The organism is Neobacillus sp. Soil_C_43, from assembly GCF_057656715.1.
This window is the reverse complement of sequence record NZ_JBDGJV010000012.1, coordinates 1-57,671: the sequence shown is the minus strand read 5'-3', so window position 1 is coordinate 57,671 and position 57,671 is coordinate 1. Positions and strand designations below refer to the sequence as shown.

53 protein-coding genes and 1 riboswitch (1 of these 54 running past the window's edge) are annotated in these 57,671 nt (G+C 41.8%); of the genes, 36 read left to right on the top strand and 17 right to left on the bottom strand.

Going from position 1 to position 57,671, the window contains the following annotated elements; genetic code table 11:
• Positions 1 to 1,414 carry the 3' end of an EAL domain-containing protein gene (locus tag AC3A54_RS16140; protein ID WP_487655222.1) on the top strand. 1,556 nt of this gene lie to the left of the window's left edge, so the window shows 1,414 of its 2,970 coding nt (coding positions 1,557–2,970); its start codon lies beyond the left edge, outside the window; it ends in the stop codon at positions 1,412 to 1,414.
• A 75-nt stretch (positions 1,415 to 1,489) separates the two neighbouring features.
• Here the strand turns inward: AC3A54_RS16140 and AC3A54_RS16135 are convergent, their stop codons facing one another.
• Together AC3A54_RS16135 and AC3A54_RS16130 are read right to left on the bottom strand one after the other, a co-directional pair.
• Entirely contained in the window at positions 1,490 to 2,791 is a 1,302-nt protein-coding gene (locus AC3A54_RS16135) for an NCS2 family permease (RefSeq protein WP_487655221.1), read from the bottom strand.
• Positions 2,792 to 2,995: 204 nt separating this feature from the next.
• Complete coding sequence (locus tag AC3A54_RS16130) at positions 2,996 to 3,580, bottom strand: hypothetical protein (protein WP_487655220.1); 585 nt, start codon at positions 3,578 to 3,580, stop codon at positions 2,996 to 2,998.
• Between the two features lie 267 nt (positions 3,581 to 3,847).
• Here AC3A54_RS16130 and AC3A54_RS16125 point away from each other — a divergent pair, with 267 nt between their 5' ends.
• Positions 3,848 to 4,816 (top strand): efflux RND transporter periplasmic adaptor subunit, encoded by a 969-nt coding sequence (locus AC3A54_RS16125; protein ID WP_487655219.1) that lies wholly within the window; start codon positions 3,848 to 3,850, stop codon positions 4,814 to 4,816.
• Positions 4,817 to 5,094: 278 nt separating this feature from the next.
• Here the strand turns inward: AC3A54_RS16125 and AC3A54_RS16120 are convergent, their stop codons facing one another.
• Positions 5,095 to 5,247, bottom strand: a complete 153-nt coding sequence (locus AC3A54_RS16120; RefSeq protein WP_413306818.1) for a hypothetical protein — start codon at positions 5,245 to 5,247, stop codon at positions 5,095 to 5,097.
• A 200-nt stretch (positions 5,248 to 5,447) separates the two neighbouring features.
• Here AC3A54_RS16120 and galE point away from each other — a divergent pair, with 200 nt between their 5' ends.
• The 10 genes from galE to AC3A54_RS16070 all read left to right on the top strand — a co-directional run bounded on the left by galE (position 5,448) and on the right by AC3A54_RS16070 (position 16,595).
• On the top strand, positions 5,448 to 6,419 hold the full coding sequence (gene galE / locus AC3A54_RS16115) for a UDP-glucose 4-epimerase GalE (protein ID WP_487655218.1): 972 nt from the start codon (positions 5,448 to 5,450) through the stop codon (positions 6,417 to 6,419).
• 166 nt (positions 6,420 to 6,585) lie between these two features.
• Complete coding sequence (locus AC3A54_RS16110; RefSeq protein ID WP_487655217.1) at positions 6,586 to 7,860, top strand: dicarboxylate/amino acid:cation symporter; 1,275 nt, start codon at positions 6,586 to 6,588, stop codon at positions 7,858 to 7,860.
• Positions 7,861 to 8,035: 175 nt separating this feature from the next.
• On the top strand, positions 8,036 to 9,346 hold the full coding sequence (locus tag AC3A54_RS16105) for a putative bifunctional diguanylate cyclase/phosphodiesterase (protein ID WP_487655216.1): 1,311 nt from the start codon (positions 8,036 to 8,038) through the stop codon (positions 9,344 to 9,346).
• A gap of 18 nt (positions 9,347 to 9,364) precedes the next feature.
• Positions 9,365 to 10,198, top strand: a complete 834-nt coding sequence (locus AC3A54_RS16100; RefSeq protein WP_487655215.1) for a YitT family protein — start codon at positions 9,365 to 9,367, stop codon at positions 10,196 to 10,198.
• Positions 10,199 to 10,255: 57 nt separating this feature from the next.
• The gene (locus tag AC3A54_RS16095; RefSeq protein WP_487655214.1) at positions 10,256 to 10,993 is read left to right on the top strand and encodes a CBS domain-containing protein; all 738 of its coding nucleotides are present in this window, start codon (positions 10,256 to 10,258) and stop codon (positions 10,991 to 10,993) included.
• A 402-nt stretch (positions 10,994 to 11,395) separates the two neighbouring features.
• Positions 11,396 to 12,127 carry a sensor histidine kinase gene (locus AC3A54_RS16090; protein WP_487655213.1) on the top strand — a complete coding sequence of 244 codons (732 nt, stop codon included), beginning with the start codon at positions 11,396 to 11,398 and terminating at the stop codon, positions 12,125 to 12,127.
• Positions 12,128 to 12,829: a response regulator transcription factor gene (locus AC3A54_RS16085; protein WP_487655212.1), complete on the top strand. Its 702-nt coding sequence runs from the start codon at positions 12,128 to 12,130 to the stop codon at positions 12,827 to 12,829.
• A gap of 47 nt (positions 12,830 to 12,876) precedes the next feature.
• The gene (locus tag AC3A54_RS16080; RefSeq protein WP_487655211.1) at positions 12,877 to 14,202 is read left to right on the top strand and encodes a hypothetical protein; all 1,326 of its coding nucleotides are present in this window, start codon (positions 12,877 to 12,879) and stop codon (positions 14,200 to 14,202) included.
• An 81-nt stretch (positions 14,203 to 14,283) separates the two neighbouring features.
• The gene (locus tag AC3A54_RS16075; RefSeq protein WP_487655210.1) at positions 14,284 to 15,189 is read left to right on the top strand and encodes an acetamidase/formamidase family protein; all 906 of its coding nucleotides are present in this window, start codon (positions 14,284 to 14,286) and stop codon (positions 15,187 to 15,189) included.
• A gap of 14 nt (positions 15,190 to 15,203) precedes the next feature.
• Positions 15,204 to 16,595, top strand: coding sequence for an APC family permease (locus AC3A54_RS16070; RefSeq protein WP_487655209.1), 1,392 nt, complete (start codon positions 15,204 to 15,206; stop codon positions 16,593 to 16,595).
• A 61-nt stretch (positions 16,596 to 16,656) separates the two neighbouring features.
• Here AC3A54_RS16070 and AC3A54_RS16065 read toward each other — a convergent pair whose 3' ends face one another.
• From AC3A54_RS16065 to AC3A54_RS16055, 3 genes are all read right to left on the bottom strand, one after another.
• A complete protein-coding gene (locus tag AC3A54_RS16065) occupies positions 16,657 to 18,690 on the bottom strand; it encodes a molybdopterin-containing oxidoreductase family protein (protein ID WP_487655208.1) in 2,034 nt (677 codons plus the stop codon).
• 131 nt (positions 18,691 to 18,821) lie between these two features.
• The gene (locus AC3A54_RS16060) at positions 18,822 to 19,880 is read right to left on the bottom strand and encodes a DUF4030 domain-containing protein (protein ID WP_487655207.1); all 1,059 of its coding nucleotides are present in this window, start codon (positions 19,878 to 19,880) and stop codon (positions 18,822 to 18,824) included.
• Positions 19,870 to 20,439, bottom strand: coding sequence for a sigma-70 family RNA polymerase sigma factor (locus AC3A54_RS16055; protein ID WP_308082405.1), 570 nt, complete (start codon positions 20,437 to 20,439; stop codon positions 19,870 to 19,872). Before AC3A54_RS16055 ends, AC3A54_RS16060 begins: the two co-directional genes overlap by 11 nt.
• Before the next feature lie 260 nt (positions 20,440 to 20,699).
• Here AC3A54_RS16055 and AC3A54_RS16050 point away from each other — a divergent pair, with 260 nt between their 5' ends.
• The 3 genes from AC3A54_RS16050 to AC3A54_RS16040 all read left to right on the top strand — a co-directional run bounded on the left by AC3A54_RS16050 (position 20,700) and on the right by AC3A54_RS16040 (position 23,288).
• Positions 20,700 to 21,206, top strand: coding sequence for a hypothetical protein (locus tag AC3A54_RS16050; RefSeq protein WP_487655206.1), 507 nt, complete (start codon positions 20,700 to 20,702; stop codon positions 21,204 to 21,206).
• A gap of 71 nt (positions 21,207 to 21,277) precedes the next feature.
• Positions 21,278 to 21,955 (top strand): response regulator transcription factor, encoded by a 678-nt coding sequence (locus tag AC3A54_RS16045; RefSeq protein ID WP_487655205.1) that lies wholly within the window; start codon positions 21,278 to 21,280, stop codon positions 21,953 to 21,955.
• 1 nt (position 21,956) lies between these two features.
• The gene (locus tag AC3A54_RS16040) at positions 21,957 to 23,288 is read left to right on the top strand and encodes an ATP-binding protein (protein WP_487655204.1); all 1,332 of its coding nucleotides are present in this window, start codon (positions 21,957 to 21,959) and stop codon (positions 23,286 to 23,288) included.
• Positions 23,289 to 23,372: 84 nt separating this feature from the next.
• On the opposite strand, the gene AC3A54_RS16035 is transcribed toward AC3A54_RS16040, so the two are convergent.
• Positions 23,373 to 25,169 carry an N-acetylmuramoyl-L-alanine amidase family protein gene (locus AC3A54_RS16035; RefSeq protein ID WP_487655203.1) on the bottom strand — a complete coding sequence of 599 codons (1,797 nt, stop codon included), beginning with the start codon at positions 25,167 to 25,169 and terminating at the stop codon, positions 23,373 to 23,375.
• 406 nt (positions 25,170 to 25,575) lie between these two features.
• On the opposite strand from AC3A54_RS16035, the gene AC3A54_RS16030 reads away from it, so the two are divergent.
• The gene (locus AC3A54_RS16030) at positions 25,576 to 26,016 is read left to right on the top strand and encodes a ferritin-like domain-containing protein (RefSeq protein WP_335544880.1); all 441 of its coding nucleotides are present in this window, start codon (positions 25,576 to 25,578) and stop codon (positions 26,014 to 26,016) included.
• 217 nt (positions 26,017 to 26,233) lie between these two features.
• On the opposite strand, the gene AC3A54_RS16025 is transcribed toward AC3A54_RS16030, so the two are convergent.
• Positions 26,234 to 26,533: a hypothetical protein gene (locus AC3A54_RS16025; protein WP_487655202.1), complete on the bottom strand. Its 300-nt coding sequence runs from the start codon at positions 26,531 to 26,533 to the stop codon at positions 26,234 to 26,236.
• A gap of 1,034 nt (positions 26,534 to 27,567) precedes the next feature.
• The gene (locus AC3A54_RS16020; RefSeq protein ID WP_487655201.1) at positions 27,568 to 28,128 is read right to left on the bottom strand and encodes a glycerol-3-phosphate acyltransferase; all 561 of its coding nucleotides are present in this window, start codon (positions 28,126 to 28,128) and stop codon (positions 27,568 to 27,570) included.
• Positions 28,129 to 28,263: 135 nt separating this feature from the next.
• Here AC3A54_RS16020 and AC3A54_RS16015 point away from each other — a divergent pair, with 135 nt between their 5' ends.
• From AC3A54_RS16015 to rbsK, 7 genes are all read left to right on the top strand, one after another.
• Complete coding sequence (locus AC3A54_RS16015; RefSeq protein WP_487655200.1) at positions 28,264 to 29,187, top strand: serine hydrolase domain-containing protein; 924 nt, start codon at positions 28,264 to 28,266, stop codon at positions 29,185 to 29,187.
• Positions 29,188 to 29,423: 236 nt separating this feature from the next.
• Positions 29,424 to 30,443, top strand: coding sequence for a LacI family DNA-binding transcriptional regulator (locus tag AC3A54_RS16010; RefSeq protein ID WP_487655199.1), 1,020 nt, complete (start codon positions 29,424 to 29,426; stop codon positions 30,441 to 30,443).
• A 35-nt stretch (positions 30,444 to 30,478) separates the two neighbouring features.
• Positions 30,479 to 30,877, top strand: coding sequence for a D-ribose pyranase (rbsD, locus tag AC3A54_RS16005; RefSeq protein ID WP_309859030.1), 399 nt, complete (start codon positions 30,479 to 30,481; stop codon positions 30,875 to 30,877).
• Between the two features lie 34 nt (positions 30,878 to 30,911).
• Positions 30,912 to 32,408 carry a sugar ABC transporter ATP-binding protein gene (locus AC3A54_RS16000; RefSeq protein WP_487655198.1) on the top strand — a complete coding sequence of 499 codons (1,497 nt, stop codon included), beginning with the start codon at positions 30,912 to 30,914 and terminating at the stop codon, positions 32,406 to 32,408.
• Complete coding sequence (locus AC3A54_RS15995) at positions 32,401 to 33,381, top strand: ABC transporter permease (RefSeq protein ID WP_335544886.1); 981 nt, start codon at positions 32,401 to 32,403, stop codon at positions 33,379 to 33,381. Before AC3A54_RS16000 ends, AC3A54_RS15995 begins: the two co-directional genes overlap by 8 nt.
• Before the next feature lie 18 nt (positions 33,382 to 33,399).
• On the top strand, positions 33,400 to 34,359 hold the full coding sequence (locus AC3A54_RS15990) for a substrate-binding domain-containing protein (RefSeq protein ID WP_335544887.1): 960 nt from the start codon (positions 33,400 to 33,402) through the stop codon (positions 34,357 to 34,359).
• Between the two features lie 71 nt (positions 34,360 to 34,430).
• Positions 34,431 to 35,354, top strand: coding sequence for a ribokinase (gene rbsK, locus AC3A54_RS15985; protein ID WP_487655197.1), 924 nt, complete (start codon positions 34,431 to 34,433; stop codon positions 35,352 to 35,354).
• Positions 35,355 to 35,638: 284 nt separating this feature from the next.
• On the opposite strand, the gene zupT is transcribed toward rbsK, so the two are convergent.
• The 4 genes from zupT to AC3A54_RS15965 all read right to left on the bottom strand — a co-directional run bounded on the left by zupT (position 35,639) and on the right by AC3A54_RS15965 (position 40,468).
• Positions 35,639 to 36,448, bottom strand: coding sequence for a zinc transporter ZupT (zupT, locus tag AC3A54_RS15980; protein WP_487655196.1), 810 nt, complete (start codon positions 36,446 to 36,448; stop codon positions 35,639 to 35,641).
• A gap of 181 nt (positions 36,449 to 36,629) precedes the next feature.
• Positions 36,630 to 37,565, bottom strand: coding sequence for a polyisoprenyl-teichoic acid--peptidoglycan teichoic acid transferase TagU (gene tagU / locus AC3A54_RS15975; RefSeq protein WP_487655195.1), 936 nt, complete (start codon positions 37,563 to 37,565; stop codon positions 36,630 to 36,632).
• Between the two features lie 299 nt (positions 37,566 to 37,864).
• Complete coding sequence (locus tag AC3A54_RS15970) at positions 37,865 to 39,241, bottom strand: S1C family serine protease (RefSeq protein WP_487655194.1); 1,377 nt, start codon at positions 39,239 to 39,241, stop codon at positions 37,865 to 37,867.
• A gap of 264 nt (positions 39,242 to 39,505) precedes the next feature.
• A complete protein-coding gene (locus AC3A54_RS15965; RefSeq protein WP_487655193.1) occupies positions 39,506 to 40,468 on the bottom strand; it encodes an N-acetylmuramoyl-L-alanine amidase in 963 nt (320 codons plus the stop codon).
• Positions 40,469 to 40,636: 168 nt separating this feature from the next.
• Between AC3A54_RS15965 and wecB the strand changes: the two genes are divergently transcribed.
• Together wecB and gloA2 are read left to right on the top strand one after the other, a co-directional pair.
• A complete protein-coding gene (gene wecB / locus AC3A54_RS15960) occupies positions 40,637 to 41,788 on the top strand; it encodes a non-hydrolyzing UDP-N-acetylglucosamine 2-epimerase (protein WP_335544893.1) in 1,152 nt (383 codons plus the stop codon).
• Between the two features lie 15 nt (positions 41,789 to 41,803).
• Positions 41,804 to 42,190: an SMU1112c/YaeR family gloxylase I-like metalloprotein gene (gloA2, locus tag AC3A54_RS15955; RefSeq protein ID WP_487655192.1), complete on the top strand. Its 387-nt coding sequence runs from the start codon at positions 41,804 to 41,806 to the stop codon at positions 42,188 to 42,190.
• 86 nt (positions 42,191 to 42,276) lie between these two features.
• On the opposite strand, the gene AC3A54_RS15950 is transcribed toward gloA2, so the two are convergent.
• Positions 42,277 to 42,966 (bottom strand): hypothetical protein, encoded by a 690-nt coding sequence (locus AC3A54_RS15950; protein ID WP_487655191.1) that lies wholly within the window; start codon positions 42,964 to 42,966, stop codon positions 42,277 to 42,279.
• Between the two features lie 265 nt (positions 42,967 to 43,231).
• Between AC3A54_RS15950 and AC3A54_RS15945 the strand changes: the two genes are divergently transcribed.
• Positions 43,232 to 43,888 (top strand): 5-bromo-4-chloroindolyl phosphate hydrolysis family protein, encoded by a 657-nt coding sequence (locus AC3A54_RS15945; RefSeq protein WP_487655190.1) that lies wholly within the window; start codon positions 43,232 to 43,234, stop codon positions 43,886 to 43,888.
• The gene (locus AC3A54_RS15940; protein WP_487655189.1) at positions 43,885 to 45,063 is read left to right on the top strand and encodes a toxic anion resistance protein; all 1,179 of its coding nucleotides are present in this window, start codon (positions 43,885 to 43,887) and stop codon (positions 45,061 to 45,063) included. Before AC3A54_RS15945 ends, AC3A54_RS15940 begins: the two co-directional genes overlap by 4 nt.
• Before the next feature lie 238 nt (positions 45,064 to 45,301).
• On the opposite strand, the gene AC3A54_RS15935 is transcribed toward AC3A54_RS15940, so the two are convergent.
• Positions 45,302 to 46,072 (bottom strand): M15 family metallopeptidase, encoded by a 771-nt coding sequence (locus AC3A54_RS15935; protein WP_487655188.1) that lies wholly within the window; start codon positions 46,070 to 46,072, stop codon positions 45,302 to 45,304.
• A gap of 233 nt (positions 46,073 to 46,305) precedes the next feature.
• Positions 46,306 to 46,390, top strand: a riboswitch (cyclic di-GMP riboswitch).
• A gap of 50 nt (positions 46,391 to 46,440) precedes the next feature.
• Between AC3A54_RS15935 and AC3A54_RS15930 the strand changes: the two genes are divergently transcribed.
• Complete coding sequence (locus AC3A54_RS15930) at positions 46,441 to 46,620, top strand: hypothetical protein (protein ID WP_308082428.1); 180 nt, start codon at positions 46,441 to 46,443, stop codon at positions 46,618 to 46,620.
• 207 nt (positions 46,621 to 46,827) lie between these two features.
• Here AC3A54_RS15930 and AC3A54_RS15925 read toward each other — a convergent pair whose 3' ends face one another.
• Positions 46,828 to 47,880: a multicopper oxidase domain-containing protein gene (locus tag AC3A54_RS15925; protein ID WP_487655187.1), complete on the bottom strand. Its 1,053-nt coding sequence runs from the start codon at positions 47,878 to 47,880 to the stop codon at positions 46,828 to 46,830.
• Positions 47,881 to 48,089: 209 nt separating this feature from the next.
• On the opposite strand from AC3A54_RS15925, the gene AC3A54_RS15920 reads away from it, so the two are divergent.
• From AC3A54_RS15920 to AC3A54_RS15885, 8 genes are all read left to right on the top strand, one after another.
• A complete protein-coding gene (locus AC3A54_RS15920; RefSeq protein ID WP_335544900.1) occupies positions 48,090 to 48,233 on the top strand; it encodes a hypothetical protein in 144 nt (47 codons plus the stop codon).
• A gap of 471 nt (positions 48,234 to 48,704) precedes the next feature.
• Entirely contained in the window at positions 48,705 to 50,783 is a 2,079-nt protein-coding gene (locus AC3A54_RS15915; RefSeq protein ID WP_487655186.1) for a glycoside hydrolase family 3 protein, read from the top strand.
• Positions 50,784 to 50,944: 161 nt separating this feature from the next.
• Positions 50,945 to 51,847 carry an ABC transporter ATP-binding protein gene (locus AC3A54_RS15910; protein ID WP_487655185.1) on the top strand — a complete coding sequence of 301 codons (903 nt, stop codon included), beginning with the start codon at positions 50,945 to 50,947 and terminating at the stop codon, positions 51,845 to 51,847.
• Positions 51,848 to 52,585 carry an ABC transporter permease gene (locus tag AC3A54_RS15905; protein WP_487655184.1) on the top strand — a complete coding sequence of 246 codons (738 nt, stop codon included), beginning with the start codon at positions 51,848 to 51,850 and terminating at the stop codon, positions 52,583 to 52,585.
• 6 nt (positions 52,586 to 52,591) lie between these two features.
• Positions 52,592 to 53,719: a sensor histidine kinase gene (locus AC3A54_RS15900; RefSeq protein ID WP_487655183.1), complete on the top strand. Its 1,128-nt coding sequence runs from the start codon at positions 52,592 to 52,594 to the stop codon at positions 53,717 to 53,719.
• Complete coding sequence (locus tag AC3A54_RS15895; protein ID WP_487655182.1) at positions 53,716 to 54,318, top strand: response regulator transcription factor; 603 nt, start codon at positions 53,716 to 53,718, stop codon at positions 54,316 to 54,318. The genes AC3A54_RS15900 and AC3A54_RS15895 overlap by 4 nt, the downstream gene beginning before the upstream one ends.
• A 215-nt stretch (positions 54,319 to 54,533) precedes the next feature.
• The gene (locus tag AC3A54_RS15890; RefSeq protein WP_487655181.1) at positions 54,534 to 55,346 is read left to right on the top strand and encodes a UTP--glucose-1-phosphate uridylyltransferase; all 813 of its coding nucleotides are present in this window, start codon (positions 54,534 to 54,536) and stop codon (positions 55,344 to 55,346) included.
• A 6-nt stretch (positions 55,347 to 55,352) separates the two neighbouring features.
• Positions 55,353 to 56,627: a UDP-glucose dehydrogenase family protein gene (locus AC3A54_RS15885; RefSeq protein ID WP_487655180.1), complete on the top strand. Its 1,275-nt coding sequence runs from the start codon at positions 55,353 to 55,355 to the stop codon at positions 56,625 to 56,627.
• A gap of 51 nt (positions 56,628 to 56,678) precedes the next feature.
• Here the strand turns inward: AC3A54_RS15885 and AC3A54_RS15880 are convergent, their stop codons facing one another.
• The gene (locus tag AC3A54_RS15880; RefSeq protein ID WP_487655179.1) at positions 56,679 to 57,305 is read right to left on the bottom strand and encodes a LysE family translocator; all 627 of its coding nucleotides are present in this window, start codon (positions 57,303 to 57,305) and stop codon (positions 56,679 to 56,681) included.
• Positions 57,306 to 57,671 lie beyond the last annotated feature (366 nt).

Here is a 57,671-nt window from a genome sequence, read left to right as displayed (position 1 = left end):
CCCCATTGCAGAAGAGACAGGATTAATCATCCCAATTGGTGAATGGGTGCTTCAAGAGGCATGTATGCAGCAAAAGAAATGGATGGAACAGGGATTCTCCAATTGGGTCATCTGTGTGAATTTATCCGCCCGTCAATTCTCACAATGCCAAATTGTAAAGACTGTCAAAAAGGTTTTGGAACAGACAGGATTAGAGCCTCAGTATTTAGAGCTTGAAATAACAGAAAGTATGACGATGGATATTGAACGGACAATCGTCACGTTACAGGAATTAAAGAAGCTCGGACTCTTAATTAGTATTGATGATTTTGGGACGGGATTTAGCTCATTAAATTATTTAAAACAGTTTCCTGTTGATACATTAAAGATCGATCAATCCTTTGTACGCGAGCTATACAATCAAACAAATGACGAAACCATAGTCAAAACAATTATTTCCATGGCCCATACCTTACAATTGAATGTCGTTGCAGAAGGAATTGAAACAAGAGAGCAGCTAGTGTTTTTGCAACAGCATCTTTGTGACACGGCACAAGGTTATTTCTTTAGTGAGCCCCTGCCAGCAAAAGATTGGAATCAGGCGTTTTTTACTAAGATGGAAGAAATTATAGGTACATTCGGTATTTCGCAAGATACTACTAAGCGAATGTGGATGGAAGAAACTGTTAGGATTGCCCGTCAGGAATTACAGGATACCCTTCGGAGACAGCAGGGATTGACGATTAAATATAAAAAGATGGATGGTAAGTTTGTTCATACCATGTGTGACGGAGAATTATTGTATCGCTTTGGTTTAATTCCAGAGCAGGTAATCGGTAAGGAATTGCATGAATTTATCCCTGCCCACCTTGCTCAGGCCAAACTCCCCTTCTATCAAAAAGTGTGGGAGGGTGAAGAGAATATCACCTATGAGGCGAAAATAAATGGAATTTATTATATGGCTGCGTTAAGCCCTTTAAAAAAACGTGGAAAAGTGGTAGAGGTCATTGTTTCGTGCAGTGATATTACGACGCTTAAGGAAACAGAGAAAGCGTTAAGGGAAAGCCAAGAGATGTACCAGCTGGTGGCTGAGAATATGACTGACCTAATTACAATTTTCGATTTGCAGGGAAAAATTAAGTATGCATCCCCTTCCCACCAATCGGTCCTTGGATACCCATCCAGTTACTATGAGAACTATAACTCCTTCTCGAACCTACATCCTGATGATCAGTCACTTTACAAACGTACCTTTGTAAGCACAATTCAGAGCAAACAGACATGCGAAATTCAATATCGCATAGCCATACATGAAGGTGGATGGAAGCTTTTTAAGGTCAAACTGACTCCGGTGTTGGATAATAGTGGCGAGGTTATCCATGTGATTGGGGTAGCCAAAGATATTTTGGGTACTACTATACGCAATGCAGACTGATTTTTTTAATGTCAAAAAGGCTGACATCCTCCCAGGATGTCAGCCTTTTTGGTTTCTTTGCATGTCTCTAGGGTATTAATGTGGTAAAAATGCCAGCTGGTAAAAGAATAGGACAGCGAATACGTAAAGGAGAGGATGAACCTCACGTCCCTTACCTTTGACTATTTTTAACAGCGGATAGCTGATAAAGCCAAGAGCAATTCCTGTTGCGATACTTGATGTGAGCGGCATGCTCAAAATCGTCAAGAAAGCAGGAAAGGCTTCATCAAGTTCGTTCCAGCGAATTTTTGAAATGCTACCCATCATCAAACTGCCGACAATAATTAAGGCAGGTGCAGTAATCGAAGACAACCCGGAAACGGCACCAACGAGTGGTCCGAAGAATGCAGATAGAATAAATAAAACGGCTACTGTCACAGAGGTTAAACCCGTTCGACCACCGGCTGCTACTCCTGAAGTGGATTCAATATAAGCAGTTGTCGGGCTCGTCCCAAACATGGCACCGATGGTTGTAGCAATGGAATCAGACAGCAATGCCTGGCGGGCACGCGGCAATTTGTTGCCTTTCATTAATCCCGCTTGATTAGCAACTCCAATCATCGTACCAGTTGTATCAAATATGGTAACAAGGATAAAGGAAAAAACAACGGCATATAAGCTGTGCTGAATGACGTCAGTCAATGCTGTTAATGGATTTGAGACCACTAGTCCTTCAGGAAGGGAAGGAAGCGACATAAATCCTTGATCGAAGTGCAACTGACCGGTAAAGAAAGCGATCAGCCCTGTAATCACCATGCCGAAAAATAATGCCCCGTTGATTCGCAGCATCATGAGGACTAGAGTGATGGCAAGTCCGAGAAGAGCCAACCAAGCGGACGGAGCATGCAGGTCGCCAAGTCCCACGAGATTGGTCGGGTGCGCAGTAATGATTTTTGAAAGACGCAATCCGATAAAAGCAATAAATAAACCGATCCCAGCAGTAATTCCATATTTCAGGTTTTCTGGAATCGCCTCAATTAATTTTTCCCTTAACGGTGTGAGGGACAAAATGATAAAGATGACACCAGCGATAAAAACGGCTGCAAAGGCTGTTTCATAGTTGATATTTTGATGCGCTCCAACTACGGAATAGGCAAAGTAGGCGTTAAGCCCCATTCCAGGTGCGATGGCAATCGGATAGTTTGCGAAAAGGCCCATCCAAAGGGTTCCCAGCACAGCAGCGATAATAGTGGCAGTGAACACCTGCTCAAAGGGAACGCCGGCATCCGCAAGAATGACCGGGTTGACCACTACGATATATACCATGGTAAAGAAGGTCGTGATGCCTGCCAGTAGTTCTGTTTTTGTATTTGTTTGATTTTCTTTTAATTTAAACATGAGGTTTCCTCCAGAACACGAACGTTATATTAAGACTTTATATATATTATTCGTTTTACGGTTGTTTTTCAATAGTTATTTTTTATTATGCCCTTTATTAATTTTTTTGAATAAGGCTCTGTTAAATTTGCCTGTTGATTTCCGTTCCTATCAACAAAGTGCTAAAAAAACGCTCCCTCCATTTGGAAGAAGCGTTTTTAGATATTAAGGTGTATCTCCCAAACCGATTGTAACGGAGAAGACTTGGTTTTCATTGCCTTCGTGATCGTTAAAGATAACGACAAACTTCCCAACTGGCTCCATTTCAGGGAACAGCTTGGCCAATGTGTCACTATGATAAAGCATCACTTTTTGAGGTAAGTCTGATGTAGCAGTGAATTCTTTTTCTAATTTTGCATCTTTCGGTATTAATTTTGCAGCTATTTGTTTGGCTTCTTCCATTGAACGAGTTTTTTGATCAGTCTTTTCAAATTGAACTGTGATGTCTATAGCTCGGTTGTTGATAAACATTGGCAGCAAGTAATCATTTTTGAACCTGCCCATTTGTTCATTTCCTTTGTTTTCACCGTATTCCTTCGTGAAAGCATCTACTGTATCGCCCAGTCCTGGCTCGATAGAAACTTGTTCGGTTACTGTCTCCTTTTTGGACGTGTTGTTTGTATCTTTCTGTGTAGTCGTTTCCTTTTTCGTTGTGTTTGTTTCTTTAGCCTTGTCCGAATCGCTGTTGTTACAGCCCGCTCCCATTACAGCTAAGCACACTAACAACACTATTAATCCCAATTTCCTCATATGTACCTCCATGTTGAAATATTCTAAACCTTCATATTCCATCCCCCATTATAATTCCACCACCCAAAACGTGCAACGCATTACCCATTACGAATGGACGTCCACCGTGTGCGGACAAATGTCTTTCTTTGGTATCAGGCACCATTTTGGCACCTCTTTATTTTCTTAAGGTTAAGTTAAGGAATTCACATGATAATGGGTGCATCAAGTTATTTTATTCATGGATAGGGTGAGCGTAGGTAAGCCATGGAGGAGGAGTATTGGTAGATGAAAAAGTGGATATGGATAGTAATTAGTATTTTGGTTATTGGGTTTGTGGGGTACCAGTGGTATAACTCGAGAACAAGTAGTCAGGAGGCAACTAACCAGGTTCGAACGGCTGTCGTTCAAAAAGGGAATTTAGAAGTGAAAATCAGTGGCTCCGGTTCCATTCAGCCAGTTACAAGTGAAGACCTTAAATCAACCATCGATAACAACGAAATTGATGAAGTACTAGTTGCAGCAGGTGAGACGGTTAGTGCTGGAGATGAACTAATTACCTTTACTGATGATAGTGATCCGATTACTGCACCCGTTGATGGAATGGTTACAACCATTGACGTTACAGCAGGGGACCGAGTGACGAATGGACAAGTAGTGGCGCACCTGACCAATTACAAGGATTTACAAACGGTTGTTCAAGTGGATGAATCAGACATTCCAAAGATAAAAGAGGGACAGACAGTTGAATTATCGGTCAGTGCGTATTCTGAGCAGGCTTATACCGGTAAGGTTACTGCTATTGCAGATGAAGGAACATCAGCGAATGGATCCTCCACCTTTGATGTGACCATTCATATTGAAAACCCAGTCAACCTAAAGGTTGGGATGAGTGCCGAAGCTAATATTCTTACAGCCAGCAAAAAGGATGCACTTTATGTTCCAGTGGATGCTTTATACACAAACAACAATGAGAAATATGTAGTCGTCACTTCGGCAGGAGCCAACACAGCCAGTAGTGCTGTGACGCAACAAACAGTAAAAACAGGGCTTGCAACAGAGGAATATGTGGAGGTTACGGACGGAGTAAGCGAAGGTGACGTCGTACAATTACCACAGCTGACATCAGGAAGTACCTCGACGAATCAACGAAGCGGGATGATGCAGGACATGGGTGGAATGGGTGCCATGCCGGGCGGTAATTTGCCTCAAAATGACGGTGGAAAGGAAGGGCAAAGTAGTGGACCTAGTAAATAAGGAACTGCCACAAGGTTTTATTTCTCCGATAAGGTCAGATTCTACACATTTAAGAGGGATTTCTACACAAATTTCCGAGAATTCTACACAAAATCTAAGGAATTCTACAAAATTTAGATTTATTCTACACAAATACAAAGGAATTCTACAAAAATAAGATTTATTCTACAAAATCAAGAACTAATTCTACAAATAATGGAAACTAATTCCAAACGTCCCCAAAAAAGTGACCAAAGGGCGGCAAGCAAAGCTACAACTATATATAAAATCAAAAGGTGCTATGATTCATAGCACCTTAACAGTCTTTCTTGATGATATTTTGCTTTTTCAATAATTTGTTGTTTTAAGTTCAAATCTAAACAGTCCTGTGAAATACGGTGAAAGTAATGATAACGCCATTTGTGCCATTGAATGGTCAATTGCTGAACCACATTTATCACCTCATCAATTAGTTATAAATCGTCACGGTCATTAAGTGGATATAACTCTTACTATACCCTTCGTACGACAATTCAATCTTTTGTACATGGATATAAGGGAAAATTTTAGCAAGAACCAATAACAAGCCGTCCTTTTTCCAAAAATGCTATAATGGAGAGGTTAATGAAATTCTAGCTAAGGGGAAATGAATATGATTCTCGTTGTTGGTGGAGCTGGTTACATTGGTAGCCATCTTGTGAAGGAGTTAGTAGAAAAAGAAGAGGTCGTTGTGCTCGATAACTTGTCGACTGGGCACCGCGCGGCTGTTGATAGCCGAGCTATTTTTGTAAAAGGTGACCTTGGTAATGAAGAAGACTTGCAAATGGTCTTTAGAAGCTATCCAATCGATGCGGTTATGCATTTTGCTGCTTATAGTTTAGTTGGGGAATCAGTAGTGGACCCATTAAAATATTATGAAAACAACGTGGCAGCAACTTTAACTCTGTTAAAAGTAATGATGAAATTTAATGTGAAAAACTTTATTTTTTCATCTACGGCCGCCACCTACGGAATTCCTGAAGTGGAGCTTATTGATGAAACGAGTGTAACTGCACCGATTAATCCTTACGGCCATTCTAAGCTAATGGTAGAAAAGATTCTTGCTGATTTTTCAAATGCCTACGGATTAAACTATGTGGTTCTTCGCTACTTTAATGCTGCAGGCGCGCATAAATCTGCCGTTATTGGTGAAAGTCATGATCCAGAAACCCACTTGATTCCAATCGTCCTTCAGCAGTTGCTAGGACAAAGGGAAAAAGTAGCTGTATTCGGCACCGATTATGATACTCCTGACGGGACATGTATTCGGGATTATATTCATGTGACTGATTTGGCAGAGGCGCATATTCTTGCACTCGAAGCTTTGTTAACAGAGAAGAAATCGGCTGAAGTGTATAACCTTGGCAACGGACTTGGCTATTCGGTTAAGGAAGTTATTGAAACATGTGAAAAAGTAACCGGTGTGAAGGCGAATGTTGAAATGGCAGACCGCCGTGCAGGTGACCCTGCTAGATTGGTTGCTTCATCACAAAAGATTTTCACCGAGCTAGGCTGGAAAGCAGAACGAAACCTGGAGCGAATCATCGCTGATGCTTGGAATTGGCATCAAAATCAACAATACTAATAGAAAATATGGTGTTTCTAAACCTCTTGCCTCGCGTGCAGGAGGTTTTTTTATATTTAGTAGAACTATTTCATTATTTAGACTTATCTTTGAATAAATAATTGATTTACCTCGTAGACAAACTTGGGTATGATTTTTTGTAGTTACATAGAAAGGCTGTGGGATTTTGAAATTATTTTTAAAAAATTATCGGTTTACGCTTATTTTATTGTTGTCCATTATCATTGGCGGGATAGCAGGATTGGTTTTCGGACCGAAGACGTCTGTCGTTAAGCCGTTAGGGGATCTATTTCTTAATTTAATGTTTATGATTATCGTGCCATTAGTGTTTTTTAGCATTGCTTCTGCTATCGCTAATATGAACGGCATGAAACGTTTAGGAAAAATAATGGGCAGTATTGTTGTAGTTTTCTTAGTGACTGCCTCTATCGCAGCTATTCTCGGATTAGCAGGTGCGTCCATTATTCAGCCCATTCAGCATGCGGATATAGCTTCGATTAAAGAGGCCATGAACCAACCATCGGGGGAGACGGATGCGGAAAAGGTAACGTTCCTTGGACAACTTGTAGCCACTTTTACTGTCTCTGATTTTAATTTATTGCTATCGAGAAGCAATATGCTGCAGTTGATTGTGTTCGCGGTTCTTTTTGGAATCTCCACGGCAATGGTTGGAGAGAAAGCCAAGCCAGTTACAACCTTTTTATCTGCGGCAACAGCTGTCATCATGAAGATGGTTAGCATAGTGATGTACTATGCTCCTATTGGACTGGGCTGTTATTTTGCTGCAGTTATTGGCGAGCTTGGTCCGCAAATTTTAGAAGGATACGCTCGTTCGTTTGTTCTTTATTTGATTCTTACCGTCATTTATTATATCGGCTTCTTCACACTTTACGCCTTTATTGCAGGTGGTAAGGACGGGGTGAAACTATTTTGGAAAAACGCGATCACGCCTTCGGTTACCGCGCTCGCGACCTGCTCAAGTGCAGCATGCATTCCGGTCAACTTGGCAACAGTTAGAAGGATGGGCGTACCAAAGGATATCGCAGAAACGATTATCCCACTGGGGGCCAACACGCATAAAGATGGTTCTGTCTTTGGTGGCGTACTGAAAATCGTTTTCCTCTTCGCTTTGTTCGGGAAGGATTTAACAAGTATCTCCAATATTTTAAGCATTTTGGCTGTAGCCTTTTTAGTTGGTGCGGTGATGGGTGCAATTCCTGGCGGCGGAATGATTGGCGAAATGCTCATCATCAGCGTATATGGATTCCCGCCAGAAACACTGCCAATCATTGCGGTTATTAGTACAATCATTGATGCACCGGCTACCCTGCTGAATTCAACCGGTAATACTGTCTGTGCGATGCTCGTCACACGACTCGTTGAAGGCAAGAACTGGATTAAACAAGCATTAACGAACAAAGGCAACGGAGAAATCGCCTAAAACAAGGGTGTCCACTGAGTGTGAACAAGTGTCTTTCTTTGGTGCCTGACACCAATTTTTTAACACCTAATACATCAACGAAGGGACAGAGTGAATAGCTCTGTTCCTTTTTTGTGTTTTGGGTTAAGATTTAATTGTCCAAACAATATGTCAATGAAAAAATGAGGTGTTCATTTTGGAGTATAATCCTACAGATAATAAGGATAACAAGGCTGAACGATGGAATAGTGAATTACTAAAGGAGCGCCTCAACCTAACTCTTGCCTTCAGCAAAAGATATCAGATGTCGGCAGCTGTTTGTTATCTCCGATTACATCTTCCATTAGAGCTATCCCAACATATAGATGACGAGATCGAAGAGACTCTTGCTAGTAAGATACTAGTGAGATTAAAGCGGACGATTCGGGATATTGATACCGTTGTGAAAATAAATAGAACGGATTTTATTATTTTGATTGCAAACATCACTGAGCATGATTGTCAGGTCATAAGCGAGAGGATTCTCTGTTCGATTTCAGATACTTATACCATCGACTTTCATCATTTTTCCATTAACAGCAATATGGGGATTTGTATGTTTCCGTATGGTGCGGAGGCACCTGAGGAGCTCCAGTCGATTGCCAAAACGGCCATGTATGAAGCAGAGGAGATGGGGGATAATCAATTTGCACTTTACAAGGGGGAATTAAATCAAAAGGCCCACCGGAAAGTGCTCATTGAAAACGATCTTCCATATGCATTAAAGAAGGGCCAGCTCTATGTCCAATACCAACCACAGTTTCATCTGGAAAAGAGAACCATCGAGGGAGTAGAGGCGTTAATCCGCTGGAATCATCCAAGTCTTGGAGACATTTCACCGGCAGAATTTATTCCCTATGCCGATGATGCGGGTATGAGCCATAGTCTTTTTTTCTGGATATTTGAAGAGGTATGTAAACAAATTCAAAGGGAAACAGATCGGAACTTGAAATATTCAATTAATCTGTCCGTGAATCAACTTCTCCTATCCTATTTTTTACCCGAGATCACTAAGCTGATTGGGAGGTATTCGCTTTCGGCAAGCCAAATTACATTGGAAATTACCGAAAACATTGAAGTATATACAGTAAAAAAGGTAAATGATACATTACGCTCTCTGAAAGAGATGGGTTTTACGATGGCTTTAGATGACTTCGGGAACGGCTATTTCTCGTTTTCGGACTTTATTAAGCTACCCGTTGATTTCATTAAGCTGGATCGCCATTTTGTTTCAAGTTTATTGAAAAACAAACAGCATGAAGGTGTCATATCACCGATTATTCAGATGGCCCATAATCTGGGCTTACAGGTGATTATTGAAGGAATTGAAGATCATACACAGTTTTTGGTGTGGGGAAATCTGGGTTGTGATATTATTCAGGGTTATTTTATTAGTAAACCGTTAACCTTTGAGGTGCTTAACGATACAATCGTTGAGATAGAAACAAGAGTTAAGGCAAGTAATTGATTTAAGGGTGGCAATTATATGAGAAAAACATGGAAAGATATTCTGCTTATTTTAGTCGGCGCACTTATTTTTGCCATAGGGGTCAACTTTTTCACCATCCCGAACCGGTTGTCTGAAGGTGGAATTTTAGGGATCACGATTATTGCCCACTATTTATTCGATTGGTCTCCGGGTGTGGTTAACTTTGTTTTAAATATTGTCCTGCTGGCAATCGGTTATAAGTTCTTTGATAAAAGAACGATGCTCTATACCTTATTTTCAATTGGGGCCTGCTCCGGGTTGTTGTATCTGACGGAGGATCTAGGAAGGCAACTGACAAAGGATACCTTTTTGGCTTCTGTGTTTGCGGGGTTATTGGTCGGTGTCGGACTAGGGCTGATTTTTCGGGCTGGGGGAACCTCAGGGGGATCCACCATTTTAGCAAGATTGGCAAATCAGCTGCTAGGTTGGAGCATCGGGAAGGCGATGCTCATAATCGATATCATTGTTGTCGCAGGTTCGGTATTTATTATTGGTCTTGAGAAGGCGATGTACACGTTGCTGATTGTATATATTGGGGCGAAAGCGATTGATTTCATTGTCGAGGGCTTGGATGAGCGGGTGGCTGTTTTAATTATCTCCAATTCACCAGAACTCGTTTTGGAGAATATTACGGGTAAAATGTCACGGGGCTTAACTGTGCTAGACGGTCGCGGCGGCTACTCAGGACAAAACAAAGAAGTCCTCTATATCGTGATCAACAAACAAGAAATCGTCCAACTAAAAAGCATCATCCGCGATATCGACCAAAACGCCTACGTCACCATCCACAACGTTCACGAAATGATGGGCAAGGGGTACAAAGCGGGTTAGTATATTTGGAAGACTGAAAGAATGTAAAGAGTAACTTATGATTGGGAGAGAATAAAAGTGCAAGAAATTCATACTGCAACCCCATTGGCTGAAAGATTTGAGACAGCTTTTAATCGGATACATAAATGTCTTATGAAACTAGTTCGCAATGCAAGAAGTGATAGTTTTAAAGTATTATTGGACAGCGGAAATTCCCATGCCATTATTCGGACCCATCGGCATGATCTCTATCAATATGCAAAGCTTCGTAATGCCCTTGTCCATGAAAAAATAAAGGAACGGTATTATATTGCAGAGCCAAATGTGGATGTCGTGACGCACATAGAAATGATTGCTGAGCAATTTGAACAGCCTCCGACTGTTTTATCCATTGCCAGTTCACCGGTGCTTTATTACAAAGAAGACACACCGTTAAAGGATATTTTAAAAGTAGTAGACAGGCTTTCATACACGATGTTTCCGATCTACGACTCAACAGGCACGTTTAAATGGTTGCTTACTTCGGAAGGGATTATTCGTTGGTTATCTAAACAGCCACTTTCAGGTATCTCCATTGAAGACGTTCGTGTTCATGACCTTTTTGTTCATGAAAAAAAGCATGACGTTGTCTTTGTAAAAAGAGAGACAGATATTTATGAGGTAGAGGAAGTTTTCGAAGATGCCTTTTTAGCCCAAAAGAAGCTAGAAGCTGTCATTATCACAGAAAATGGGCAGACAACGGAGAAGCCGCTCGGAATCATCACGTCATGGAACTTAGTTGAAATCGATGCGTTAGAGCAGCAATTGCAAAAATAATATGGGCAGTAAACTAAAATCCTGAGAGTCTATCAAGGAAGCCCTTGACTGACCTCAGGATTTTTTTAACTTGTCTGTTGATTTCCGCTCCAGGCACTTCGCTTTCCACGGGCGTTCCGGGAGCCTCCTCGTCGTTCCTCCTGCGGGGTCTCCCGAGACCGCTACTCCCGCAGGACATTGAATACGCTTCATCGAATCATCACCGCACGAAGGAAATGCGATAGCATTTTCGAGGATCTTCGTGCCTTCCGCTCCAATCAACAGGTGTGTTAAATCAACATAATGCTTTAACATAGCATTTATTTTTAAAATTAGGAGCCAGCCAATATTTTCTAAGTGATGACCTGCCTTGTTTTTTCATTTACAATAATATTCAGATAAAATTTATGTGTGGTGGTGCTTGTGTTTGTACTGGTGATGTTCCTTGGGGTATTAATGCCCATCGTCGGGTTCGTCGTTTTAGTGATGCTAAGATTGCTCGACCAGGAGCTGGATGTCCTGGAACTAGAGAATATTAAGGTCCGACTGGAAAAGGAGCTGAAGGAAAGTGAATACCGGCAGTTGTCGGAGCGGATTCAGCCACATTTTTTATTTAACGCCCTTAATGCGTTTTTATCGCTAAGTCGGATTGGCCGACATCAAGATATGACAGAAGGACTTGAACAGTTTTCGCTGTTTCTGCGCTACCGGTATCAGGATCATGAAGTGCTTGTTCCCTTTTCAACGGAGTTAGATCACACGAAAAACTATTTAGCTGTCCAACAGTTGCGTTTCGGACAACGGTTAACCGTTACCTACGAGATAGATTCAACTTTGCTTGACAGTAAAATTCCTCCATACACCCTGCAAACACTTGTGGAAAATGCCTTCAAGCATGGACTTGAGAAAAAGGCGGGGGACAAGCAATTGACGATTGTGTTCGAGCGGGAAGGGAATTGGGTGTCCTTAAAAGTGTTTGATAACGGTCCTGACCGAATACTTGAGCCTGCTTACTGGAAGGGAACAGGGCTACATAATATTGAAAAAAGGTTTCAACTCATTTTCGATCTGCCGTCGACGATTCGATTATCAGAAACGAAGGATGGGCGGACATTAGCCCATGCCTATTGGCCATACTTACCTGGAGATGATTAAATGAACATCCTACTTGTTGATGATGAATACCTGGAAATTGAACAATTGCGCTTTCTCATCCACCGTAAATATCCATTATGGAATATCTTTTCAGCAGAGGATAGCGTGTCTGCCTGGAAAATAACGGAGCAGGAAAGCATTCATCTGGCCTTTGTTGATATCCGGATGCCAGGGGAGGACGGTTTGACCCTGTCCAAGCGGTTAAAGGAAAAACAAAGTGGCATTGAGATTGTCATTGTTTCTGCACACCAGGATTTTTCCTATGCCAAAAGGGCGATTCAAGCAGAAGTCATGGACTACTTGGTGAAGCCTGTTATTGAACAGGAATTATTAGCGGTAATTGAAAAGTACCTTGAGGTCAATAAACATGCAGTAGCAAAATCTGCACATGTTCAATATGTGATCAAGAAAATCGAACTCCATTTTTCTGGAAAATTAAGCCTTCAGGAGATTGCAGATGAAATACCGGTGAGTGCCTCCTACCTGAGCCATTTATTCTCAGAGGAAATCGGCTCGACCTTTCAGGAGTATCTCTTAACGTACCGGATTCATCAGGCAAAAAAGCTAATCGTAAGTAAAGCGGACTGGAGTATGAGCAGAATTGCAGAAGCTGCCGGATTCTCAAGCCAACATCATTTTAGCAATATTTTTAAAAAAGTAGAGGGCATGACGCCGAGTATGTACAAGGAAAAAAGGGGATGAGCTTCCCTTGCTCAGGCGTGGAGCCAATTAGTTAAGGAGAAAAACCAATGATTGATTGGTATGTCATTCTGTTTTTAGCGATCGTCCTCTTGATTTTCCATATGGGGGAATTTGCCGGTCACAAGGATGCAGTTACCTATGTACGGCTCTCAGGAAAAAATCAAGTTGCGACGGGGACTGTTTCAATGCTTTTTCGGTTTCTTACCGGGACCTTTGTTTTTATCCCTGTTTACTTAACTGTTAGTCGCGGATACTTGGCGGGACTCGTACTTTCTATAGCAGGGGTGGCTGTGCTTATTTGGTTCAGCAGAAAAGTTAGCCAAATGAACGACGACTTTGCGGCTTTTCAACATATAGGATCCCTTTTACGGGAGCGAATGCCAGAAAGAGGAAGAGCGGCGGTCTATGTGTTGCTGTTTCTTGCAGGTAGTGAAGGACTTCTTCTTAGTACAGCCCTAGCTAACTCGTTTATGAAGACGGTTTTTTCAATCCAGCCGATATGGACGAGTAGCATTCTGTTCTTTTTTGTTTTTGTATTTTCAGGCATGGGCGGGGCTGGCGGGGTTCAGAAAATGGGGCGCTGGCTGTTGTTTGGCTTTTTTACCGGAATTACTATTCTGCCGGTTGCAACCATCCTCTACCATGGCGTTGCCTCGATCCATGAAAAACTTGTCCGGCTGCCAGGAGCTAGTTGGGATGAGGGAGAACTAGTGGTTGCTGCCCTTTTATTTATGGTTTTCACTGCAGGACATTTACTTGTTTATTATCTCTTATCTAGTGATCTATTGGCAGTAAAGCCTACGAGATTAAAAGCGACAATTGGACTAACAGCGATATGCTGGAGCAGTATGCCAGTGGCTGTGTCCGTTATAGTCGTTTATTTAATGTCCCGTGGTGGCGGGAATGGAATAAACGGGCTTCTGGATACGATGGGTCATGCTTTTTCTACCCCTCTTTTATATGTCCTGGCGGTAAGTGTTTTATCCTGCTTAGCTTTAAGTCTTGGGGTATCTCTTCACCATTTGACGGGCTTGCTGATTCCCCTTTTTAAAGAAGAGCAAGGGGCGTATAAGGGTTATGCATCGAGCCTTTTCCTTTGCCTATTGTTTTATGGAGCATCCTTCGCCGTGGACTTTACGACGGTATTTATTTTTTATATTCATTTGTTTGTTTCCCTGTGCCTGCCACTATGGTTGCTTCTCGGTTACCGTGTACGCTGGGGCTGGGAGCTTTCCCTTGTGCTTATCGCTTCCAACGGATTGGGTCTTTGGGTTTCTTTTACCAGTGAAATCCTTACCGGGGTTAGTGTGAATTTAGGGATATCAAGTGCTGTATTATTTTTCCTATTTATCAGAAAAATTAGAACAATGTAAAAATACTGCAAAATATCATCAAGAAACTGCAAAACAGTCGTCCACCCCTCCGATATAATGAGAAAAAAGGGAGGCGAGCATATGGTACAAATGCTGGAAAAACAACAGTATTTTTATGCTTTTAGTAAAGAGAACAAGGTCGGATTACGTGTACCGTCTGGGGCACAGGTGGTAGTTGAAACGTTTGATTGCTTTCAGGACCAAATTCAATCGACGGAGACGGAGTTTAACGCGATTGATTGGAATCAAATTAATCCGGCCACTGGAGCGATTTTTGTAGAAGGAGCACAACCTGGGGACGTTTTAAAAGTTAAAATAGACAACATTGAGCTTGGTGATAGCGGCGTACTAGCTACCGGACCGGGACTGGGCGTTATGGGGCACCGAATTGATGAGTTCACCGTTAAGATGGTTCCGATTGTTGATGGAAAAGCGGTGTTTAATGAGCGAGTAAAGCTGCCATTAAATCCGATGATCGGTGTGATTGGGGTTGCACCTGAAGGGGAACCCGTTCCATGTGGGACACCGGGTGCACATGGCGGCAATATGGATACCAAGTTAATTACAACGGGAGCGACACTTTATTTTCCTGTATTCCAAGAGGGTGCGTTGTTTGGCCTTGGAGATTTACATGCCGCAATGGGGGATGGAGAAATCGGCGTATCCGGTGTTGAGATTCCTGGAAAAGTGACGGTTACGTTAGAAGTGCTGAAGGGAAAAACGATTCCGTTCCCGTTTCTTGAAAATGAAGAAGGGACTGCAGTCATTGTTTCGAAGGAAACACTTGATGAAGCAGCCAAAACAGCCGTTGAGATCTTTGTGGATACACTGCTTCCGCATACGGACCTGACGCTGGCTGAACTGACGATGCTTTTTAGTGCTGCAGGAGAGGTTCAGGTTTCGCAAATTGTTGACCCACTTCTAACTGCAAGATTTGTCGTACCAAAATCCATTCTCGAAGCTTACGATGTGAAGCTTTTCGAATAGGGAGGGGAAAGGATATGGAACCAGTCGTGCCAACAAAACAACAGATCAATCCACAGGGTGGACAGACAAATGTAGAACAATTCGGTTATAAACAGGAATTAAAACGTGCATTAACCTTTTGGGATTTGCTCATTTATGGTCTTGTATTCATGGTGCCGATTGCTCCGTTCGGAATTTATGGGTATGTTGCCCAGGGATCTAACGGAATGGTCGCCCTTGCCTATTTGGTAGGAATGGTCGGAATGATATTTTCTGCGTTAAGTTATGCAAGGATGTCTGAGGCGTTTCCAATTGCTGGCTCAGTTTATTCCTATGCGCAGCGCGGAATTAACGAGCACGTGGGCTTTTTTGCAGGATGGGTTATTTTATTGGATTATATTTTAATACCCGCTTTGTTATATTTAGTCAGTGCCGCAGCCTTACATGACATGGCACCAGAAATTCCGATTTGGATTTGGTTGGTTGCGTTTATTGGGATTAACACAGTGATTAACTTTTTCGGGATTGAATTTACGGCTAAAGCCAATAAAGTTATTGTGGTGCTTGAATTAATTGTCCTTGTGGTATTTGTCGTTGCTGCGATTATCGCGATTACAAAGGGCGTTAATGGAGCAGAATTTAATTTTAAGCCATTATATGATAAAGAGCATTTCAGCATGAGTGCCGTTATGGGGGCCGTTTCCATTGCGGTGTTGAGCTTCCTTGGATTTGACGCGATTTCGACGTTAGCAGAGGAAACAAAGGGCGGTAAGAAAGTCGTTGGCCGGGCCATTATTTTCTCGTTGTTAGTCGTGGGCGTTTTGTTCATCATCCAGACATGGGTGGCAGCGTTAATTTGGCCGGATTATGCTTCATTTGAAAATGCCGATGTTGCGTTCTATCAGATTGCTGAAATTGCTGGAGGACCATGGTTGAAATGGACAACGATTTTAGCCACAGCCCTTGCTTGGGGAATTGCCGATGCATTGGTGGCCCAAGCTGCGATTTCTCGTATTCTATACAGTATGGCTCGTGATAAAAAGCTGCCGAAGATTCTTTCAAAGGTGCATCCGAAATATCAAACGCCGTATGTCAGTACGTTTCTTGTAGCTACCATTTCTCTTGTGGTGACAATTGGATTTGCGTCACAGATTAATAGTCTTACCTCACTTGTGAATTTTGGTGCCTTGACTGCGTTCTTGTTCTTGCACCTATCGGTTATTAATTATTTTATACGAAAGCAAAAAAGTAAAGATTACTTGAATCACCTTGTGTTCCCGTTGATTGGCTTCGTGATTATCGGGTACGTTTGGTTCAATCTTGACCCAACCTCGAAGAAGCTCGGTTTCGTCTGGATGGCGATCGGAATTATCTATATGATTTACTTGAAGCTTGCGAAAAAGGATTCTACTTTGAATGTGGAATAGGCATTATTTTTATGAAAAAAGGAAGGCAGCTATTGTAAGAGAAGCTGCCTTCCTTTTTCATTTAGTTTTGAACTTTCTCCAAGCTTACTCTTCCCGAGAAAAAGGTAGCTCCGCCGCCCATGTCGGCGATGCGGTCGGGTGTGAGTTGGTTGACTAGCTGTTTCGCATCATCTCGGTCGGACCAAAGTCCCTGGGTAACCACGACCCCGGGAAGAACACTTTCTCCAACAGAAGCCTTTAGCACACACTCCCCGCGATCGTTCCATACACGGACCTGGTCTCCATCCCTAATTCCTAACGGAAGGGCATCCTTTTGATTGATATGCACACGTGGTTCCTTTTCCAGTGTGACGTGTTTTGCATTATTAGAAAAAGTAGAGTTTAAGAAATTGTGATTAGGTCCTGGAACAAATTGAAAGGGATGGTCCCCATCATTTATCAATGGTAGGTATGTTGGTAACGGTGGATGCCCAGCCTCACGCATTCTCTCAGAATATAACTCTATTTTCCCGCTAGGGGTCGCGAGTCTTCCAGGAAACATCGGTTTCACAGCTGCCTTCATGTATGAATGCTTGACGAGGGCATCATAATTAATTCCCTTGAGTCCTGTGTTCCGTGGATAATCAAGGGCTGTAGCAATCAGCTCGGCTTCAGTCTCCTCTAAGGCAGGCTCTTCCAAGCCCATTCCTTTTGCCAGCAATCGGAAGATATCCATATTTGATTTTGACTCTCCATATGGTTCTATTACAGGTTGTTGAAGCTGAATATAATGGTGCCAGTAGGAGGTATAAAAATCCCTATTCTCAAAGGAGGAGGTCGCTGGTAAAACAAGGTCCGCATACATGGCCGTTTCTGTTAAAAATAAATCATGAACCACGAGAAATAAGTCCTCACGTCCAAGACCTTCCCGCACCTTCTGACTAGAAGGTGCAACAACAGCTGGATTCGAGCCGTATACATACAGGGATTGAATAGGCGGGTCTAGCGTCAGTAGCGCATCACCGATCTGATTCATATTAATGGTTCGGGTCGCTTTCTTTTTCAAAAGGTCCGGCCGCTGCAAACCACTTGTGTTAAATGCGAGATACGCAGAATTTCCTTTAATTGCACCGCCGCCTTTTAAAAGCCATTGGCCGGTGAGGGCTGGTAAACAGGAAACCGTACGGACGAACATGCCGCCGTTATCGTGATGCTGCGGTCCATTCCCAATTCGGATAAATGAAGGAGAGGTTTTTCCGTACAGGCGGGCAAGTTTGTAGATATCTTCTGCAGGTACGCCAGTAATGGTGGAAACTATGTCCGGATCGTATTGGCGGACTTGCTCGCGTAATTCCTCATGTCCTACCGTATAGGTTTGTAAAAAGTCATGGTCCACTAGGTTTTCCGCAAACAAAATATGCATCACACCAAGGGCAAGAGCGCTGTCCGTCCCTGGTAAAATCGGAATAAACCAATCTGCTAATCTACCCGTTTGATTTTTGTGGACATCAATCACAATAATTTTGGCGCCATTTTGCTTCCGCGCCTTTTGGGCCAGGGCTACCTGATGCATGTTAGTGCTAGCCGCATTAATCCCCCAAAAGAGGATGAGTTTGGATTCGATGGTGTCCTCAGGATCAATTCCTATGCTGCTGCCCATGGTATAGCTGTAGCCAACAGAGCCGGCAGAGGAACAAATCGTCCGGTCTAACTGGGAAGCACCCAATTTGTTGAAGAAGCGGCGGTCCATGCCCTCTGCGGTAAGCCGCCCCATGTTTCCATAAAAGCTGTAGGGAAGGATGCTCTCAGGGCCATCGGATGTAATCAGATCCTTCCAACGGGTTGTAATCGTACTGATGGCTTCATCCCAGCTGACCCGCTCAAACTTCCCTTCACCTTTGGCTCCGACTCGCTTAAGTGGATAGTGTAATCGTTTTTCGTCATAAATTCTTTCGCTCATGTTACGAACTTTGTTGCAAATATGCCCTCTTGTCACCGGATGCTTCGGATCGCCTTCAACCTTCACAATCTTTCCATCCCTCTTATGTAAGAGCAGCCCACATTGATCTGGACAGTCGAGGGAGCAAACAGAGCGGAACACCCCATCTTGCTGCATAGACCAAACCCTCCCTTAAACAAATGAAATCTTACCTTCTATCTTATCAGAAAATGTGTCAGTTGGGGTCTGTCCCCATGTCAAAGGGGGCCTGACCCCAAGTCGTGACCCCAAGTCTAGCCCCCTTCGTCTTAATTGATTTTCTTTTTATCTTTACTCACAATAGTAATTTCGTATGGGTCGTTTCGGACTTCTTTGGTTATGTCATCCGTTTGAATAAAGCTGTTGATCTCATCTTCAATTCGTTTTGCGATGTCCTTCGCCTCGTCGTCGGATGAATCGACAGATGTCTTAATCGTAATTTGCAGTGGAAGTGGGTGGAAGGAATAAGAAAAACCACTCACTTTAAACTCTTTGTTCGCCATAAGACCACCTACAAGAATACTAATGATGTTATTTTTCCCCCATCGTAATTCTTGTTCGCGCGCCGTCATATTGATTTTGCTGATTCGATACTTAAACTTGCCGCCATACAAAGCGGTTGTGGTGTCGAGGAAATGTTTCAGTTCTTCGGTTCTTGTTTCTGTTTTTGGAATCGCTACATATACAAATCTCTCAAACTGATTGATTCTAGCCTCAACTGGGAAGGGCATCTGGTAATGATTTTTTTCAAGATAGTCGATAATTTGCTGCTGAAGGGCTTCACTTTCCTTTTGATACTTCTCTACTTTTGGATCTTCTTTTTCAGGAACGATGACTCTTTCACGCTTGGTGATAATATCAAAGCTTCCAAAATTATTGGCGATTAATGCTTTATTCACATTTTTCTCCACATGTCCCTTGATGTTGTTGTAATCACTCTTTGAATACCGCAACCCCAATTTCACTTCTTTATCAGGTATGGATATTTCAAATGAGCCTAGCTGGTACCCTTTGGCGTTGGCGACATCGCCAATCACTTCTGCCGCGGCATGTTTATATTCTTCTTGCTGGATAAACAAATGGAAGTAAGGAATCTTTGCCGCTACTTTGGCCGCACCGAGTGACAAGTTGGCAGACCCGATTAAGATGACAAAAACAGCTGCAGCGGTAATGCTTGAAAAGAGCACTTTCCTCGAAGCTCTCTTTTTTGTTACCAATCGGGATTCGCCGTTTTGCTGCTTAATTATATTTAAAACATTTTGCTTATGTTCGTTCTTAAATTGTAGTTCATCCAATACAGCTTTAGGGTATTTCATATTATTTTTCATAAATATTGCTCCCCTTTAATGATGTTTTTAATGAATTTCTTCCGCGATGAAGCCTGGTTTTTACTGTATTGGTATTGAGATTTAAAAGCTTGGCAATCTCATCGACGGTACATTCCTCATAGTAATAAAGGGTAATCACTTCTCTCAATTTGATTGGGAGAGAGAGCACCTGTTGAAAAATCAACTCTTTCTCTTCGCTCTCAATCATTTTCATATCTGCCGTAGGTGCCCCACTTTTTAAAATCATCTGTAAAAAGTCTTTGTATTGAAGGTTTCTAAAGGACCAACTTTTCAATACGTCCTTGCATTTATTGGCAGTGATGCGGTATAGCCAGGTTTTATAGGTCGACCGGTTTTGGAAATCGTCTAGGTGGTTATAGCAGCTGATAAATACCTCCTGTGAAATATCCTCGGCCAATTCTTTATTTTTGACATATGTAAATGCAAGTCGAACGACCATATCTCCATATTCATCCATTAACCAGGCAAGCTGATCATCCTTGGATAAATAGCTAATTTCATTAGGTGTCGAATGTTCTTTTCTTTTTATTACATACACTTCGATATCCCCCTTTCCTACAAACTTAGACGAAGCGAAGTGGTTTAGGTTCCGAAAAAATTCCTGTTAAGTTTAATAGTACCATTTCTTCCTGTTTGATTTTTGTTAAAATGTCTGTTGATTTCCGCTCAAAAAGCTTAGCTTTCCGCGGGAAGAGGCTGATTTTTTTTCACACACTTTTCACACATTTATTCCGAAGTTCTGCCTAACCCGTTGGCTATACTGAGAGGGTAAGTAAGACAAGCGAAGGAGTGTTGAAGATGAACTTGAAAAAGGGATTGGTTGTTGGAATTGGCGCCCTTTTGTTGTTAGGCGGTACCTATCAAATTCAGAGTGCATATGCGGCTGATAACCCTCAAACCGTCGTGGCAAAAGAACCTAACGGGAAAAAGTTCGAGAAATTAAGTAAATACCAGGAGCAAATCCATCAGGTCAACCAACTGCGTGAAGAGCGGTTAGACTTGAAAAAACAAATGGTCGAGAAAAAGGACCAGTTAGTCGATCTATTTTTAGCCGCAAAAAAGAGTGGAAATAAAGAGGAGCTGAAGAAGGTCAAGGAAAGTAAGAAGCAGTTGAAAACAAAAAATGGCGAGTTGAAAGCTCTGTTAACAACGGGAAAGGATGAGAGGAAGGCACTGAAAGAGGCTGTAAAAGCGGGCGATGCAACGGAGCAGTTCAACAAGGTCATTGCGGTTCAGAAACAAGTCAACGAAAAAATGAAAGAGCAGTTGGCACTGTTAGATCAAATGCTTGCCAGTTTAAATTAGAAACGAACTAGGGAGATAGTGTGTTCATACTATCTCTTTTTCCTATATAATTATGGCGAGGTGAAGCCGTGATGAAGCATATTTTTGTGATAGATGATGAAAAGAATATCCGCGATATTTTGCAAAAATACATGGAAAACGAAGGCTATAAGGTCACCCTTTTTTCAGATGGGGTGAATGTCTATCAGGAGATGTTGCGGTTAAAACCGGATTTGTTGGTGATTGATATCATGCTTCCTCATATGGATGGGCTAGAGCTTTGTAAAGAGATTCGCAAATCGAGTGAAATTCCAATTATTTTTGTCTCGGCCCGGGACGGAGAATTTGACCGAATATTAGGACTGGAGCTTGGCGGCGATGACTATTTAACGAAGCCGTTTAGTCCAAGGGAACTGATGGTCCGTATTAAAAATATATTTAAACGGATGGAAAAAACAACGGTAAGTAAACCGCAAATGCTGACAATCCGTGATATATCGATTGATTTTGAGCGGAGATACATAGAAAAAGATGGTCTGGAAATCAAATTAACAGCCAAAGAATATGATTTATTTATTTTTCTAGCACGGAATAAAGGAAAGCCGTTCACTAGGGAAGAGCTGCTCGAGTTTATTTGGGGGTATGAATATACCGGGGATGGTCGACTGATTGATGATCTCGTGAAACGCGTTCGTAAAAAGCTAGAGCAGCACGAGTCTACGGTTGAACTATCAACGATTTGGGGTTATGGATACCGGGTGGATGATTAACATGAAAATTGGCGCAAAGCTCTTATCCACATATTTTCTATTAATTATTTGTATTTTCTTGATTACTAGCCTAACTTTTCATTTCATTGCCCAGCGTTATTTAATTCATGAAACCAAGCAGCAGCTTCATAAGGAAGCCAGTGTGGTGAGTCAATTACTAGGGAAGACGGTTCTATCAAGTCTATCGGTTAAAGAACAGCTGGTGAATCGCAAGGCGCTGGTGCTGTCGGAACGGTTGCTTTCTTCGGAATTGATTATTTGGAACAAGAATCAGGAAATTGTTTATACGGAATTAAAAGATGCGACCCTCGCTGAATTTAGACTAGAACCGAAGGAGAAATTTGTTTCCGAGAGCGTTTCGATTACGTCTAAGAATGGGAAGACGAAAGGATATGTCACTTTGGTGGAACGGCTGGATGAGATCAAAGAAATCAACTTTCTCATGCGAAGGTCACAGTTGATCAGCTTAATTATTTCAGCATTAATAGCGGTTGGTTTAGGGGTGTTTTTTGAAAAAAGCTTAACGAGGCCAATCCGGAGATTAACGGAGCATATGAAGCAGTTCTCACTAAAAGGAGAGAACAAGGAGTTAGAGCTGAAGTCAAAGGATGAAGTAGGAGAATTAGCCGACAGCTTTTATGCATTGTCCCGCAGGTTGAAGCAGTATGACGAGGATCAAAAGGTTTTTTTTCAGAATGCTTCCCATGAGTTGAAAACACCGTTAATGGCGATTCAAGGAAATGCAGAGGGAATTTTGGACGGAGTGGTGACAGGTGAAGACGTGACTGCCAGTCTCAATGTAATCATTGCCGAAAGTCAGCGTTTGAAACGGATTGTCGAAGGTATTACTTATTTAGCGAAGCTTGAGAGTGTCGAGGAGAGCTTTGTGTTTAGAGGAGAGTCGCTTGATGTAATAGTTGGTGAGGCAGTGGAGAGTGTCAGGGCCCTAGCAGAGCAACGAGGAATCGAGTTGGTAGTGGATAGTTGCGTGATGGAACCAGTTTTGGTGGATTGTGAAAAAATGAAAAGGGCGTTCATCAATTTGTTGGGGAATGCTATCCGGTATGCGAAATTCAAGGTTGCTGTGACATCCGAGGTGTTAAAGGACGACTCGGGGATTGTTGTTGAGGTATCGGACGATGGCAAGGGATTCGCTAAGGGTGAAGAGACGAAGGTGTTTCAACGTTTTTATAGCGGTGAAGCCGGCGGCTCAGGAATTGGCCTCGCAATTACGAAGGCAATCATTGAAGGTCACAGTGGAACCATTTCTGCCTATAATCGAGAGCAGGGGGGAGCTGTTTTTAGAATTTACTTGAAGGGTGTACCGAGCTAAACCTAATAAAAAGAAGCTACCACCGCCAAGACTGAAACATGGAGGGGTATCTTCTTTTTACTGTTTTTTCCTATTATTAAGTAACTATGGTTTGAAAAACTTCAGTACGCCATTGATCAATCCATTCACCAATTTGTTCTGATAGGTAACGCTTGTCAGGTTTGCGCGTTCCGTCGGATTAGAGACGAAGCCAATTTCCACTAAGACAGCGGGTGCTTCATTTCCTCTAATCACTCGGAAACTCTCATCCTTTATTCCTCTACTAAAGGCGCCAGTTGCTTTAACGAGTTCGCTCTGAAGCAATGTGACGAGTTGCTTGCTTTCCACAGGCATGACACCGTCCTCAGAATTATGATAGCCTTCAATACCTGATGCACTTGTGCTGGTAGAAGAGTTGACGTGAATACTGATAAAAGCGTCTGGTTTAATAGAGTTGGAGTATATGACTCTATTATCCAATGAAATAAATTCATCTGTGCTTCTCGTCATGTAAACCGTTGCCCCATGCCTTCTTAATGCATCCGCAAATTTCAAGCCTACCTGCAGATTGATATTCTTTTCAAGTACACCTGCTGCTCCGGCTCCACCATCATACCCGCCGTGCCCAGGATCAATGACAATCGTCTTGCCTTCTAAATCTTTAGTAATAGGTACCCAAACACCGTTCGACTCTAGGAAAAATTCCTCTCCATTTACGGTAATCCAACCTGTTTGCATCACGCCGTTCGAATTGGCATAGTACCAATATCCTTTATCCTGGAACCATCCTGTCTTCATGATTCCTGACTGACTTAAGAAGTACCAGTTTCCACGGTCTTTCAACCACCCTGTTTGCATCGCGCCGCCAGCATTTAAATAATACCAATTGTTGTTATCCAGCAGCCAGCCTATCTGCATTTGTCCTTGTTGATTGAGATAGTACCATTTGCTGTTCACAAATACCCAGCTTGTACTCATAGAAAAGTCATTCGCCAAATAGTACCAGTAATTATTTGAGTAGAGCCAGCCCTTTTGGAGCGATCCTGTTGCATCAGCATAATACTTCTTTGAATCTAGTGTAATCCAACCCCCAGCATTTAGAATGCCCTCTGGATTAAAGTAGTAGGTTTTGCTATCCAATGCGGTTAATCCAGTTGATAATATTCCATCACTATTAAAATAGTATTTTTTTCCTTGAATTTCACTCCAGCCTGTTAGCATAACCCCATTGGCATCTAAAAAATATTTCTTTTCCTTGTAAGTTACCCAACCGGTTTGAATGATTCCTTCTGTGTTGCTAAAATACCATTTCCCATTCAAGTAAGCCCAGCCGTAGACGAGGTTTCCAACTGGGTTAAAAAGATATTTTTTTCCTGAAATATCCGTAATCGTATTGGCTGCAGACCCATCGTTCTTAAAATAATATTTCTTCCCATTCACGTCCTGCCACTGGTTAGCAAGCATGACCCCAGCATTAGTAAACATGTATAATTTGGAACCAACGGGTAGGAGACCGGTACTCCGCTCACCACTCGATTTAAAGTAGTACCATTCAGACCCCAATAACAGCCATCCTGTATGCATGGCTCCGCTAGCTTGGAGATAATACCATTTATCGCTGATGTTAAGCCAGCCAGTTTTCATGGAGCCATCTGCCTGCAGGTAATACCATTTTCCTTGGTCTAGTAGCCAGCCTGTCCTCATGGCCCCTTTGGTATCTAAGTAATACCATTTATTTCCTGTGTAAACCCAGCCTTTTAAAGCAACATCATTCTGGTAGTAATACCATTTACCATTCTCCAACTTCCAGCCCGTGGTGGCTGCAAAAGAAGGAGTGGGCCCAAAGCTTAAATTCATAAGTAGCAATGCAAAAATCGATAAGAGTAAAATTTTTTTCTTCAACGCTAAATTCCCTTTCTGTGCTAAGTGTCACTCTAAAGAGTGGTTACAGCCTCGAGAAACGTGCTGTATTCCTGCCTCTACTAGATTTCTCACACTCCTTTTGCTCTAGAGGTCTTGTGTAATTCTTTTACCAAAAACTACGAGTCTATCCTAAATTTGTTAATTCAATATTAAACTGTATTTACTATAATGTGAAGCAAAAATCGACAATCTTTTTTCTCTCTTTTTATTGGAAACCTTTATTTTAGAAGGATTTGGGATGAATTTAATTAAACGTTTGATTAGGTGGGGAGTTGTTGAAAACTGCCGAAGATTGTCTTTTGTAAAATTATCCTGCATGGGCAGGCACCCAAGAATCCAGTCATTCGTAAGATAAAGATAGGTATAATCAGGGAGGGGAAGAGTTATGTATCCTTATTCAAATCACTATGATGCGTTAAGTAGACAACAAAACAAGTTGATTCAAGATCTTGAAAAAGCGATAAATGGGGAATATAGTGCGATTCAGTGTTATGAAAAAATTGCTAAAATGGCAACAAAGGAAAAGCAGCGGAAGCAAATTCTTGAAATACGTGAAGATGAGAAGAGGCATTATCATCAATTCGTCAGGATCTATACGAGTCTTACGGGCAGGCAGCCTCAGCCAAAAATCACGGAGGAGTGTCCGAATACGTATGTGAAGGGTCTGGAGTTTGCGTTAGTGGATGAGCAGGAGGCAGTTGATTTTTATCTTGATATAGCCGATGAAGCGACGGATCCTTACATTAAGAAAGTTTTTCGCCGGGCGGCAGCGGACGAGCAAAATCATGCGGTGTGGTTCCTGTATTATTTTACAAAAAATAAATAAGAAAAAAACAGGGCTGACTCAGGAGGATACTCTCACGGGTTCAGCCCTGTTTTTTTGACTTATAGAAAAGTGTAAAATACGACTTTGAGAATTGTCCAGTTCCAGTTCCTAGCCCCTCGGGTCAAATAACCTTTGGCAATAAAAGTCAAAAGACGACTTTTCTTGCCGAAGAACATTTGCCTTTCGGGGCTGACCAAGGCGCTTGCGCTTTTCTTAGTTAGTCGTCACTTGAGTCTCCACCATCGTTGTCATTGTCAGAGTTTCCATTATCTTTATCATCGTTATCATCGGAATCAATACTGTTAAATGCTGAGGCGTGATAAGGATCGTTGCTATAACTTTTAGAGGCAGCTGCAGCGGTTTGGCCTTTTTTTTCAACGCTAGGGAAGATTAAAAACGCGGCAATGATAGCTAACGTACCAAAGAATTCCTGTACACCAAAAATAAGATATACCCCATACACGAAAAGGAAAATTCCAATCAACCATTGTATGATTCTAATCGCCTTCAGAAGCATCCCCCCCAGATGTAGTCAAAAAACAATCCGCCATATACAAATAAATATTACCGCCTAGGACTTTTTATACATTATTTAGGGAATCGTAACTTGATTGCAATATATCTGGTGTCACTTTATTGTTGGAAAGTTAGTCGGAATTCGTGTGCATATCTCGCTAAAAAGAGAGTTTGAAGTAGGACCATCGTTAATGGAGAGGTTCAACGTTCCTTAATTGGCTACTTGGAAGTGAAACGGGTAACGTAAAAGCGGTCTACGTGCCCTAAACCCATCTTCATCAGGCAGTTCGGTCGCATAGGACCCGTCTATGCGACCAAAATCCATCTCCATCAGGCAGTTCGGTCGCCTAGACCCCGTCTATGTGATCAAACCCCATCTCCATCAGGCAGTTCGGTCGCCAAGAACCCGTCTATGCGACCAAACCCCTTCTCCACTAGACAATGTGGGCTCGTAGACCCCGTCTATGCGACCAAAATCCATCTCCATCAGGCAGTTCGGTCGCCTAGACCCCGTCTATGCGACCAAACCCCATCTCCATCAGGCAGTTCGGTCGCCTAGACCCCGTCTATGCGACCAAAATCCATCTCCATCAGGCAGTTCGGTCGCCTAGACCCCGTCTATGCGATCAAACCCCATATCCATCAGGCAGTTCGGTCGCCTAGACCCCGTCTATGCAACCAAAACCCATATCCATCAGGCAGTTCGGTCGCCTAGACCCCGTCATGCGACCAAACCCCATCTCCATCAGGCAGTTCGGTCGCCTAGACCCCGTCTATGAGACCAAAACCCATCTTCATCAGACAGTTCGGTCGCCTAGAACCCGTCTATGCGACCAAACCCCATCTCCATCAGGCAGTTCGGTCGCCTAGACCCCGTCTATGCGACCAAACCCCTTCTCCACTAGACAATTCGGGCTCGTAGAAAAAAGAGAAATGGGTAACGTAGAAGCGGTCTACACGTGCCCGAAGTGGTAGCAGGAAAGAGAGAACATTTACGTAAAACGAGGATAAGAGCATGTTCCCAGTAACATGCCCTTATTTTTTCAGCCTCTCTTTGATGTTCCCAGAATGCGCCAATAGAATAATCACAAGGAGGCACCCAGAAATGCCGCAGCTAATAAAATCAACATGGTTGATTACTAGAAACATAGGAATAAGCAGAAATGCCCCTAAGCCTGCAAAAGTAAAGCTTTTGGTAAAAGGATAAAGGACGAGGAATCCTATGATTATGACGGGAATTAGCAGTGGTTCAAACATTATTATTCCCCCAATAAAGGTGGAGATTCCTTTTCCTCCCTTAAACTTCAAGGTGACCGGCTTGAGGTGGCCGATAATGGCCATTCCTAACCCTAGAAGCTGAACGGGTGCGGAAAAGTCTAGGGAACGAGCGAGCCAAATGACCACCACGCCTTTTAAGGCATCACCTAAAAAGATGAGAATGAATGCCTTTTTTCCATGGATTCGTCCAGCATTCCTTGCCCCAACATTTCCGCTACCAAGTTGCCTGATATCCTCATAATAAAACAACTTTGTGATCAGATATCCGAACATGATGCAGCCGATTAAATAGGAAATTAAAAGATAAAGATAAATCATTGGCTCACTCCCAAAAGTTTATAGGTGAAAAAATTTTAAAAAGGATGGAGGTCTTAGAGGGCATAGGTAGAATTGTTCTATGAGGTATTAAAAGTAAGCAAAAGCCCGCTGCTTTTATTTTGAGGTGAAAATCTAGTGATTTCAAATGATATTTTAACTGAATTAGAGAAAAAGATAAAAAAGGATAAAATCACGTCATGTCTCATCCAACATGAGAATTCTTTAGTTTTCGAATACTATAAAAATAATAAAATGAAGGACAAACAGCATAAAGTAAACTCTGTTACGAAGAGTGTGCTCTCTATTTTAGTTGGAATTGCGATTGATCGTGGTGTGCTAAAGGGTGTTCACCAGCCAATAGCTGACTTTTTCCCGAATCTTACTGACTGGCAAAAGCAGTTGACGCTTGAGCATCTGCTTACAATGACACCCGGCTTTGATTGGCCTGAGTTCTCGAGCTGGGGTGGGAGACCGATGCCCATGATAAATTCGCGGGATTGGGTTCAATTTATCCTAGAAAGATCCATGGTGGAGGATCCAGGAGAAAATATGCACTATAATTCAGGCTGCTCCCATTTGTTAAGTGCCATTCTACAAAAAGCTGCAGGTATGTCTCTAACAGAGTATGCTGAAGCCTACTTATTTAATCCTTTGGGCATAAAGTACTATACATGGTATTCGGATGCGAAAGGGATAGTAATTGGTGGATTTGGGTTGTCATTAAAGGCAGAAGATATGCTGAAAATAGGGAAGTTGATGCTACAGGAAGGAAAGTGGAATGGTCAGACAGTGGTTTCGGAGGATTGGATGAAGGAGTCTACGATTCTACGTTTTCATACTTACAATAAAATTGGCTCATATGGCTACCATTGGTGGATCCTAACGAATGAGAATCATCAGCCAACACAGCTACCGGCCTATTTTGCCATGGGATATGGAGGGCAGTACATTATTATCGCCCCTGAAAATCAACTTATCGTTACATTTACTAGTGACCTGTACAACGATACATTTAAACCGTTACTTTACTTTAAAAAGTGTATTTTAAATGAGGAATAGAAAACTAGGTAGAACTATTCATAGCTTAATATTATAAGAAGATGTTCATGTTTTAAAAATTTTTAAAACATTTAAAAAACACTCTTGCATTTTGATGCTAGGCGGTGATATTATCAAACTATAAAAAAATCTAAACGTTTACATTTGAAGAATACATAACCAATAGACTGCACCCTTTAAGTCTATTATTTTTTAAAACATAAATCTAAACGTTTACATTTTAGGAGTTACATAAAATGGAGTACAAACCAACAATTGAAGATGTTGCAAAGCTTGCGAAAGTTTCAATTGCTACGGTTTCGAGGGTAATCAATAACCAGGGTGGAGTTCGAAAAGTTACTGAAGATCGAATTGTAAACGCTATCAACGAACTTGGTTACATTCGCAGTGCTGTAGCAAGAAGTATGAAAAGAAAAGAAACACATACCATTGGCATTATTATCCCAGATATTAAAAATCCATTTTTTCCGCTTGTTGTTTCTGGCATTGAACAAAAGGCAAGAGAGCTAGGGTACTACACCATTCTAAGTAGTACAAATGAATCGCCTATCGTAGAAGAAGAGATCGTGAAGATCTTTATTGAACGCGGTGTAGATGGCGTCATTATTACAACGGCCAATGAGACGGGAGATCATATTAAACTCTTACAGGACCAAGGTATTCCCATCGTAGCTGTTGACAGGGCCATCAAGAAATTTGATGTTGATACAGTACTGGTTGACAATGTGAATGGGTCCTATCAGGCAGTTCAGCACCTCATTTTACAAGGGCATAGAAGAATCGCTATTATTTGTGGTCCACAGCAAACAACACCTGGACTTGAACGGTTTTTAGGCTATAAAAAAGCACTCGAGGAATATAATATTCCTTTTGATGAAAGCTTAGTTATTCAAGGTGATTTTATGGAAGGCAGCGGCTATTCGGCTGCACATGAACTGTACGATTCAGAGAATAGACCCACTGCTATTTTTTCATCAAACAATCTTATGACAATTGGGTGTATAAAAGGCTTAATAGATTTAGATTGGAAATTAGGAGAAGAGGTATCCTTCATCGGATTTGATGATGTGGAAATTGCTACATTTATCAAGCCGAGATTATCAGTAGTATCTAGACCGATGATGACGATTGGCGAAATTGCTGTCCAATTACTTTACGAACGAATGAATGTGAAGGGTGATCTTCCAAAGAGAGAGTATCTTTTATCACCTGAATTAAAAATACGAGAATCATGCCAAGTAAAAATAAAAATCTAAACGTTTACATTTTACCAAAAGGAGAGAGACATACGATGAAAAAAGGCGGAATTTTAAATCCAAGAATTAATCAATTAATTTCTGAAACGGGTCATACAGACTATGTTGTCGTTACAGATGCTGGTTTACCTATTCCTGAAAATGTGACACACCGAATCGATTTGGCACTCAAGGAAGGAGTACCTGGATTTCTAGAAACGCTAGATACGGTTTTAACAGAGCTTGAGGTGGAGAAGGTCATTCTAGCAGAGGAAGTTAAAACTGTCAGTCCAGAAATGCATGATCAAATTGTAAGTAGATTTGAAAACATTCCTATTGAATACGTTCCACATGTGGAGTTTAAACAACAAACTAAACAAGCAAGAGGATTAATCCGAACTGGTGAGTTTACTGGGTATGCCAATGTTATTTTAGTAGCAGGTGTTGTTTACTAAAAAATTGGTAACTCGTTCAAAGGGGGAAAAATGAATGAGTACAACGTTACTTGAAATGAGGGAAATCTCGAAGGAGTTTCCTGGAGTGAAAGCTCTTGATCATGTATCTATTCATGTAAATCAGTCAGAGATCCTTGCCTTACTTGGCGAAAATGGGGCTGGCAAGTCTACGTTAATGAAGGTGCTTGCAGGAGTTCATCAGCCTAGTAATGGGCAGATCTATATAAATGGAGAACCCGTAACGATAGAGGGACCCAAACACTCTCAAAGTCTTGGAATCAGTATTATCTATCAAGAATTTAATTTGATTCCGCATATGAGTGTAGCCGAAAATATTTTCATTGGACGAGAGCCTCGCAAAACAAAAGGGATCATTCACCGGAAACAGGTTAGAGAGGAAACTCGAAATTGGTTAGACCGGGTAGGGTTAACACGTGTTTCACCTGATGATCTAATCATCGACCTATCTGTGGCAGAACAGCAATTAGTAGAAATTGCCAAGGCCCTTTCGTTTAATTCTAAAATCATTATCATGGATGAGCCGACTGCTGCTTTAAATGATGAAGAAACTAGTAAACTATTAGCCATTATGAAGGACTTAAAGCAACAGGGAATGGGAGTGATCTTTATTACCCATCGCTTGGAAGAAGTCCAAGCAGTTGCCGATTCGATCGCTGTATTAAGGGATGGAAAATACATTGGGAGTGCCCTGGTAAAAGACGTTACAAAAGATGATATGGTTACAATGATGGTGGGCCGTGAACTGACTGACTTGTATCCAGAGAAGGGTAATCCTGCTAATGATGTTTTACTTGAGGTAAAAGATGTCTCGGTTCCGGACATGCTGCATAACATTAATTTTTCCGTGAAAAAAGGAGAAATTCTTGGCATTGCTGGATTAATGGGTTCTGGAAGGACGGAACTTTCAAAAGCGATATTTGGCTTATACAACAATATGAGCGGTTCCGTAAAAGTAGATTCGAAGACAGTAAAGAGCCCAAGGGGAGCAATAGATGCAGGTATTGCTCTTGTAACAGATGACCGTAAGCAGGAAGGCTTAGTCCTAGGTTTATCAGTCTATGAAAATCTTCTTTTACCGACTTATCGGAGGATTTCACGGTTTGGTGTTTCCAAGAAGAAAATGAAAGATGAGATCGTCAACAGATGGGTCAAGGATCTGAAAATAAAGGTCCATGATTCGAGCGTAGAAGTCAGGACGCTAAGTGGAGGAAATCAACAGAAAGTGGTCCTTGGAAAATGGCTACAGATGAATCCTAAAGTGTTGATCTTAAATGAACCAACAAGGGGTATTGATGTTGGTGCAAAAGCTGAAATTTATCAAATTATGAAAAGGCTTACAGAAGATGGGATTTCCATAATCATGATCTCTTCTGAAATGCCGGAACTGCTTGGTCTTAGCAATCGAATTTTGGTTATGAATGAAGGAAGAATAACAGCTGAACTCAGTCAGCAAGAAGCGACTCAGGAAAAAATCTTTTATTACGCATCAGGGGGTGTGACGAATGTCTAATACGACACCTGTTAAGCAAGAGGTGCAAAAGGAAGCCTTTAACTGGCTTTCGCTCATTGAAAAGTACCGTGTATTATTGATTTTTATTATATTGTGTGGGATTGCAGGGGCATTGTCAGATGTTTTCTTTACAATGAGTAACGTGATGAATGTGCTTCGTCAGGTATCCATTATTGCCATCATTGCAAGCGGGATGACGCTCGTCATTTTAATTGCAGGTATTGATCTTTCGGTTGGGGCTGTAATGGCCTTTTCTGGAGCCATTTTAGCTGGAGCATTGACCGCTGGTTGGCCGCTGGCACTAGCACTGCTTGCTGCACTTGGCGTAGGATTACTATTCGGACTATTTAATGGGTTTATTACAGCAAGATTCGGTGTCCCTTCCTTTATTGCCACTTTGGCAATCATGGTTATTGCACGCGGGATGACGCTTGTTTATACGAAGGGTTATCCATTAGTAGTAAGTAATGACGCATACCGTTATATTGGGAGCGGTCGTTTCTTTGGAGTACCTATTCCGATTATCATTATGTTTGTTGTTTTTGGATTCATGTATTGGATGTTAAAATACACCAGTTTTGGCCGATATATCTTTGCCATCGGTGGAAATGAAGAAACGGCTATTCTTGCAGGTATTAATGTGAGAGCCATTAAAATAGCTGTTTTTGGAATTTCAGGTTTGCTTTCAGCTTTATCCGCGATTATTTATACCTCACGATTAATGTCAGCTCAGCCAACTGCGGGTACAGGAATTGAGTTGGATGCTATCGCGGCCGTTATTATTGGTGGGACTAGTTTAGCAGGGGGGAAAGGTGGAGTTACGGGTACGCTTATCGGGGCTTTAATTATGGGGGTCCTTGATAATGTTCTTAACTTGATGAACGTTTCTCCATTCTACCAAAGTATTGCTAAAGGTCTTGTCATTCTAATTGCTGTATTAGTAGATAGTAAGTTTTCAAAAATTAAAAAATAAAACATTGGGGGTATTAAGATGAAAAAGATTATTTCTTTGTTGGCATTATTTGCGATTATTATTGGTCTTGTTGGTTGCAGTATGGACGAAGGTTCAAGTACAAAAACATCCGGTTCAAAATCTAAGGATGGTAAGCTAAAAGTCGGTCTATCCATGAATACCTTAAACAATCCATTCTTCGTAGCCGTTAAAGAAGGGGCAGAAGCACAAGCGAAGGAAGATAAGGTTGATCTTGTTGTTACAGATGCACAGAACGATCCTGGTAAACAATTAGCAGATGTTGAAAACCTTTTAGAGCAAAATATCGATGTCCTTATTATTGACCCTGCCGATAGTGATGCGATCGCAGAAGGTGTGAAGAAAGCTAACGATGCCAAAATTCCGGTATTTACAATTGACCGTCAATCAAATGGTGGGGAAGTTGTTACCCATATTGGTTTTGACGCACTTAAGTCTGGTAAGATTGCTGGTAACTTCTTAAAAGAAGCTCTTGGCGGTAAAGGAAACATTGTTGAAATTCAAGGTATCCTAGGAACAAACGTAGGACAGTTCAGAAGTAAAGGTTTCAATTCTGTGGTGGACGAAACTCCTGGATTCAAAGTGGTTGCAAGACAGGCTGCAAACTTTGACCGTGGTCAAGCAATGAAAGTAATGGAAGATATTTTACAAGCAAATCCTAAGATTGATGGTGTATATGCAGCAAATGATGAAATGGCTCTTGGTGCCTTAGCTGCAATCGAGGCAGCAGGCCGTCTAGATGAAATTACTCTAATCGGTTGTGATGCAGTTGATCCTGCTATTGAAGCGATTAAGGGTGGAAAATTAGAAGCAACCATTGCTGAACCACCTGTATTCCTAGGAAAAGAAGCGGTTAAGACGGCTTTGAAAATTTCTAAAAAGGAATCAGTTGATAAAGAAGTAATTCTTGATTCAACACTTGTGACTCCTAAGAACGTAAATGAGGTTAAAACTAAGTAATCGAATAATAGTTAGAGTAGTAAAAACGCATCTAACCTTGCGTTTTTACTACTTTAGAGGGAGGTTTCTTCATGTCAAAGGTTGTTGTAGTGGGAAGTTATGTGGTCGATTTAATGAGTCGTACCCCGCATCTACCAAAACCAGGTGAGACAGTTCTAGGTGGTCCATTCAAGATGGGACCTGGTGGAAAAGGTGGGAACCAAGCAACGGCAGCGGCCCGCTCTGGTTCAGAAGTAACGTTTATTACTAAATTGGGAGATGACCTTTTCGGAAGAGAGGCATTGGCACATTTTACTGCGGAAAATGTAAACACCCAGTTTATGAAAGTGGACCCTAATCAAGCGACAGGGGCCGCATTGATTGCTGTTGATGACCGGAGCGAAAATAGCATTGTGGTGGCATTAGGGGCATGCGGTACGATTACGGAGGAAGAAGTAGTTGCTGCAGAAGAAACATTCAAAGAAGCTGACGTTGTGTTAGTCCAATTAGAAACTAGTATTGAGGCAGTGGTGACAACGGTACGTCTGGCCAAGAAATGGGATGTACCGGTGATATTAAATCCTGCTCCCTATCATGAGTTTCCAAGAGAAATACTTTCAGATATTGCCTATGTTACACCTAATGAAACAGAAGCATTTGAACTAACGGGAGTAGAAGTAACTGATGAGGCATCTGCCTTAGTTGCCGCACAGAAAATCTACAGCCAAGGTGTGGGTACCGTAATTATCACTCTAGGTTCCAAAGGCGCTTACCTTTATACTGGGGGCGAAAGTGGGGAACTGGTAAATAGCTTTAAGGTTGAAGCGGTTGATACGACAGGAGCAGGAGACGCCTTTAACGGAGGATTTGCTCATGCCCTAAGCAATGGATTTTCCGTGCGTGAAGCCATGGCCTACGCCAACGCCGTTGCAGCTCTTTCTGTAACCAAAATTGGAACTGCACCTGCGATGCCATACCAACATGAAGTAGAGGAACTAATAGTAAAAAAAGTGTAAGTTAGGTGTCAGGCACCATCCGTGGACATAGGCCACGTGGAAAAGACAGCGGGCAGTGTATGCTCGCTGTCTTTTTGTTAAAAGGTACGAAAGGATAAAATTTGTCACAGCCACAGTCCTTGATAGTGTAGAATTTTATGTCTGGATCAAATGGAAAGAAGCCAGACCGATAAATAAGAAAATTTCAAATGCCCGAACCAAGAAAAAATGTGCGCGAACGGTAAATAGAAGGAGCTTCTAATGCCTGAGCCAAGAGAAAAAGTGCCCAACCGGTAAATAGTTTGTTAAATGAATAGTAATAAGCTCAGAGCCATAACCGCCATCCCACCAATTAGACCATAGATGGATAAATGTGCTTCATCATATCTTTTGGCCGCCGGCAGTAGTTCGTCTAGGGAGATGAAAACCATGATGCCCGCAACGGCAGCGAAAATGATCCCGAACATAATGTCATTTAGAAAAGGCATTAAGAATAGATAGGCCGCTAAGGCGCCAATTGGCTCTGATAAACCAGACAGGAAGGAAAGCTTAAAGGCCCTTTTTTTGTCACCTGTTGCGAAATAAACGGGAACCGATACGGCAATGCCTTCAGGAATATTGTGGATGGCAATAGCAACAGCGATGGCAATTCCGAGCGCCGGGTCCTGTAAGGCAGAAGTGAAGGTGGCGATCCCTTCAGGAAAGTTGTGTATACCAATAGCCAAAGCAGTAAAGGTTCCCATTTTTAATAAATCTGTTTTTTTTCCTGGACTAGTGGGACTATTCATATCTTCAACTGTCTTCAATTCATGGGGATTGCTTTGTTTAGGAATAAATTTATCAATACTGGCAATCAGCAGCATGCCGCCAAAAAAGCCACCAACTGTGACCCAACTACCAGGCCCTAAGCCTAAGGCGTCAACAAGGGCAACCTTTGCTTTAACAAATATTTCAATCATGGATACATAAATCATGACACCTGCTGAGAAACCAAGGGTCACCGATAAAAATTTTGTATTGGTATGGGATGTAAAGAATGCAAGAACGCTCCCAATCCCGGTTGCAAGGCCAGCAAATAACGTTAATCCAAATGCCAACAACAGATTTTCAGTCACCTTCGATTCTCTCCCTTTTTGGAATTTATTATCAAATTCTCATGAACTTTTTAATTATATTTTATATGCATTAACACAGAAATGTTTCCTGTAAGCAACAAAGGGAGAACGGAAGAAGAATAACCTAAAATAACCAAAAAAGCTGACTCTTTAAGAGCCAGCCTGCAAAGCTATTGAACTACTATTGTAATTCTAATTGATTTTTCAGTTCTGTTTGGATTCTTTGTTTTTCTTCTGGTGAAACCAAACCATAGTAGATTTTATTAATCATTGTTCCGGTTTCTTTTATTTCCATTTGTTCTATGTTTCTTCCTGCATTTCTATAGTTTTTCTGAATATCTACCATTTGTTCAAAAGTAAGATTGGTTTTAATATTTTTTCCAAGCGCATTAAAGATATCAGAAAAATTGGTTAGGCTTGATAAACTCATCCCTTCATGGATTACTGCTTGGATAATTTGACGCTGACGGGATTGCCTTCCAAAATCACCCCGCGGGTCTTCATGTCTCATTCTGGAGAAACTTAGTGCCTGTTCACCGTTTAAGGTTATTTCTCCCTTTGCAAAATGAAATCTTTCTTGGGTAAAGTCCAAGTCATTCTGAACCTTAACACCGCCAACGGCATCAACAATATCCTCAAAACCTTCCATATTAATTTGCATGTAATAGTCAATTGGGATATCGAGAAATTTCTCTACGGTATCCATGGACATGGGAACGCCGCCAAAAGCATAGGCATGGTTAATCTTATCCTCGGTACCTTTCCCTACTATTTCCGTTCGTGTATCTCGTGGGATGCTAAGCATTTTTACAGAATTGGTATTAGGATTGACCGTCAGCACAATAATTGTATCAGACCGTCCTTTGTCACCTTTCCGCTCATCGACTCCAAGCATTAAAACTGAGAAGGGATCCTTTTCCTCAAACACAACAGGTTTATCCCTTTTCACGGGAATTTCCCGTTCGATGGGTTGATGCATCGTTACCACTGCAGTCTTCAGAGACTTATACACGGTAAAGGCATAAGCGCCTACGGCAATCACAAGAATAAAAAATATAAACCCCGTTATCTTTAACCATTTTCTCTTTTTGTTTTCATTATAACGAACGGTGTGCATCTAAAAACCCCCATATATGTAAGATAGTATAGCAATTTTATTTAAGAGTAGTTCTAGTTGTAGTCGGTGAGTAGAAGACTTGGGAGAAGTGTGATGATGTTTTTGTCTAAGTTGAAAAAATTAAATCGTACGATATAAAGTACCTTTTTCTATTGTAACACCTATCGTAAAAAAATCCCATTGTTCCTTCTTTTTTATTCAAAGAAAATGAGGTGCAGTTTAAACTGCACCTCATTTATCTATCAAGGCCCTCGCAAATATCTGCATAAGCTTACCTCTACGAGTCTACTTCCTAACTGCTAATTGTCAGTACTATTGTTATTGTTGTCTTTATTTTGTTTTCGCTGCTGTTCCTGTAGGGCGTGTAGAATGTCTTGGACATCAATTTTCCCATCGCCATTAAGGTCGGATAAGCCGCCACTTCCAGGCATTGGAGGCGTAGGGCCACTTACTACTGTAGCGGGTCCTTTCGGTTTAAACGCAAAGGTAAACACCAATAGTACAAGAATAAGCAACCCTGCCACACCATCTATGATATAGAAAATCGTTGCATAATCAGACCACAATGTCTTACTGCTATCCATCTTTTTCTCGGAATTAGCAATATATTGTTTGATTTCAGAGTGATTTGGATAGATTCGCTGCACTGCCTCAAATTTCTCTAAAGCATGCTTATAATAGCCGCCCCAGTATAATTCTAGGCCTTCCTGGTAAAGCTTATCTGTTTCACTCTTCGTATTTCTAACACCGGCCTGATTCACAAATTCCTTCACCGTGTTGACTGGTACGGCAAAGTTAAAGCCTTGGACCTCTTGGCCGTTTACGGTATCACCTCTAAAGGTGAGCAATCCAATAATCTCGCCTTTTTCATTGATAACAGGGCCTCCGCTATTGCCATGAGTGGCAGCCGCATTAATTTGAATGACTGGGCTTCCTTGTTCCGTCTTTTTCGAAGTAGCAGAAATTTGCCCTGCATTCATGGAAGAAACTAAAGAAGAGTCTGGTGATAACAGGTCAGAGTCTGCTGCCGCCGGGTAACCAATGACCCAAATATTGTCTTGGTTTTGGATATTGTCTGAGTTTCCAAGTGGTAAAGTTGGCAGATTTTTGCCTTCAATTTTTAAAACAGCGACATCTTTTCCTTCATTAATTGGTGCACCGTAGCTCTTCACCTCGCCATCAAGAACGTCACCACCTGGTAAAATTACCTTTAATACCTTTTTCACACCCGTGTATTGTGTGTAGTTCAGCATATATTTATAGGCAGTATCATAATCCACTTTAAAATAGTCTGCCATAATCCCAACGAGCTGTTCAAAGGCGGCATTGGCAATGTCTTCATCTTTCATTTGCGTCGTTTCCACTACATGAGCATTTGTTACGATATAGCCATCTGAGCTGATAATTCCGCCAGAACCGGAGCCGCCAAGGACTGATTGATAGTTTAGTTGCTCCATAATGGCCATTACTTCAGAGTCATTGGGGTTGTTAAACTGCCATTCTACGACCGCGTAATCAAGAATCCGAACAACAGCCGGCTTCGTATATTCCGCTAACTTTTGCGCTTGAGCAATGTTGCCCGTCGCTGGTTTGATATTTATTAGGAAGAAGGAGGTAACAATTACTGCTATGAGGATTAAGCTTAAAGGTATGGTAAAAAGGGCCCTTTTCTTCAAAATATAATTCACCTCTTAATTGATATTTACAATGCACTCTGCAATATATTCGGATTTGGGTGAAAGGTAATATTGTACATTAAAATTTTATGAAAATTCGAGAATGACCCTGTGAGAAGGGTGTTTTTTATGACAAATTCCACAAAGGGAGGCTAATTTTTTATCAAAAGGCTTTTTTAAATTGTCTGTTGATTTCCGCTTCAATCAACAGGTGTGTCAAATCAACAAAAGGCATTAACTTAGTCAATCAAAAAAGCCCATCTCCTAAAGAGTAGGCTTTTCCTCATTATTTTCTATTGATGGATCAGCTTGGGCTTGGACATTTTCGGGTTCAATGAGTGCTCCGTCTTTGCTGAAGGTGTATGATTTTCCATTAATCGTATGTGTCCCAGTGACCATGGAGCCGTCAGGATTCAAGTAGTACCATTTTTCTTGATCCTTCAACCAGCCAGTGACCATTTCCCCCTTTGGCATCATGTAATACCATTTGGATTTATCTTTGACCCAGCCGGTCTTCATGATCCCCGCCATTGTAAGGTAATACCATTTGCCATTCACCTTAACCCATCCCGTTTGCATCACTCCGCTGGCGTCAAGAAAATACCATTTTTCCAAATCCTTAATCCAACCGGTTTGCATGACTCCACTCTCATTAAGGAAATACCATTTACTTTTTACTTTGACCCAGCCTTTTTGTTTTGTCCCATTTTTATAAAATGACCATTGACCATTTTCTTTCACCCAGCCATTTATCCAGCTTGTATAACATTTAATAAATTGATTCCATCGTGGCAATAAATTTCTTGGGCAGTTCTTGCCTGTCCAATGTTTATGCGGAACAATATGGTCACTCGCTATACTGTAGCGGTTCATTAAATATTGGACCACCTCAACTGTGTTAGAAACAGTCTTTTCGTAATTTCCATCTGCATTTACACACATTTCAATATGAATAGATGTCAAATTTCCTGAACCATTCCGTCCATCTCCAGCAGCCCAAGCCACTTCGTCAAACGGAACAGATTGAATGATTTGTCGGTCATCGACCTGCAGATGCCAGGACGCTGTGCGGTCATTTCCTCTCAGCTGTAAATTCGCATGTGCCTCTGCATCCGCCCCCGCATTGGTATTGTCTGTTTCGTGAATGGTAATAAATGTAGGAACCATCTTAATGCCCGGGCGGGTCTTTGTTTTTGAAGCAGGAATGAGTCGTTGAATAATATTCATGGCTAATCCTCTCCTTTACTTACTATTTATGCATAAATGGAGTCTTTGGACAGGGTCACGGAGCGATGAGGTGTCATTTTTGTGAAAAACTCCTCACTATTCGACAGGAATTTTTCAAAAAGACAAGAGAGAGGTATAATGGCTATAGATATCAACTTGGAGGTTTTTATGGAGAATCAATTGAAGGTTATGACAGTGTTTGGCACGAGACCGGAAGCCATTAAAATGGCTCCCCTTGTAAAAGAGCTAGAAAAATATCCAGATCAAATAAAGTCGATTGTCACGGTTACTGCACAGCACCGTGAAATGCTTGATCAGGTGTTAAATATATTTGAAATTACGCCTGACTATGACTTAAATATCATGAAGGCAAGACAATCCTTAATCGATGTGACCACGCGTAGTTTAGAGGGGCTCAATCAAGTTTTAGCGGAAGTAAAGCCTGATATCGTGTTGGTACATGGCGATACAACGACTACTTTTGTGGCAAGCTTGGCTGCTTTTTATCACCAAATACCAATTGGACATGTGGAAGCGGGCTTACGGACGCATAACAAGTATTCACCGTACCCTGAGGAAATGAACCGTCAGTTAACGGGTGTATTGGCAGATCTTCATTTTTCACCGACTGTCCAATCAAAACAAAATCTTATGGTTGAAAATAAAAAAGAAGAGTCTATCTTTATTACAGGGAACACCGCGATTGATGCCTTAAAAACAACGGTGAAGGACACGTATTCTCACAAGGTATTAGAGAAGCTGGGGGATGACCGTTTGGTGCTCATGACGGCCCACCGCCGTGAAAATACGGGTGAACCAATGGAAAACATGTTCCGCGCGATTCGTCGTGTCGTGGAGAAACACGAGGATGTTCAGGTTGTGTACCCTGTTCATATGAACCCTGTGGTACGTGAAATCGCTAACCGGGTGCTTGGGCAAAATGACCGAATTCATCTAATCGAACCACTCGATGTAATTGATTTCCACAATTTTGCTTCAAGAGCTTATTTGATCTTAACTGATTCAGGTGGTGTACAGGAAGAGGCGCCATCGCTGGGTGTTCCAGTTCTTGTTCTGCGTGATACCACGGAGCGTCCGGAAGGTATTGAAGCCGGTACATTAAAATTGGCTGGCACCGATGAGGAAACCATCTTTGGTTTAGCAGACGAGTTACTATCTGACAAAGCTGCGCACGACAACATGGCTAAGGCATCTAATCCATATGGAGACGGCTTTGCCTCAAAACGAATTGTGGAAGCCATTCTCTATCATTTTGGCAGAAACGAAGAAAAACCTGCTAATTTTGGTCCAAACAAGTAAGAGGTTGTGTTTTGTATGAAATTACTGAAAATCCATCATATTGCGGTGATTTGTTCGGACTATGATCGGTCAAAGGATTTCTATGTGCGGATTTTAGGATTGAGGCCTATTAGTGAAGTTTATCGGGAGGAACGAGATTCCTATAAACTAGATCTGGAAGTCAATGGTCACTATCAGATTGAACTGTTTTCCTTCCCGGATCCGCCGCCGCGGCCTAGTTATCCGGAAGCGGCTGGATTAAGACATCTTGCGTTTGAGGTTGAGGATATGGAGAGCGCCGTTTTCTATTTGGAAGGCCATCAAATTAAGGTTGAACCGATTCGTATAGATGATTTGACGAACAAGAAATTTACGTTCTTCGCTGATCCTGACGGATTACCGATCGAACTTTACGAGCGATAAGAGTTTACGAAAAAGAAGCAGGTAATCTCAAGTGGATCACCTGCTTCTTTTTTTATATGCGTGGTCCTTCAGGGGTGGACATCTGTTCACAAGTGGTGCCTGACACCTGGAATACCATATTCATAGGGGGACCAGGTGCCGTATCCACCGATATTCGGGTTTTGGGAATAGGGGCCATAGGGATTTAGTGGGCCGGTTACCGCTCCTGGATAACCTGGTGTGCCAAATCCTACCCCAGGATAACCTCCCATTGGTGCAGTAGAGCCTATCCCTGCTAGATGAGGGACCCCAACACCACCCAGCGCTCCTGCTCCCGGACCATATCCATAATAGCCCTGCCCAGGCCCATATCCGCCATAACCAGGCGCACCTCCACCGAGAAGTCCCGAAGAACCTAAATAGCCTAATCCGAGACCCAGGAGCCCTGATCCTAATTGCCCCAGGCCAAAGCCGGAATCAGATAGATGTCCATGATTGTGAGGGTCTCCGTGGTGAGATGGATAGTCATGATGAAACTGGTTCCCATGGTAGGATGATCCACCATGATTTGACTGACTTCCATGTTGTTGCGGGTACCAATGATGTGATGGATTTCCATGTTGAGACGGACCACCATGGCCATGTGATGGATTACCATGGTGATCCTGACCGCCACCACTATGGTAATGCTGCTGATTGCTTTGATGAGATGAGTTGCCAGAATGGTGATGGCTTCCGTGTTGTCTTAACAAGGTGTGTTGAGGCGGAACGGGCATGTGATAAGGATGATACATCATTTCTCACTCTCCTCTTTTCCTTTATCCATTAGCCTATGTTTCTTTTGCAATCTTTCTTGGGTAAAGGCCCATAACTGAAAAATACGTCTTAAGACGTAGATTTCTTTCCGTTTGTAGTCCATGGCAGGCAGGAACTTTTTCATGTATTGTGGAAGTTATAAATGGAAATATCTTTCTTTTGAAGACGTTTTTTAACAGGGAAGTGAAACATTCACTGCCTTTAATCGTATGAATAAAAAGGATATTAGTCAGGAGTCGATCTATTATGAATCCAATATTATCGTTGATTGCACGCTCATTCGTAGCTGTACCCGTTACCGTTCTCACATGGCTGCTTTGCTTTTTTCCTTTAGGCCAAGGATTCTGGGCGTCCACGTTTTTCGCTATCCTGGGTGGAATCCTTACCCATGTGGTCCTGGCGTTCTTTCAGAACATCCGCTTTTTAAAAAAACATCAGTTGTCTAGAAAAGAATACCGCTATATTCAGAAAAACTTATCAGAAGCGAAGCGGAAAATTAATCGCTTAAATAAAAATCTCTTTTCCATTCGTGACCTGTCCTCTGTGAAACAAAGAATTGATATTTTACGGATTACAAAGAAGATCCAGAAGATGACCATGAAGGAACCGAAGCGTTTTTACCAAGCAGAGCAATTTTATTTTTCCCATTTAGACTCTGTTGTCGAGCTTACTGAAAAATACAGCTTTCTTTCCTCCCAACCAAAACAAAACATGGAGATGGGGCAATCTCTTATTGAAACTCGCAGGACTTTAAATGAACTGACAAAGGTGTTGGAAGAGGACTTATATCATGTGATCTCCGATGATATTGATACATTGAACTTTGAAATTGATGTTGCCAAGCATGCGATTAATAAACAAAAAGATGCTAAATTCCCTGAAGAAAATAGGTGGAAAAAATGAGTGAAAACAACCCAATCAATTTAAATAAAAGTGGAGATTTACTAGATGATATTCTAGCAGACCCGTTTGGTGACCAAATGGAACTATCCAAACAGCCAGTCCAACAGTCAAGTGACGCCAAGCCAGTCAAATTAATTGATGTAATTCCAGCAGAGCATCGGGCAAAAGCCTACCAGATTGCGGAACAAATTGATCCGACCAACCATCAAGCTATGATTCAGTATGGAACCCAGGCGCAAGGTAAACTGTTGTCCTTCTCACATACTATGCTTGAGCATGTACAGAAGAAAGATGTCGGCGAAATTGGGGATATCATCAATGACTTAATGAAGCGATTGAATGAGGTGAATCCCGATGAATTAAAGGATGGGAAGCCTTCCTTGTTTGCGCGGATGTTTGGGAAAATTTCCGGATCGCTGCAAGAAGTGTTGTCCAAGTATCAGAAAACAGGGGCGCAAATCGATCGGATTAGTGTGAAGCTCGATCGCAGTAAAAATGTTCTTTTATCGGATATTAAGCTGCTTGAACAGCTCTTTGAGACGAATAAAGAATATTTCCATGCGCTAAATGTTTATATTGCTGCAGGAGAAATTAAGCTGGAAGAGATGCAGACAAAAACCATCCCGCAGTTGAAAAGAGCGGCGGAAGCCACAAATGACCAAATGAAGTTTCAAGAAGTGAACGACATGATTCAGTTTGCAGACCGTCTGGATAAACGTTTGTATGATTTGAAATTAAGTCGAGAAATTACCATTCAAAGTGCTCCGCAAATTAGGCTGATTCAAAATACCAACCAAGCGCTTGTTGAAAAAATTCAATCGTCGATCATGACGGCGATTCCATTATGGAAAAATCAAGTGGCCATCGCATTGACATTAATTCGCCAGCGCCATGCAGTTGAGGCACAAAAGCAAGTATCGAAAACAACCAATGAGTTGCTGTTGAAAAATGCAGAAATGCTTAAGACCAATACCATTGAAACGGCAAAAGAAAACGAGCGTGGTCTCGTTGATATCGAAACTTTAAAGAAAACTCAAGAAAGCTTGATTTCCACACTGGAAGAAACGATGCGAATACAGGAAGAAGGTCGCCACAAGCGCCGCCTCGCCGAACAAGAACTGGCCACTATGGAAAACGACCTTCGCCTCAAACTACTCGAAATCAAAGGCAAATAAAAACACCCCGCTGCTTACCAAAGCAGCGGGGTGTTTTTGGTTTACTGTGTCCACGGTAGGAAGTATAAAATTCGACTTCGAGAATTGTCCAGCTCCAGCGCCTAGCCCCTCGGGTCAAATAACCTTCTGCAATAAAAGCCAAAGAGCGACTTTTCTTGCAGAAGAACATTTGCCTGTCGGGGCTGATCAAGGCGCTTCCGCTTTTCTTGGTGCCTGACACTCACAATGACACCCGCAATTAGTTGTTTACCGGGGTTGCTTTTAGGTATTCTTCAAGGGTGATGCCTCGGTTGGTGATTTGTTTGGCGATGGATTTTCCAACGTAGCGGAGGTGCCAGGGTTCATATTTGTAACCAGTAACAGCGTCTTTGCCATTTGGGTAGCGGATGATGAAGCCGTATTCAGCTGCATGCATTTCGAGCCAATTCGCCTCCGGCGTTCCCGCGAAGCAATCCTCTGCTGCACATTTTCCATCACCCCCAGTCACATCGATGGCAAGCCCTGTCTCATGTTCACTAGTGCCTGGAATGGCACTATAGGTTCTGGCTGCTTCGTATCCATCTAGACTCACGTAATAATTGAATAAAACTGTTTGGGCCTGATGAGACCTGTAAGCAGAAACACCAAGAAGATCGACGCCATCCTCTCTTGCCCCAGCAAACAATTTTTCAATGGCCTCCGCTGCTTTTTCCCGCAATTTTCGTTTCTCTGTCTTTTTTTCAAACGTAAATGGAATATCTGGATAGACTAAATCAGTTGGGGTATAACCATCAGGAAGTTTATGGTTCTTATTGATCAAAACAGGAATGGCTTCAGGAGAGGAAACCACTTGAAGTGCCTCATCTTCAGGATGGACGCTCTTTTTTTTATTCGCAGACTTATTCGCACTAATTGGTTGATTGTTCCACTTCTCCTCGTCATTTTGCGTAAAATGATTTTTCAATGAGCAGCCCGCAACGACAAATACCAAAATGATTAAAGATACAACAGTAACTTGCAATTTTGACATGGCAAACGTCCTTTTATAAATAATTCACTTCATTTACCATCATGGACACGATAAAAGACTTTAAAACGTCCTTAATCAATTCAGTCCATATAAGCTCGATCATGAATTACTTTTCTGTTTACTCATGTTTTTTTATTTTGAGTAGCTAAATTAGTAATTTGTCCCAATAGATAGGTCTAAAGACTCTTTTTTAAAATAATTATGTTGCTTATGATTTTTATAAACACATAAATCGTACGAAACGGCAAAACCATTGAAAAATGGTGACGCAAAACTAAAGGGGCTACTGTTTCATGACAATGCCAGCCAGTTACCGAACACGACTTACTCCGTCGATTTATGTAAACCACAATTGAGGAGGTTTTCATGTGTTAAAATTGTTGATGAAGGGTATGTACTACTATCATTTATTCCAACACCGTCACAACGAACTGCTGCAACAGGATTGCCTATGTGCAGAGTTAAAAATGAAACTTAAGGTAAAAGCGACATATCATTATAGTAAGGCATTGGAGCTTGTTTCCAAGATGCAGACGCTGCCACTATGATTAAAAAGGAAAGCCTAGGCTCAAGTTAGCCTAGGCTTATTAAATAACTTAGAGAATTGTCTAGCTCCAGCTCCCAGCGACTAGTGGCCATCCCACTCCTCCCTACGATAAGTCAACATCGAATAGCAAACTACGCTATTCGTATTTCCTTTATCTCAGTCGGAGCGGGCCCCTGGCCATACGTCGCTAAACGGTCGCTTCCGCATTTCAGTGAGACATTGTTTCACTTCCGTCATCATGGCCGTCTTTAGTGACCTTCAGCACGCCAACAGCACCTTTTGTCGCATGATTGAACTGATGGGTAACGAATGGATAGCTGCCTTCTTTTGTTACCGTAAATTCCACAACCGCTCCGCCACTTGCTGCAAGCAGGACGGTTTGTAGTCCTTTCATTCGGTTATACGGATTTCCGTCCATATACACATCATCAAAAAGGGTACCGACGACATGGAAGCTGCTGACTTCATTCGGACCAACGTTCATCACATAGAACCGTACTTTATCCCCCACTTTTGCAAGCAGCGGTTTGTCAACAAGGGCACCAACCGTACCATTTGTATTGGTATCCCCATCTTTTAAAGCTTTAGCTGAAAAAACTACATATTTTGGTGTGCCATTTGTAAAATCGTCTAAGTCATTGTATTTATACCATTCATTCTGAACAATAACGAATTCGCGGTCGACTTCTCCATCCGTTGGATAGCCTGTTTTCGGTTTGACGATAATCGTCCCATGCATCCCGTTCGCAATATGAGCGAGAACAGGTTTGGTTCCGCAATGATACATAAACACCCCAGGATTATCGGCTGGGTAGCTGAACGTTCCCGTTTGGTTTGGCATCACATTAGCAAAATCGGTAGATGGTGCGGCATGTACTGCGTGCAAATCCATGCTATGTGGAATGGATGGATCCATGTTTTTTAAGGTAAAATTGATTTTATCCCCCTGGTTGACAACAATGACAGGTCCAGGTGCTTCGCCATTAAACGTCCATGCTTTATACATATCACCTTTAGAAATTTCAATATCCGTAATTTGAGCAGTCATTTCCACGTTTACTTCATGCTCACCGATGCGAGTTATTTTTATTGGAGTTGGTTTCTGATTCAAATGCTCATGGGGTCCGAAAACTTGTGCAGTAGTGTTTTTACTTGCATCATCTTTAACTGCTTTTTCACTTGTAGAATCTGTTTTACCACAGGCACTTACTAACATGACAGAAGAAACGAGAATTGCTGCAAATTTTGCGATCTTACCCATTTAAATCTCCTCCATTTATCCCCTAATTGTTTTGTCTACGCTTTCATTTTACTTCTTGGAAAAAACCCCCTAGTGATAATAATCACTCATTCAACCTTCTATAGTGAACTTTTTGTGAATTAGTGAGCAAACTCGCATTTGCACTGTGTTAATGCTAAATAATCCCATGGTTAAATGGATACTCTATACCTATAAGGAGGGATATTTTTATGAAAGATAAAGGTGACAATATAAGTGAAGGGCTGAATCAAATATTTGAAATCATTAACGCTAAGGGCGATGAGGGAGAGCTTAGAGAGATTGTTGAAAAAGCAGATTCAGCCAGCATGGATAAAAAGGAACTAGTAGAGTAACAAATGTAAGGGACCTAGTTATCATTAATTAGGTCCTTTGACTATACCCAATATCATTGTGGGTAAGTGGGATAAAATTGTGAATAAGTCTGAATTTTTGGGGATATCTGCATTTGAAGCTGTGGATATAAGTTGGATAAGTATAAATTCCCACTAAGCTAGTTACAGTGTTGTGGATAAAATTGTTGATAAATGTGGATAATTATTATTTTTCTGTTGATAAACCTTGTTCTTGTGTGGATATTTTGTATAAAACTGTGGATAGACCTGTGGACTTATTTATTCGATGTAGTGACTTTCCGATTAGGCCTAAAGCGGCATGGACGTTTAATAATGAATTATATATGATTTTCTTATACCGTATTTACCTCAATTATTCATCCCACCATAGACCCTCAAACATTCAATTACCCACATCAATGACCAGACAAACTTTCTATTTTTATAAAAATAAAAAAAGGGAGAGGTTTTATGAATCTATTTTTTAGAAAGAAGTACTTTTTTGCAGCAATCATTGTGGTACTCATTTTATCAAGTGTTCCCTTGATTGGTTCAGGAAATGCAGAAGCACAGGAGTCAAAGGTAAAGGATTTAGTGGTTGACCTAAATGTACCCCAAGTAACAAGAGAGGTAAAAGACAAACAAATCAAATTAAACCCTTTACATGTGTATCAGGATGGACGCTTCATGTTGGCATCAAAATCAAAGTGGAAATCTTCGAATAAAAACGTAGCTACTGTCAATAAAGATGGCCTGGTTACCTTAAAAGGGCACAAGGGAAAAACCTTTATTTCTGTAAGTGAAGGGCGGTTCTGTGATCGAATTTCCATTCAATATAAGGAAAATCAAATTCTCGTAAAAAAAGAAAAAGGTTCCCGCTATGACCTTATCGGCCAGGCGTTGAAACAAATGACGATGGAGGAAAAAGTCGGGCAAATGCTGATGCCGGATTTCCGCAAATGGAATAACGTGAATGTTACGGAAATGAAGCCTGAAATTGCCCAACTGGTAAAAGATTATCACCTTGGCGGCGTCATTCTATTTCGGGAAAATACGGTAACAGCGGATCAAACAACCAAGCTAGTCAGTGCCTATCAAGAAGCATCAGAAAAATACGGCATGTTAATCTCAATTGACCAAGAAGGCGGGATTGTCACACGCCTTCAGACAGGAACCGATTTTCCTGGGAATATGGCAATTGGAGCCTCACGTTCTGAAGAGGTAGCCGAAAAAATCGGCAAAGCGATTGGGGAAGAACTGGATGCATTAGGTATTAATATGAATTTTGGACCTGTTTTAGATGTAAATTTGAATCCGGATAATCCAGTCATCGGAGTTCGTTCATTCGGGGAAAATCCAGAGTTAGTAGGGAAGTTAGGCAATGCCTATATCAACGGTCTTCACCAAACAGGAACGGCTGCTACTGCGAAGCACTTTCCAGGACACGGGGACACCTCGGTGGATTCTCATTTAGGCATTGCGGAAGTGCCGCATGATATGGAGCGTTTGAAAAAGGTGGAATTAGTACCGTTCCAAATGGCTATGGATGCCGGTATTGACGCCATCATGACAGCACACGTTACTTTTCCAAAAATAGATGATACAAAAGCTATTTCGAAAGCGGATGGTTCAGAAATTGCAGTTCCTGCCACCTTATCCAAAAAAGTATTAACGGGATTAATGCGTGAAGAAATGGGTTATAAGGGAGTCATTGTGACAGACGCAATGGATATGGGGGCCATTTCCAAGCATTTTGGTCCGATAGATGCGGCCATTCGTGCGGTTCAAGCAGGTGCGGACATTCTTCTCATGCCGGTTGGAGTGGCTGAAGTGGCAAACGGCATATATGAGGCAGTGAATGCTGGTGACATTTCAACGGATAGATTGGATCAATCAGTGGAGCGCATTTTAACATTGAAACTAAATCGAGGTATTGTGAAGGCCGAGGAAGAAAAGAGCTTAGATCAGAAAGTGGCAAATGCCATGCAAATAGTCGGCTCGGCTGAGCATAAAGCAGTAGAAAAGGAAGCAGCAGCAAAATCAATTACCTTAGTAAAAAATAACGGGGTGCTTCCGCTAAAGGCAGTAAATGAAGATAAGATTGCGGTGGTCGGGGGTTCGGGCTTCTACATGAATGTACTCGCTGACGAAGTGAAAAAGCATCATGAAAATGTGACGTATATTAATACTTCAAAGAAGTTGACATCAGCGCAACTTGCCCAAATTCAAGATGCTAAATATATCATTGCTGGAACGTATACTTCGTCAGTAAGCGGCCGGGCACCTACAGCAGATCAAATGGTAATGGCGAACCAGCTAATTGCTACGGGTATTCCTGTTGTGGCGGTGAGCGCTAGAAACCCCTATGACATCATGTCCTATCCAACAGTTGCAGCCTATCTTGTCCAATATGGCTTCAAGCCAGCTAGCTTTGAATCATCAGTGAACACTATTTTCGGTGAAAACCAGCCAACAGGCAAGCTGCCGGTGACCATTTACAACCAGGATGGTAGCGTATTATATGGCTATGACCATGGATTAGAATATTAACATTATTTGGGGACAGTCCCCCGCTGCGTTAAAGCGCCGGGGGACTGTCCCCTTATTTGTATTTAAATGACATTTGTCATCTCAATTTGGTGACATTCCTTACTAAAATCTCACACCTCCGAATCGTACAATGAAATCAAGAAAGCAGGAGGTGTTTGAAATTGAACGAAATTTTACGTTTAACGAAGGTGACAAAGTCATTTCAACATAAAAAGGCTGTGAATGAGGTTAGCTTTACAATTGGCAAGGGGGAGGTAGTCGCAATTCTTGGTCCAAATGGCGCCGGGAAAACAACCACCATCTCTATGATCCTAGGCTTGCTCAAGCCATCAGCTGGAGAGGTAACCCTTTTTAACCACCAGCCTCATGAAAAGAGGGTTCGTGAAAAAATCGGCACGATGCTTCAAGAAGTCAGCGTCATGCCAGGACTGAAGGTACGCGAAATCCTAGAGCTGATCCGCAGCTATTACTCAATGCCGTTAGCAATGGAAGAACTCATCAAGCTAACCGGTTTGACAGAGCAAGACTTAAAGACGCGGGCGGAAAAATTGTCGGGAGGGCAAAAGCGCCGCTTAAGCTTTGCCCTCGCCCTTGCAGGAAATCCAGAACTCATCATCTTTGACGAACCCACCGTAGGCATGGATATTACCGCGAGAAATCGCTTTTGGCAAACCGTTCGCATGCTTGCCGCACAAGGAAAAACAGTTATTTTCTCCACCCATTATTTACAGGAAGCTGATGATGCGGCTGACTGGATTCTTCTTTTTAAAGACGGCAGTATCGTCGCTGACGGAACACCAGAACAAATCAAAGCGAGAATCACAAAGCAATCCGTCTCTTTTATGGTTGACCCGGAACGCTCATTGGAGACTTTGTATCAGCACAGTGTAATTGATGACATCTATCGAAAAAATAACCGGGTGTTCGTGCAAACATCTAATACGGATAAGGTTTTGGAACTCATTTTTCAAGAGAAATTGGGAGCACATGACATCCAAATTGAACGTGGAAAGCTAGAGGAAGCGTTCGAGCAACTGACTAGCGAAACAAAGGAGGCAATATAAATGAAAACATTTCAAATGCAATGCAAAGTCGAAATCATCAGGGTTTTAAGAAATCGGTATTTTGTCTTCTGGTCACTCGTCATGCCGATTGTCTTCTATTATATTTTTACCAACCTAGTGAATTCGGATGTGCCGAACAAAGCCGAATGGCAAGCCCACTATCTAATGTCAATGACCGTATTTAGCGTAATGGGTTCATCCATGATGACGCTTGGTATCCGTATGGTACAGGAGCGCTCGCAGGGCTGGTCCACATTCATTCGTATCACGCCTTTATCTGACACGGTCTACTTTGCGGCGCAAATGATTGGTCAAAGTGTGATTCACCTTCTCTCGATTACGATTATTTTTATCGCAGGTGCTTTAATTAATGACGTTTCATTAACAGCAATGGAATGGATTATGAGCGGTATCTGGATTTTGCTAGGCTCACTGCCGTTCCTAGCGATTGGTACACTTATTGGCATGATGAAAAAAGTAGAAACAGCAGCCGGAATCAGTAATGTCCTTTACATGGTACTTGCTGTGGCTGGGGGCTTATGGATGCCGCTGGAAGTCATGCCTAAAATGATGCAATCGATTGCTAAATGGCTTCCTTCCTACAATTTCGGTAACGGTGCATGGGAAATTGTCCGTGGTAACATGCCTGATTGGAAAAATATTCTTATTTTAGTCGCCTACTTAGCCGTATTCATGCTACTATCGAAATATATTAGAAGAAAACAAGAAGCGGTGTGATGTGGTGTGAATTTCTCTATTTTTCCAAGACAATTTGGATTCTTTCCTTATATGTTTCTAATATATCTAGGGTTTCCTATCTACTATTTAACAAAGGAAGCAGGAATGAAGCAGCTCATAGGCTATCTAATGGTGTTGCTTTTCTTAGTAACGTACCGCCAGCTTTATTTTTTAATGGGGAAAAAAAGCTTCTCGTACTGGCTGGCGATGCAACTATTGATTGTGTTTTCCTTTAGTCTGTTTTATCACTTAAACTACATGTTTTTAGGTTTTTTCCCGGCGAATTTCATTGGCTGGTATCAGGATAAGAGGTTGTTTAAAAAGGGGCTCGTTAGTTTAGTTATCGTTCAACTGCTTCCATTTATCATTCATGTAGTGCAGACAGGTTCATACTTCAACACCAAAGAGATGATTTATTATGTTCCGTTCCTTATCATCATGTTGATTTCTCCATTTGGCATTCGTTCGATGAATCGTAGAATGGAGCTGGAAAAAGCTCTCGACAAAGCGAACCAAAAAATTGAGGAATTGGTGAAGCGTGAGGAGCGAGTACGGATTGCCCGCGATCTCCATGATACACTCGGGCATACGTTGTCCCTTCTCACATTAAAGAGTCAGCTTGTTCAACGGTTGACTGCGGTTGATCCAGAACGGGCACGTCACGAGGCAAAGGAAATGGAAGTCACCTCCCGTGCGGCACTTAAGGAGGTGCGCGAGTTGGTATCGGATATGCGAGCTTCGACCATTGCAGAAGAGCTCATCCAAGTACAGCAAATTATACGAGCGGCTGGAATTACCTATCAGTACGATGGCGAGGTTAATTTTTCAACAATTTCTTCCTTCACGCAAAATATTATCGCCATGTGTGTGCGGGAGGCCGCGACTAATGTGGTGAAACATAGCCGTGCTACCCATTGTTCCATTTCTATCAAGCTTCTTTCTGAAAAAATGACCATCGTCATCAGGGATGACGGGATGGGTGTAAGCACCAGTCGAGCGTTTGGGAATGGTTTGCGGGGAATGGAAGAGAGGCTTGCGCTTGTTGAAGGTGGACTGACTCTATCCAATCATAATGGTGCCGTCTTGGAAATAACGGTGCCAATTATTAAAAAAGCAGAGGGGGCAGCGGGATGATCCGCTTATTTATTGCAGAAGACCAACGCATGTTGTTGGGAGCGCTTGGCTCCCTCTTGGATTTAGAGGTTGACATGAAGGTTGTGGGCCAGGCGATGAATGGAGCCGATGCTCTTTCCACGATTTTGGAACTGGAGCCAGATGTTTGCTTAATGGATATTGAAATGCCTGTGATGAACGGACTTGAGGTGGCAGAGGAGCTCGCACGCCGGGAGGCTTCCTGCAAGGTTATTATCTTAACCACGTTTGCTCGACCGGGATACTTCGAACGGGCCGTGAAAATCGGCGTCCATGGCTACTTGCTGAAGGACGGAGAGATCGACGAGCTGGCAGATGCCATTCGTAAGGTGATCTCTGGAAAACGTGTGTTCAGTCATGAGCTCGCATTTACGGTAATACGGGAGGAGAATCCGCTCACTACGAAAGAACAAGAGATTTTAAGATTAGCAGCTTTAGGTAAAACAACAAAAGAAATTACATCTGAACTCTATTTATCTTCTGGTACTATTCGCAATTATATCTCCGAAATCATTCACAAACTAGACGCCAAAAATCGAACCGAAGCCGCCGCCATCGCCGAAAAAAAGGGCTGGTTGTAGAGAACAGTTTTATTTATAGAGTAGTAATCCGGTCCCAATTCTAAGTTGGGCCGGTTTTTTTATTTTGGGGACAGTCCCCCGATGCGTTAAAGCGCCGGGGGACTGTCCCCTCAAGCCGTGGACAACTACCCATTTATTGCCCTTTCTATGTTGGACAACCTTCCTTCAAATAGGTACAAGAATAAATTAATACTAGTTCGTAAGGGGGGAAGAAAATGGTACGAAAGGCAATTATTCCTGCAGCAGGGTATGGAACAAGAACCCTGCCGATCACGAAGGTACTGCCCAAGGAGATGCTGCCGATATGCGGGAGACCGGCAATTGACTATCTAGTTGAAGAGGCAATCAAATCAGGAATTGAGCAAATCCTAATAATAGTGTCGAGGTCAAAAAATATGATACTTGATTACTATGACAGGTCAGTAGAATTGGAAACTTATTTAGAGGAAAAAGGAAAGAACCATTTATTAAAAGAAATCAGCCTACCAGATGTACATTTTCAATATGTTCGGCAATCCTATGCACGCGGTTTAGGAGAAGCCATACTGCTTGGTAAACACTTTGTAGGGGATGAACCGTTTGCAGTTTTGCTACCAGATGAGATTATTCTTACTGACAAGCAGCCGCCATTAAGTCAGTTAATTGAGATGTTCAAAGAATTTAAGGGAAATGTTATCGGTGTCAAAAAAACGGATCCATCCCTATTAAAAAACTACGGAGTCATTCAACCTCAAGCACTGAGGGAAAAAGAATACACCATCAAGGACATCGTCGAAAAACCACAGCAAGCACCCCCGTCAGATTTAGCTGTAATCGGAAGGTATATATTTAACCCTTCCATCTTTCATTATCTTGAAACCGTCTCACCGGGCGTAGGGGGCGAAATTCAACTGACAGATGCCATTAAATTGATGTCCCAGGATTATACAAGCTATGCTCTAGAGATACAAGGTCAAAGCTATGATATTGCTAAAAGCACGGAGTACGTGAAACTGATTAATTATTTATGTGGACCTAAGGAGGATTAAAATATAGTGAAAATCTTAATCGTCGGTACAGGATATGTAGGAACGACGACGGGTCTGATTTTTTGTGAGATGGGTCATCAGGTAACAGGGCTTGATTTAGACGAAACCAAAATTAAAGCGCTGGAATCTGGTAAACTACACTTTTATGAACCGGGACTTGAAGACCTGTTAATTAAGCATCTCGCTGCGAAAAATATTTCTTTTACAAAAAAGACTAAAAAGGCCGTTAAAGAAAATGATGTTATATTCATTTGCGTCGGCACACCTCAAGGCACAGATGGAAGTGCAGACCTTACTTTTGTGAAAAATGTGGCGGAATCCATTGGAAAGAATATGGACAACTATAAGGTGATTGTCACGAAGAGTACGGTGCCGGTTGGTACGGCAGAGCTGGTTACGAAGTGGATCAGCGAATCACAAAAGGACAAAATTCCTTTTGATGTCGTCTCCAACCCCGAGTTTCTACGTGAAGGGTCAGCTGTCCTAGATGCACTAAACCCGGACCGCATTGTTATTGGTACAACAAGCGAAAAAGCACGAGGCATAATGAGAGACCTTTATAAAGACTTTCACTGTCCAATCGTCGAAACGAACCCTAGGGCTTCCGAAATGATAAAGTATGCCGCTAACTCCTTTCTCGCCCTAAAGATATCCTATATTAACGAGTTAGCTAGATTGTGTAATAGACTTCAGATTAATGTGAATGATGTTTCAAAGGCGATTGGATTGGATCACAGGATTGGCCCTCATTTCCTTAATGCCGGATTAGGCTATGGAGGTTCTTGTTTTCCTAAAGATGTGAGCGCATTAATCCAAATAGCGAGACAAAACGGGCGACCGTTGTCCATATTAGAAAGCGCCGCTACAGTGAACAAAGAACAAACAGATTATTTTATTGAAAAAATCAAGCAGGCTCTCGGAGGAAATCTCCAAAGTAAAACGATTGCTGTTCTAGGAGTAGCGTTTAAAGCTAACACCGATGACACGAGGGAGGCCCCAAGTCTCGTTATTATCAAACAATTATTAGAAGAGAAAGTGAATCTTAGGGTACATGATCCGATTGTAAAGTTAGCAAGCGGGCAGTTCCCGACAGTAGCAGAAACGGTAACGGGGGCGGATGCGGTTGTTCTTTGTACTGACTGGGACGACTATAAAGCCCTCGATTGGGCTAGTCTTAAACCGTTAATGAATCAACCTTATATATTCGATGGAAGGAACATGATTGATAAGAGCTTGGTCGAAAACCTGGGATTTAACTACCTAGGGGTAGCAAATCATTAATATCTTCGCAAAAAAAGAGCATAGATGAATGCTCTTTTTTGTGTTATCCCGTTATTTCTGGCTTTGCAATACCAGCTGCAGCCCTAAACCAATATAAATGGCTCCAACGACTTTTCCCTGCCACCGAGTGAACTTACTATTCTTATTAGAAAAAAATCGTTTCCCAATTGAACTTGTAAGAAAGGCTAAGAGGGTCGTATACAAAATGCTCATCAGCACAAATGTAAGTCCAAGAATTAATAGTTGATATACAACAGGTGTGCCGTTAGGATGAACGAACTGTGGCAGGAAAGCTAAGAAAAAAAGCGCTGTTTTTGGATTAAGCAGCTCAATAAGCAATGCCTGACGAAATGATACCGAAGGATCAGTCTTTATTGTATCGGTTACTGGCTTTTCTTCGAGGGCTTTCGTTTTCTCGAGTAACGATTTGATTCCTAAGAAAATCAAATAGGCAGCACCTAAATATTTTACGATCTCAAAAGCTAAAGCGGATGTCATTAAAATGGCTGACAGACCTAGAACAGCCGCAACGGTATGAATTAAATCTCCGACAGCTATTCCCACTCCAGTAATGATGCCTGCTTTTCTACCGCCCTTTGCTGTTTGTGTGACAGTGAGTAAAACAGCAGGCCCAGGAATCAGGAATAATACTAAAACAACTAATATGAAAGTAAGCACACTCTCTCACCTCTGTTGCGCAATTTATCTATTATTATACTATATTCAAGCACCTATAATTGGAAAAATAAACAAGTAGACATATATTTATTTTGCTGTTAGTATTTAGGGACTGTCAGCAAAACAAGATGAATTTCAAAAACAGATTAATTATTTGTTGACAAGAATGGTTGATAAGTAGTATAGTATAAAAGTTGTCGCTGATAACTATTAACCTTTTAGAAAAAAGAAAATAGTTATTGACAACAGCGGATGAAAAATGATAAGATGTTAAAGTTGTCTCATCAAATTGTTCTTTGAAAACTAAACAAACAAAAACGTCAACAAACAAAAATTATTAGTTTCTTATGAAACTAAGCCAACGTA

What these genes read in the sequence shown, in the direction of transcription:
- AC3A54_RS16135 (WP_487655221.1), bottom strand. Translation starts at nt 2,791, where the DNA reads ATGTTTAAATTAAAAGAAAATCAAACAAATACAAAAACAGAACTACTG.
- AC3A54_RS16130 (WP_487655220.1), bottom strand. Translation starts at nt 3,580, where the DNA reads ATGAGGAAATTGGGATTAATAGTGTTGTTAGTGTGCTTAGCTGTAATG.
- AC3A54_RS16125 (WP_487655219.1), top strand. Translation starts at nt 3,848, where the DNA reads ATGAAAAAGTGGATATGGATAGTAATTAGTATTTTGGTTATTGGGTTT.
- galE (WP_487655218.1), top strand. Translation starts at nt 5,448, where the DNA reads ATGATTCTCGTTGTTGGTGGAGCTGGTTACATTGGTAGCCATCTTGTG.
- AC3A54_RS16100 (WP_487655215.1), top strand. Translation starts at nt 9,365, where the DNA reads ATGAGAAAAACATGGAAAGATATTCTGCTTATTTTAGTCGGCGCACTT.
- AC3A54_RS16085 (WP_487655212.1), top strand. Translation starts at nt 12,128, where the DNA reads ATGAACATCCTACTTGTTGATGATGAATACCTGGAAATTGAACAATTG.
- AC3A54_RS16080 (WP_487655211.1), top strand. Translation starts at nt 12,877, where the DNA reads ATGATTGATTGGTATGTCATTCTGTTTTTAGCGATCGTCCTCTTGATT.
- AC3A54_RS16075 (WP_487655210.1), top strand. Translation starts at nt 14,284, where the DNA reads ATGGTACAAATGCTGGAAAAACAACAGTATTTTTATGCTTTTAGTAAA.
- AC3A54_RS16070 (WP_487655209.1), top strand. Translation starts at nt 15,204, where the DNA reads ATGGAACCAGTCGTGCCAACAAAACAACAGATCAATCCACAGGGTGGA.
- AC3A54_RS16065 (WP_487655208.1), bottom strand. Translation starts at nt 18,690, where the DNA reads ATGCAGCAAGATGGGGTGTTCCGCTCTGTTTGCTCCCTCGACTGTCCA.
- AC3A54_RS16060 (WP_487655207.1), bottom strand. Translation starts at nt 19,880, where the DNA reads ATGAAAAATAATATGAAATACCCTAAAGCTGTATTGGATGAACTACAA.
- AC3A54_RS16050 (WP_487655206.1), top strand. Translation starts at nt 20,700, where the DNA reads ATGAACTTGAAAAAGGGATTGGTTGTTGGAATTGGCGCCCTTTTGTTG.
- AC3A54_RS16045 (WP_487655205.1), top strand. Translation starts at nt 21,278, where the DNA reads ATGAAGCATATTTTTGTGATAGATGATGAAAAGAATATCCGCGATATT.
- AC3A54_RS16040 (WP_487655204.1), top strand. Translation starts at nt 21,957, where the DNA reads ATGAAAATTGGCGCAAAGCTCTTATCCACATATTTTCTATTAATTATT.
- AC3A54_RS16030 (WP_335544880.1), top strand. Translation starts at nt 25,576, where the DNA reads ATGTATCCTTATTCAAATCACTATGATGCGTTAAGTAGACAACAAAAC.
- AC3A54_RS16025 (WP_487655202.1), bottom strand. Translation starts at nt 26,533, where the DNA reads ATGCTTCTGAAGGCGATTAGAATCATACAATGGTTGATTGGAATTTTC.
- AC3A54_RS16020 (WP_487655201.1), bottom strand. Translation starts at nt 28,128, where the DNA reads ATGATTTATCTTTATCTTTTAATTTCCTATTTAATCGGCTGCATCATG.
- AC3A54_RS16010 (WP_487655199.1), top strand. Translation starts at nt 29,424, where the DNA reads ATGGAGTACAAACCAACAATTGAAGATGTTGCAAAGCTTGCGAAAGTT.
- rbsD (WP_309859030.1), top strand. Translation starts at nt 30,479, where the DNA reads ATGAAAAAAGGCGGAATTTTAAATCCAAGAATTAATCAATTAATTTCT.
- AC3A54_RS16000 (WP_487655198.1), top strand. Translation starts at nt 30,912, where the DNA reads ATGAGTACAACGTTACTTGAAATGAGGGAAATCTCGAAGGAGTTTCCT.
- AC3A54_RS15995 (WP_335544886.1), top strand. Translation starts at nt 32,401, where the DNA reads ATGTCTAATACGACACCTGTTAAGCAAGAGGTGCAAAAGGAAGCCTTT.
- AC3A54_RS15990 (WP_335544887.1), top strand. Translation starts at nt 33,400, where the DNA reads ATGAAAAAGATTATTTCTTTGTTGGCATTATTTGCGATTATTATTGGT.
- rbsK (WP_487655197.1), top strand. Translation starts at nt 34,431, where the DNA reads ATGTCAAAGGTTGTTGTAGTGGGAAGTTATGTGGTCGATTTAATGAGT.
- tagU (WP_487655195.1), bottom strand. Translation starts at nt 37,565, where the DNA reads ATGCACACCGTTCGTTATAATGAAAACAAAAAGAGAAAATGGTTAAAG.
- AC3A54_RS15965 (WP_487655193.1), bottom strand. Translation starts at nt 40,468, where the DNA reads ATGAATATTATTCAACGACTCATTCCTGCTTCAAAAACAAAGACCCGC.
- wecB (WP_335544893.1), top strand. Translation starts at nt 40,637, where the DNA reads ATGGAGAATCAATTGAAGGTTATGACAGTGTTTGGCACGAGACCGGAA.
- gloA2 (WP_487655192.1), top strand. Translation starts at nt 41,804, where the DNA reads ATGAAATTACTGAAAATCCATCATATTGCGGTGATTTGTTCGGACTAT.
- AC3A54_RS15950 (WP_487655191.1), bottom strand. Translation starts at nt 42,966, where the DNA reads ATGATGTATCATCCTTATCACATGCCCGTTCCGCCTCAACACACCTTG.
- AC3A54_RS15945 (WP_487655190.1), top strand. Translation starts at nt 43,232, where the DNA reads ATGAATCCAATATTATCGTTGATTGCACGCTCATTCGTAGCTGTACCC.
- AC3A54_RS15940 (WP_487655189.1), top strand. Translation starts at nt 43,885, where the DNA reads ATGAGTGAAAACAACCCAATCAATTTAAATAAAAGTGGAGATTTACTA.
- AC3A54_RS15935 (WP_487655188.1), bottom strand. Translation starts at nt 46,072, where the DNA reads ATGTCAAAATTGCAAGTTACTGTTGTATCTTTAATCATTTTGGTATTT.
- AC3A54_RS15925 (WP_487655187.1), bottom strand. Translation starts at nt 47,880, where the DNA reads ATGGGTAAGATCGCAAAATTTGCAGCAATTCTCGTTTCTTCTGTCATG.
- AC3A54_RS15920 (WP_335544900.1), top strand. Translation starts at nt 48,090, where the DNA reads ATGAAAGATAAAGGTGACAATATAAGTGAAGGGCTGAATCAAATATTT.
- AC3A54_RS15915 (WP_487655186.1), top strand. Translation starts at nt 48,705, where the DNA reads ATGAATCTATTTTTTAGAAAGAAGTACTTTTTTGCAGCAATCATTGTG.
- AC3A54_RS15905 (WP_487655184.1), top strand. Translation starts at nt 51,848, where the DNA reads ATGAAAACATTTCAAATGCAATGCAAAGTCGAAATCATCAGGGTTTTA.
- AC3A54_RS15895 (WP_487655182.1), top strand. Translation starts at nt 53,716, where the DNA reads ATGATCCGCTTATTTATTGCAGAAGACCAACGCATGTTGTTGGGAGCG.
- AC3A54_RS15890 (WP_487655181.1), top strand. Translation starts at nt 54,534, where the DNA reads ATGGTACGAAAGGCAATTATTCCTGCAGCAGGGTATGGAACAAGAACC.